Source organism: Arthrobacter sp. TMS2-4 (genome assembly GCF_054511075.1).
The window spans coordinates 1-55320 of the sequence record NZ_JBTNDI010000006.1; the positions used below are offsets into that span (position 1 = coordinate 1).

Sequence of the window (55320 nt, forward strand, 5' to 3'; positions counted from 1 at the left end):
CCCCCCCCCCCCCCCCCCCCCCCCCCCCCCCCCCCCCCCCCCCCCCCCCCCCCCCCCCCCCCCCCCCCCCCCCCCCCCCCCCCCCCCCCCCCCCCCCCCCCCCCCCCCCCCACAGCACCCAGGATTGGATTCTCCATGGCACTGCTAGCGCAACAAGCCAGCCAAGCCGACCGCAGCAAGCAAAACCTCACCTCCAAGCGCAAACGGTCGCGCAAGCAGTCACGCATCACTCCGTGGCTCTTCCTCGCCACGCCGCTGGCTTTCCTGGTGGTGCTCACCTACGTACCCGTCACCAACATGTTCTGGTACAGCGTCACCTCCTGGAACGGGATCGATGTCGATAAGGAATTCGTCGGGCTCGAGAACTACACAGCGATCTTCACCGAGCCATCCATATTCCAGGTCTTCTTCGTCAGTATCTACTACCTGATCGGTGCAGTGGTGCAGCTCGGGCTGGCGCTCTACTTCGCCACCCTGCTGAGCTTCAATACCCGCTTCCAGAACCTTTTCAAGGGGCTCATCTTTTTCCCCTACCTCATCAACGGGGTAGCAATCGGTCTGGTCTTTCTCTACTTCTTCCGCCCGGACGGCACACTGGACGCCCTGCTTGCAGTGACGGGTGTGAACGATCCACCGCTGTGGCTCGGCGACCCGTCGCTCGTGAACATCTCCCTCGCAGGTACCTCCGTGTGGCGGTATATGGGTTTGAACTTCATCCTGTTCCTTGGCGCGATCCAGTCGATCCCCTCGGAACAGTACGAAGCAGCGGACATCGACGGTGCGACCTCCTGGCAAAAATTCCGGTTCATCATCCTGCCCAGCATCAGCCGAATCCTCGGGTTGTCTTTCACCCTCGCCATCGCCGGCGCGCTTTCGGTATTCGAGATGCCGTACATCATGACCGGTGGCGCGAACGGGTCAGCGACGTTCGTCATCGAAACCATCAACACCGCGTTCAAGTACGCGAACGTCGGGCTTGCGTCAGCCATGGCAGTCGTTCTCCTGCTCATCGTGCTCTTCGTGACCTTCATTCAGCGCCGCATCTTCCCCGACGACCAGGAGGCTTCACGATGAGCTCGCAGGTCACCCCCTCTGCATCGGACAAGACATCCCAGAGCAGCGGCAGAGCCGAGTTGCCAAAACGCAAGGAGGCCGGTCGTACCTCCCGGTACACCGCTCGGACGTTGAAGTACGTCTCCCTGGTGCTTGCAGCACTGGTGTCGCTCGTGCCCTTGGTGACGATTCTCATGACGTCCTTCAAGACTCAGGAGGAGTTCCGCACGACCAGCCCCTTGACCCCGCCCGAGAACTGGACCAACTTCTCGAACTTCGTGACGGCGTTCGATAGCGGCGGCATGATCACCGGGTTCATCAACACCACGATCATCCTCATCGTCTCGGTCACCGGAACGATCCTGATCGGAACGATGGCCGCCTACGCTCTCGATCGCTTCACCTTCCGCGGGAGGCGCTTGGTGATCTTCGCGTTCCTTCTCGCAACCCTTGTTCCGGCCGTCACAACTCAGGTAGCGACGTTCCAGGTCATCAACGCCTTGGGCCTTTTCAACACCCGCGGCGCAGCGATGGTCCTCTTCATGGGCACGGACATCATCGCGATCTACATCTTCCTGCAGTTCATGAAGTCGATCTCGCCTTCACTCGACGAGGCAGCAATGATCGACGGCGCGAACCGATTCACCATCTACTGGCGGATCATCCTCCCGCTCCTGAAACCGGCCATTGCGACCGTGGTCATCATCAAAGGCATCGCGGTTTACAACGAGTTCTACATCCCGTTCCTGTACATGCCGTCCAGGGACCTCGGTGTGATCTCAACATCGCTCTTCCGCTTCACCGGGCCCTTCGGCTCCCAATGGCAGGTCATCTCGGCCGGAACCATCCTCGTCATCGTGCCGACGATCATCGCCTTCATCTTCCTTCAACGCTATATCTACAACGGACTAACAGCTGGAGCTACAAAATGACAACCGATCTGCATACTGTCCAGCACCTGCACAACGACTGGACCCTCCGAGCGCTCTCAGGACCAGTGCCTGCTCATATAGCCGGCCACGCCATCGAAGCCACCGTCCCCGGGACCGTGCACACAGACCTGATGGCACAAGGACTCATCCCCGATCCTTACCTCGACGGCAACGAGAAGCTCCTCACCTGGATCGGGCAGTCCGACTGGGAGTACACCACCAACTTCGCCTGGTCCCCCGATGGTCATGAGCGCCACGACCTGGTCTTCGAAGGACTCGACACCGTAGCCCGTGTCCTGCTCAACGGCACAGAGATAGCCAACACCCGTAACCAGCACCGCACGTACCGGGTGCCTGTCGACAGGACCCTGCGACAGGGATTGAACGTTCTCACCATCGAGTTCAGCTCACCCATCAAGTACGCCAACGCCGAAAGCCTGAATCTCGGATACCGGCCGCACGTGAATTTCCATCCCTACAACGCGATCCGCAAATCGGCATGCAACTTCGGCTGGGACTGGGGCCTGGACGCCACGACAAGCGGTATCTGGCGCCCGGTCAGCCTGCACTCATGGTCCGGTGCCAGGCTTGCCAGCGTCCGGCCCACACCAACCGTCGAGGGAACGCGCGGCCAGGTAGCTGTCGTCGTCGAGATCGAACGAGCATCCCAAGGACCGGTCGAAATCAGTGGCTCGATACCTCAGGCAGGAGCCGTGGAATCAACAACCATCGGAGAAGACGAGACCGCTTGCACCATCAACCTGGACGTCGAAGACGTCGACCTGTGGTGGCCGCGCGGCTTCGGTGAGCAACCCCTCTATGACCTGAGTATCGATCTGGGAATCAAGGGTTCCCGGGTGTCCGGCTGGGAATCCCGCATCGGCTTCCGGACCGTCAAAGTGGAACTCGAACCCGACGATGAGGGAACCAGCTTCCGCTTCATCGTCAACGGCACCCCCGTCTGGGCTCGCGGCGCCAACTGGATCCCCGATGATGCTTTCCTGCCCCGCGTCGACCGCACACGGCTAGCTGCACGGCTGGACCAAGCCGAATTCGCCAACATCAACCTGCTTCGAATCTGGGGCGGTGGAGTCTTCGAATCCGACGACTTCTTCGAACTCTGCGACGAACGCGGCATCATGACATGGCAGGACTTCCTGTTCGCCTGCGCTTGCTACGCCGAGGAAGAACCACTGCGCAGCGAAGTCGAAGCCGAAGTCCGGGACAACATCGAACGACTCATGCCCCACGCCAGCCTCGTCCTTTGGAACGGCAACAATGAAAACATCTGGGGCTTCGACGAATGGGGCTGGAAGAAGCGACTCGAAGGCAAGACCTGGGGCATGGGCTACTACCTCGACCTGCTGCCACGGCTGGTCAGCGAACTGGACCCCTCCTGCAACTACACCCCAGGCAGCCCGTGGTCGGGAAGCCCGGAAGTCTTCGCCAACGACATCGAACACGGCTCCGTACACCTCTGGGAGCACTGGAACCGGCAGGACTACCCGACCTACCGCGACGTCGTCCCACGTTTCGCCGCCGAATTCGGGTGGCAAGGACCGCCCTCATGGTCAACAATGACGCGCGCCATCTCCGACAATCCGCTCACCCCCGAATCGCCCGGAATGCTGGTACACCAAAAAGCCGCAGACGGGAACGACAAGCTCACCGACGGGCTGGTCGCGCACCTTCCCCTCCCCAACAACACCGAGGACTGGCACTGGGCTATGTCCCTCAACCAGGCCAACGCGATGACATTCGCCATCGAACACATGCGCTCCTGGAGTCCGCGATGCATGGGAACGGTCATCTGGCAGCTCAATGACTGCTGGCCCGTCACCTCCTGGGCCGCAGTCGATGGAGACGGGGTCGCAAAGCCGCTCCTGTACGCACTTCGACACGTCTACGCGGACCGGATGCTCACGATTCAGCCCCGCGGGGAGCAACTCGCAGTGGCAATCATCAACGATGCCGCAGAACCCTGGAACGGTACCCTCACAGCGCGTCGGCTTCGTTTCGATGGAACCGAAATAGTCTCCGTCGAGCTTGACCTCACATCGGTCAGTGCACGGTCCTCACAACTGATTGAGCTTCCAGCCGAGGTAGCTGCGACAAGTGACGTTGCGGACGAGGTTCTCGTCGTTGATTACGGCAACGAGCGTGCAACCTGGTTCTATGTGGAGTACCGGGATTCCAACCTCGAAGCCGCGCGCTTCACAAGCGAGGCTACAGCCACTGATACGGGATACTCGGTGACCATCACCGCCGAAAACCTGATCAGGGACCTCACGCTCCTCGTCGACAAGGTCGACCGCCATGCCGTCGTCAGCGACATGATGGTCACGCTGCTCCCCCAGGAATCGGTGACCTTCCACATCACCTCCGCCGCGGGGGTCACACCCGAGAGCTTCGTGACCAAGCACGTGTTGCGGACAGCAAACCAGTTGGTCATCGACTGGGGAACGCGGGCGCTCCTTCAGCAGCGCGAGCTCGCCCCGACTCCCTAGCTGCACCCGTTTCTGGCCTGCTGCCTACCAGCAGGCCAGAACCGGCACCTGCTTCATCACGACACTTCTACAGGTCTACAAATCTACGTGTGTAGACCCACCCCAGATAGGGACCTCCATGGATGCCTCACGCCCACTTCTGACACTTGCAGTAGACATCGGTGGCACAAAAGTCGATGCCAGTCTCATCACTGCAGATGGAGCCGTGGTCACCGGCACCCTCCACCGACGTCCCACAGGTTCAACCACCTCAAGGCAGTGCATCACCGCCGCCATCAGCGACGCGGCCAGAGCGGCCATTGCTGGGGCACCTGCCGGAAGCTCCATCATCGGAATCGGTATCGGATCAGCAGGGCCTGTAAACCTCGACGAAGGCACCATCAGTCCCAAGAATCTGCCGCATCTGCATGACTTCGCGGTCTGCGCTCACCTCGGGACGCTCCTGCCAGGACGCCCTGTCACCTTGCGCCTTGACGGTACCTGTATCGCATTGGCCGAATCCTGGAAGGGAGCCACGCAAGGATCGTCCAATTCGCTCACCATGGTGATCTCGACAGGCATCGGTGGAGGCATCATCCTCCAAAACAAACTCATTGCTGGGCGGTCAGGAAACGCCGGCCACATCGGACAGATGCGGCTACACCCCAAAGAAACCGCGCACTCCCCCATCCACGCAGGGACACTGGAAGATCTTGCATCCGGCCCGCAAACAGTCGCCTGGGCGCGAGGCCAAGGATGGATCGGCGCATCCGGTGAAGACCTCGCCCACTCCTACGAGCAAGGAGACCCGACTGCACAAGCCGCGGTTCGCCGTTCAGCTGCAGCAGTAGGGCTAGCCATTGCAAACGTTGCGACGCTACTCGACCTGGACGTAGCGGCTCTCGGCGGCGGGTTCATCAATGTGAGCAGTGACTACGTCGACCTCGTGAGAGAAGCCGCCCACTCATCGCGCGTTCTGGACTACACGACGGACCTCCGCATCGTTGCAACAGCACTTGGACACGAGGGCCCTCTTCTTGGGGCCGCAGCCCTCATTCACCAATCCCACGCCCTGGAACTCGCAGCCTGAGTAGCAGGATTCATCACCTCGAGAGGTAGAACAAAGATGTTCCACAAAAACCCATGGCGCGCTCCTGCCATTGTGCTCCTTTGCCTGCTCTTCGTCGGAGCATCCTTCACCCCCACACAAGCGTTCTCCTGGACCTCGAAAGCGACCGTCGTCAGTTACCTGCAGTCGATCTCGGGCACCAAGGTGATCGCCGCTCAGCACAATAAAGAACCAGCGGCGCAGCCGGCCTACTACACCAATAGGGTGCAAGCCATCACCGGTGTACGCCCAGGCCTATGGGGCGGCGACTTCCTGTTCAGCTCGACCGATGTGAGCAACCGTCAGTCGGTCATCAACCAGGCCAAGACCGAATGGGCCAACGGATCACTCGTCACTCTTACCTGGCACGTATGTCCCCCTACCAGCAGCTCGAGCTGCAGCTGGGAGACAATCAACGGCAACCTCACCGATGCGCAATGGGACGAGCTCGTCACCAACGGAACTGCTCTCAACAGGGCGTGGAAATCACGCCTGGATGAGATCGTCCCCCATCTGCAGCAGCTCGACGACGCGGGTATCCCTGCCATCTTCCGTCCCCTGCACGAGATGAACGAACAATGGCCCTGGTGGGGAGGCCGAACCGGCCCAAACGGATCAGCGAAGCTCTTCCAAATAACCCGGGACTACCTCGATGACACAAAAGGACTAGGGAACCTCATCTGGGCGTGGAACGTCCAGGACAATGCCAACGGGAACTTCGCCGGCTTCTACCCAGGACACGACTACGTGGACCTCGTGACCCTCGACGCCTGGTACAAAAATTTCCCTTCAACCCAGGAGTACTCAACTCTCCTCGCCCTCGCCCCCGGCAAACCCCTCGCTCTGGGGGAGGTAGGCAAAATGCCCACCGAAAGCCAATTCGCAAGCCAACCGCGATGGACCTACTTCATGCACTGGTCAGAGCAGCTTGAAACTAACAACACCCACCAAGACATCAAAAACACCTACTACAACCCACGCGTCATGCACCAAGGCGACATCGCTTTCCCCTGAACATGCCCATAGGCCGGATGCTCATTGGTCCAGCACTGCCGGCGGTAACCCGGACAGAACGGGGGGCGGCGTCGTCCAACTCATCACTTGCCGCAGCGGAGTTCAGGACTCCTATCGAGCTGCCGGAATGGAGCTCCTCTCATGAAGAAACGTATCCGCTCAGGATCCGGAGAACCCGCCAGCAACGAAACGGCCCCAAACATCGGCGCTGTGAGCAGAGGGAAACGCGACTTCGACAGTGGCTTCATCACATCCGATCGCCCATTCTCCGGGCTGGTGCAGGCACTAAAACCAGCTCGCGTGAAGCTTTTGATCGCGGTCATCGCCTACCTCGTGAAAGACAGTCCCGTCTGGGTGCTGCCCGTCATCACGGCGGCCGTAATCGACACGGTAGTGGCAGGGGGGCCTCCGGAGAGACTCGCACTACTCGGCTGTGCAGCACTGGTCTTAATTGCCTTCAACTACCCTGCCAGCCAAACCTTCGTTCGGTTGATCAGTGCCACGGTCCGCGATCTGGGTGTTTCCCTACGAAACGAACTCGCCCACCGTCTCCAGGTGTTGTCCATCGGATTCCACGGGAGGTCCAGCTCGTCGGTCATCCAAACCAAGGTTGTGCGAGATGTTGAAAACGTCGAGCTGATGCTTCAACAGGGAGCCAACCCGCTCCTATCAGGTCTCGGCGTCATTCTCGGAGCCGTGACCGTACTCGCCCTTCAAGTGCCCGCCTTCCTCCTGCTGTTCATACTGGTCGTGCCACTTTCCGTCGTACTCATCCAAGGAGTGCGCCGTCGTTCCCACCAGAAGAACGAGCTCTTTCGTCGAGACATCGAACAGTTCTCATCACAGGTAGGCGAAATGGCGATGCTCCTCCCGATAACCCGTGCACACGGCCTTGAGCAAGTTGCCACGCAACGGGTTCTCACGACGGCAAAAGCTGTACGGAACTCAGGATTTAGCCTTGACATGCTGAACGGCCGGTTCGGTGCGCTGGCATGGGGTTCCTTCCAACTACTGTCCATAGCCTGTCTCATTGGTGCAGCAGCACTCTCGGTGAGCGGCCTGCTCCCAATCACCGCAGGACAGGTGATACTACTGAGTACCTACTTCGTGATGCTCACAAACTCGGTCCTGAACCTTCTCAACCTCGCCCCCTTGCTCACAAAGGGACGTGAATCCCTTCGTTCCATCGGCGAGGTGCTTCAGGAACCAGATATTGAGCGAAACAGCGGCAAGCACCAGATCCTTCATACAGACGGGCATCTGACTTTTGAGCGCGTCGACTTCCGCTACCCGGAGGAAGAAGATCTCGCCGTTCACAGTCTCAGCCTGGACATTAGCCCCGGAGAGACCATCGCCTTCGTTGGCAAATCAGGGTCCGGCAAATCCACGGTGCTGAACCTCGCCCTCGGTTTTCTCCGACCAACCAGCGGCCGCCTGCTGCTTGACGGCGCCGACATGGAATCACTCGACCTACGCACGGTGCGTCGCCACATCTCGGTGGTACCCCAGGAATCCGTACTCTTCTCCGGATCGATCCGGGACAACATCGCTTATGGGCTCGACAACGTTAATGACGAATCGATCTGGCAAGCACTTCAGGAGGCGAACGCACCCGACTTCGTTCGGACACTCCCCAACGGTGTCGACACCTTGCTGGGTGAACGTGGAGCCCGCTTGTCGGGTGGACAGCGACAACGAATCTCCATCGCTCGCGCCTTGATCAGAGACCCGCGGGTCCTCCTGCTGGACGAGGCAACAAGCGCCTTGGACAGCGAGTCAGAACAACTTGTTCAAGACGCGCTTGCAAACCTGCGCCATGGAAGAACGACTTTGATCGTGGCCCACCGACTCTCGACGATCCGCTCCGCGGACCGGATCGTGCTCTTGGACAGTGGCCGAGCAGTCGAAATCGGTACGCACGAAGAACTCCTCGCCGCTGAGGGCCCTTATGCGAAGATGTACACCCTTCAAACGCGATGAGCAGACTTCTCTAAGACATAACGTCGATTATCGGCGATTAATGGCAACGCTTAGATGGTAAAGGTGTTCTACTCCCCGCATGCTCGCTGGTGCTCTTCGGCGAGGCTACGGTACTGCTTCGCGTTGGCTTTTACACCGATCACCTCGTCATCGGTTAACTGGCGTCGAACCTTAGCTGGTACTCCTGTAACGAGCGAGCGAGGTGGAACAACCGTCCCTTCGAGCACCACTGCTCCTGCCGCAATCAATGACCCAGCGCCAATGATCGCTCCATTCATGATTGTGGCATGCATGCCGATCAGGCAGTCGTCTTCGATGAAACATCCGTGTACCACCGCCCCGTGTCCAACGCTGACGCGGTCGCCGATGATTGCAGGATAACCGGGGTCCGCGTGTACGACGACGTTGTCCTGAAGGTTGGATCCCTCGCCAATCCGGATGGGTGTCGTGTCCGCGCGAATGGTGACCGCATAGAATGCGCTCGATGCCTGCCCTATTGTGACGTCGCCGATAAGGGTTGCGGTCGGTGCTATGAAGGCTTTGTCGTGCACAGCGGGGGTGCGGCCGCGGAACGAGATGATGCTCATGCTGACACCAGCGTGCCGTTGATCATCCGAATACCAGACACTGCCGCGTCATCGCGCAGAACTTCCGGGAGCCGGTGTTGGGGAAAACCCTGATAGGCGACGGGCCGGAGGAATCGAAGAATCGCGGCGGTTCCGACTGAGGTTGTCCCAGCATGGGTGGTTGCAGGATAGGGCCCGCCGTGATGCTGTGCATGGGTCACCGATACGCCGGTAGGCCATTGGTTCCACAGGAGGCGGCCCGCGCGCTTGGCAAGCTCCCGGATGAGCTGCTTGACGTCGTCGTCCTCTTCGGCGTGGATGCTGGCGGTCAGTTGACCTTCGAGGACGCGCGCGAGTCGCTGCAGGTCGGCCTCGTTTTCATAGGTGACGACTAGTGCTGCCGGACCGAAGCGCTCTGCGAGCAGATTGGACGGGTCCTTCAGGACGTCTTCGAGGGAGGCTGTTAGGAGCGTCGCACGCGGTGGAGTCGAAAAAGCTTCCGTGGTCTCCAGAAGAGGGGTGACGCCGGCATGCTCGGCGAGTTCCTGAAGGGAACGGACGTAGCCTTCCTGAATCCCGTCATTGAGCAGGGGCGCCGGCGGCGGAGGTGTCTGTAGGCGCAGGTGGGAAAGCATGCTTTCCGGAACAATCAGCACGCCGGGCTTCGTGCAGAGTTGGCCGGAACTTGACGTCATGGAGGTGAAGAAGGCCGACGCGATGTCGGCACCTCGCGACGTTGCCGCCGCTTTGGTGACGAAGGACGGGTTCACGCTGCCCATCTCTGCGTAAAACGGAATGGGTGTCTCTCGCGAGTTGGCGAGGTCGAAGAGTGAACGACCCGCAGCAATGGAGCCGGTGAAGGAGCCGGCCTGGACCCGGGCGTCCATCAGGGCCGCACGCCCAATGTCGAGACCGGAAATTACCGAATAAAGCCCCAAAGGAGCGCCAGACACACTGAGCGCTTTCTGAATGACTTCTGCGGTCGCGATGGTGAGCTCGGGATGACCGGGATGCGCTTTGAGGATGACGGGACACCCGGCAGCGAGAGCGGCCGCGGTGTCGCCGCCTGCCCCACTGAATGCGAAGGGGAAGTTGCTGGCCGCGAACACCAGTACGGGTCCGACGGGTTCCAGTAGGCGACGCAAATCCGGGCGGGCGGCGCCCATCGGCCATTGCGGGTCCTCGGTATCGATGCGGACGTCTTGATACGAGCCGTCGGCTAGGAGGTCGGCAAATAGTCTCAGTTGGAATGTGGTTCGGATAAGTTCGCCGCGCAGGCGGGCTTCCGGCAGGAAAGTCTCCCGGATCCCTATGGCGAGGAGGGGGTCGGCTTGCTTGTCGAGGTGTTCGGCGATGGTGCGCAGGGCGCTGGCTCGCGTGAGCGGTGCTGTCGCGGCCCAGGGGTCGGTTGCGCCCGCCGCGGCAGCGAGGATCTGCTCGAGCTCACTCGTGGATGTGTTCTTGTACGAGGGCCTCATAGGTGTTGGTCCTTTCCGGAGCGGATCATGCCGGGCGTGGTATCTGGGGTTTGTTGACGACGCAGCGGAGCGCTTCGCCGCGACCCGCCCGGGACGCTTCCTCGGCGGCGAGGCGCTGGAGTGCGGCCAGCGAAGCTTCAGAGTAGAAGGCTGCGTGGGGCGTCAGGATCGCGCGGGGATGCTTCCGCAATCCGTGATCTGCCGGCAACGGCTCCGGATCGAAGACATCGAGTGCTGCACCGGCGAGCTGTCCGGAGTCCAGGGCGGCCAGGACGGCGTCCTGATCCACCAGGGTCCCGCGTGCCGTATTGACGACGAAAGATCCGGGCTGCATCTTGGAGAGATTTTGGGCGTTGACCACTTTGTACGTCTCGGTGGTTGCGGGGGCGTGAAGCGAGATGACGTGTGCGCGCCGGAAAAGCGTGTCGAGGTCGACGAGCTCGATGCCGTTGTCCGCTGCGACGGACGGATCGATGAAGGGGTCGAAGGCCAGGACCGGAAATCCGAAGGGTGTGAGCCGGGCGACGACGCCGAGCCCGATGCGACCAAGCCCGATCAGGCCAATCACGGTGTCCCTGGATGCCCGGATCGGCGCCAGCGACGGTGGTGAGATCCAATCGCCGGAACCGAGGACTCGGTCGAATTGTATGATCTTGCGCGCGAGCACGAGGATGAGGCTGAGCGTGTGGTCAGCGACCGTGTCAGCTCCGTAATCGGGGACGTTGCAGACCGAAATTCCCCGTCGGTTCGCTGCATCGAGGTCGACGTTGTCGTACCCGATGCCGTACCGGATGACGACGGACCCCTTCGGCATTGCGGTGAGGACTGCCGCGGTCATGGGTGCGAAGTTCACGAGCACGACGTCGGCTCCCCGAACCGCGTCCCGCGCCGCCTCTTCTGTCGCGGCCTGGTAGACCTCGAAACGTGCGCTTAGGGCCGCCGCCGCGGAGCGCTCGTTCTCGAGCGAGGCGAAGTTGTGGTCGGCGACGACGATCCGCATTACGAGCCTCCTACCGACGCCGCTAAGCCGCGCTGCGAAAGGTTCCGGATGAGGTCGCGTATCCCGAACTCCCACGGCGGGGCCGCTTCGGATGAATTGACGCGGTTGACCAAGGTCCCGAGTTGCGGGCTTGAGATCCGGACGATGTCCCGCAGGTGATGGGTGAATCCCATGTCCGCACCGTCCCTGTCGATGCTCGGGGCGAAGAGGGTCCCCAAATAGAGCAAGATGCCGTCGGGATATTGGTGCGATTCCCCCACCGTGTAGCGGGCCAGTTCCTCGGGGTCCCTGGAGATGAGGGGCATGGAGCTGGCACCGTCGAGTACGAAGTCGTCGTCCTCGCCGAGTACCTGGAGCCGCACATCGGCGTTGCGGACGTCGTCGAGGGTGAAGGTGTCGTCGAACAGGCGGATGAACGGGCCGACGGCGGCCGAAGCGTTGTTGTCCTTCGCTTTCGGCAGCAGCAGGGCTGACCGGCCTTCCACATCACGGAGGTTGACGTCGTTGCCGAGGGTCGCGCCCACAACGGTCCCCCGGGATGTGACGGCGATTACCACCTCCGGTTCTGGGTTGTTCCACGATGAAACAGACGCCACCCCGATCTCCTGTCCGCATCCCACAGCGGAGAGGACCGGCCCCTTGGTGAACACCTCCGGGTCGGGGCCGAGGCCCACCTCGAGGTACTGCGACCACAGGCCTTTGGCTGACAACTCGGCTTTCAGGGCGTCCGCGTCGACACTGCCCGGGCGGACCGTTGCCAGGTCTGCTCCCACTAGCTGTTCGAGCTCATCCCGGAACGAGCTGGCAGCGCGTTTATCACCGCCTGCTCTTTCCTCGATCAGCCGTTCCATCAGGGAGTGCGCGAAAGTCACGCCGGCTGCTTTAAGGACGGAGAGATCGACGGGAGCCAGAAGTCGGGTCCCGACTCCGCGCTCATTCAGCGAGCTGTGCAGGACCTCGTGGAGGTCCCAATTACGGGTTCCTTCCTCCGCCGCAACCCGTCGCGCGGGATCGGAGGTTTCGAGCAGATCAGTCATGGTGGGAAAGGAGCTAGTTACGTCGAGGAGCCGGTTATCTCGCACGACGACGACGCAAGGGCCGTTGATATCGGGATCGAACACCCGACCGACGAGCGTCGCTGCGCCCGCATCTACTGGCAGGACATCGGCATGATCTTCGAGGAGTTGCATGGGCTTCTTTCGCAGACTCGTGCTCACGTGATCCTTCACGTGGCGGTGGCGTGTTCTTGCAGCCCGTAGGCTTTGATGGCGGCTCCCCCATGGACGGCAGCCAGGTCCTCGGCGGAAAGCCCCGTCCCGGCCACCAGAGCTGAGAGGTCCTGCCAGGCGTGACGGTAACTGCGCTGCAGCAGGATGACGGGCCAGTTGCTCGCGAGCATCGACCGCTGCGGCCCGAAGTTCGTCAGGGCCCATTCGACGTAACGGGCCAGTTCGGCGGGCCGCCACTGGGCCCAGCCTGTAAGGACGTCGATGCCCACGGAGATCTTGATGTGTACCGTGGGCGACGTCGCCAATTCAGCGATCTGCCCCGCCCATGGCTCCCAGCCACCGGCGTCCACCGGAGGGCGAGCGAGGTGATCGAGCACTACCCGCAGATGCGGCACGGACCTAGTCAGGGCACCGACCGCTGACACCTGATCGGGCGTCACGGGAACGATGTCCCAGGACAGTCCCCGGTCGGCGAGGTCCTGGAAAAGCGAGATGACATCGGGTGTGTCCAGCCAGTCGAGGGGCCGCTTGCCCACGAGGCAGCGCACGCCCTTCCATGACGCCGTATCGGCTCGCGCGAGCTCTGCTCTGGCCGCTTCGGGGTCCTCGAGCGGGAGCCAGCCGACGACACCCGCTACCGTGGCGCACGAGGAGGCATAGGCTGCGAGTCGATCGTTCTCGTCGCTGCTGTCGACCGACTGGATGAGGACCGTCGCGTCGACCCCGGAGCCGACAAGTTCGGCGGCCAGATCAGCGGGTTCGTAGTCCCGTGCGATGTGGCTGTGCTCTGCGGTGCGCCAGGCCTGCTCCTGCGCTTCGAGCTTCCAGTAGTGGTGGTGCGCGTCGATGACGCGTGGTGACTGCTCCTGTTCAGACATCAGTGTCCCTTCCATTCGGGTACGCGGCGCTCTGTGAAGGCGGCAACGCCCTCCTGGAAATCGGCGCTGCCATAGCACCGGAGGAGAAGGTCGTCGGCATCGGCGGTCGGATCGTCCTGGAGACGCCGATCCATCTCCTTGAGCGCGGCGATGGTGACCGGCGCGGTCCGACTCATCCTGGTACTGAGCCGGGTCAGTGTGTCTTCGAGGTCATTTCGTGGAACCACCTTGTACACAAATCCGGCCTTTTGTGCTTCCTCAGCAGGGAGGAGCGACGCGGTGAGGAGCATGGCCATGGTGCGCCCGTGCCCCATCCGGGCTTGTAGCCGCCTCAGCACAGCCGGCGGGATGCAATTGCCCACCGTGCGGGCGATAGGAACCCCAAAGGTCGCCGATTCGGTGGCGATCACGACGTCGGAGCAGGCGGCGATTGCCAGCCCGGCCCCGACCGCGGGACCATCGACAGCGGCGACCACCGGGATGTCGAGGGCCAACAACTTCTGGAGGATCGCTCCGATGCGCTGCTCGTACTCGAGTCCCTGCTCGCCGGTGGTGAAGGACGCGAACTGGGTGATGTCGGTACCGGCGGCGAAGGCTTTTCCTTCGCCGCGGATAACGATGACCCTGATCGAGGGATCCGTGGAGGCCTGCTCGATCGCGTCCGAGAATTCGTCATACATACGCCAGGTCAGGGCGTTATGGCGCCCCGGATTGGACAGTGTCACGTGGAGGACGGAACCGATCCTCTCGACCACGATCTGGTCCTCGCTGACAGGTATCGGGTTCATGATCCCAGCACTTCATCGTTGTGCTCTCCGAGCAGAGGGGGATGCCGTCGGATGCGAGGAGGGGTTTTGCTGAGCCGCAGGGGCGAAGCGATGACCTTCACTTGTCCCTCCACCGGATGCTCCATGACTTGAACCATGTTCCGGTCCTTGACGTGGGGGTCCTCCTCGAGGACCTGCTGATAGTCCTGGATCGGACCGGCTGGCACGCCTGCTCCGAGAAGGAGATCTACCCAGTCAGCCGTGGTCTTCTTTACGAAGGTGGACTCCAATTCGGCAACCAGTTCCACACGGTTTGTCATCCGGCTGGGGTTGTCGATGAAACGCGGATCTGTCACTAGGTTCTCTAGTTCGGTGACCGTGCAGAGGCGATTCCACAGTCGATCGTTATTCGCTCCGACGGTGATGAACCCGTCCTTCGTGGCCAAAGCCTGATATGGCGCCGACATACGGTTCGCAGATCCAAGGGCGAGGGGTGCTGCACCGGTCGTCCAGAATTCCGTCGACTCCCAGACGGAGAGGGCGAGGGTCGATTCGAACAGGGACGTCTCGAGGTACTGGCCCTCGCCGGTTTCCTTGCTCGAATGCCATGCCGCGAGGATCCCGACGGCGCAGAAGAGGCCCGCACCGAGGTCTGCGACTGGGAGGCCGCTTTTGACCGGCCGGCCACCGGGTTCGCCCGTGATGCTCATGACTCCGGCCATGGCCTGCGCGATCAGGTCATAGCCTGGCCGGGTGGCATAGGGGCCCGTTGTGCCAAAGCCGGAGATGCTCGCAACGACCAGGCGGGGGTTGATCTCGATCAGGGTGTCGAACCCGAGGCCCAACCGCTCTGCGACACCCGGTCTCCAGTTTTCGATCACCACATCCGCGGTCTCTACGAGTTTGTAGAAAGCCTGGAGACCTGCAGGGGTTTTCAGGTCTAGCGTGACGCTGCGCTTGTTCCGGTTGAGGCTCATAAAGGCTCGGCTGTCCTCCCCTTTGCCGGATGTCCCCCATGAGCGCCGGGTCTGGTCACCGTCCGTCGGGTTCTCGATCTTGACGACGTCTGCGCCGAGGTCGGCGAGCACCATGGTGCAGAACGGTCCTGCCATCACTTGGGTCAGGTCAAGGACAGTCATTCCGGTCAGCGCCTCAGCAGGTGGGTCGGCAGGGCGGGAGGATGATGGGTGCACAGTGGTCTCCTTTTCAGAAGGTCTTGATCGGAAAGTAGGGAGGGAGGTGGCAGAGGGCGATGACGGGCGCCGCCCTCTGCCAGCGGTACTACCCCGCGTTACCCGAGACCTGCGTTTACTTCTGTGAAGAAGTCGGACACTGCCTGTTCGATTGAGACCTCCCCGAAGCTGACGCGTTCGTAGGCGCGGGTGAAGGATTCCTCGAAGGTCGCTTGGTATCCGGGAGGGTAGACGACCGTGGGTGGTTCAGAGGCTGCGATCTGCTGGTACAGCTCAAGGTCATGCTTCCGAAGCTCTGGTAGTTCGGGATTCTGCAGTTGCGTGTCGAGGTGGCCGGAGTTTGTGACGGCTCCGTTGGATGACGCGAAGATGCTTGCGGACTCGTCATCGTTCGCCCAGAAGTCGATGAAGGCCGCCGCCGTCGGGATGTTGTCGCAGTTCACCGGGATGGCGAACCCGGAGGTGAACAGGACGTTTCCGGGTCCGGCATCGCCGGACGGAAGGGGAAGGGATGTGAGTTCTTGCCCGTTGCCGATGCCGTCCAATGTGGCCTGGGAGGTGATGAGCGAGTTCCCGGGCGCAGTGTCAGCGACGGTCACGCCGCGGGAGACGTAGCTCTGTTCTGGTTGTTCTGGCTGTTCGCTCATTTGCGCAGGCGTGGCTGTGACGCCGGCCTTACGCATTTCCTCCCACATGGTCCAGTACTCGACCAGCGACTCTTCGGAGAACCCGAGTTGACCGTCTTCGAAGAGGGTCTCCCCGTTCGCTGCCATGTAGCTGATGAGGAAGTTCGGCCTGCCGCCACTCAGCGAGAGTGCGGAGACGCCGTCGGGCAGGTTTGGCTGCATTTCGGTAGCCCAGTCCACCAGCTGATCCCAGGTGTATCCCTCGGGCAGCATTTCACTGCCTGCCTGCTCCACGAGGGTTTCATTCACTACCAGGGCGTCGTAGGCGGCCCCATAGGGCACCATGTACAGGTTGCCGTCCTCACCGCGACCGGTGTCGAGGACCTCTTCCGGGATGTCGCTGACGTCGATCGCACCGGACTCGATCATCGGATCGAGCGGAAGAAACAGGTCGCGGGACGTGTAGTCATTCAGTTGGCGTCCCTGCATCTGCGTGAGGCAAGGCAGGTTCCCGCTGCTGCCCTGGACGTTCAGCCGCTGGAAGTATGCCCCAAAATCGGCAAACTCGCGCTCGATGGTGACACCCTCGTTTGCTTCCTCGAAGTTGTCCGCGACGGCGTTGGTCACTTCATTGCGCTGGCCGGCGCCCCACCAGGCCAGCCGGGCGCTCCCTGTGACCTCGCCCTGCCCGTCCTGGACCTCGCCGCCGGGACCTTCTCCTACACTGGTGCCGCCTCCGCATGCGGACACTGTGAGCAGGACTCCCAGTGCCCCCGCTGCCACGGTTCTGCGCGGCCAGCGTCGTTTGACTGAAGATTGAATCGTCATTGTTTCCTCCATGAGTTGTGTCGGTGATCGTTGTGTGGCTGTTGCAGCGGCGCTATTTCAGCCCGCTGGTAGCGATTCCCTCGATTAGCAGTCGCTGTGCGGCGAAGAAGAACCCCACAACGGGTGCCAGTGAAAGCGTCGCCATGGCGAACAGGGGCCCGAAGGAGGACTCCCCTGTGGCATCCAGGAAACTGTTGAGCCCCAGAGTGACTGTCCAGAGTTCCGGACGGTTGAGATAGAGCAGTGGACCGAGGAAGTCGTTCCACGTGTTGATGAAGGTGAACAGCGCTGTCGTGCCCAGCGCCGGGATGGATAGGGGCAGGATGACCCGGCGGAAGATGCCGACATGACCGCAACCATCCAGCCGTGCTGCGTCGTCCAGTTCCCGGGGAAGAGTCCGCATGAACTGGACCATCAGGAAGATGAAAAAGGCGTCTGTGGCTAGGAACTTCGGGACCGTCAGCGGCAGGATCGTGTTGATCCACGCCAACTCGTTGAACAACACATACTGCGGGACCAGCGTGACGTGGTAGGGCAGCAGCATCGTGCCGAGCATGACGGCGAAGAGCGTCCTCTTGAAAGGGAACTCGAGCCGGGCAAAGGCGTAAGCCGCGAGAGCGCAGGCGATGACATTGCCCACCACGCACAGCAAGGTGATCAGGAGGGAGTTGAGGAAGTACCGCGAGAAGGTGAAGGACCCCAGGGTCCAGCCGTCCACATAGTTGTCCAGTGTGAAGTTACCCGGCCAGAGACTGAGCGTCGTGAACGTTTCATTCGCCGGGCGGAAGGAGGCCCCCACCATCCACAGCAGGGGGTAAAGGATGACAATCAAGATGACAATCATCGTGAAGTGCCTGGCAATCCCCAGCACCAGTTTGTTGCGGGACGGGGTGCGTCCGAAGAGGGGCTTCGTACGAGCGGGCGCGTGTGTGGTCATCGTTCGTCTCCGTAATGGACCCAGTGCCGGGCCGATGCGAACAGGAGGGCGGTGAAGATTCCGAGCACGACGACCAGTGCCCACGCCATGGCGGAGGCATACCCCATTTCAAGATTGGCGAAACCGCGCTGATACAGATACAGGGTGTAGAACAAGGTCGAGTTCAAGGGGCCGCCGGTGCCGCCACTGACCACATAAGCCGGGGTGAACGCCTGAAACGCATTGATCGTGGTCATCAGGATGTTGAAGAAGATCAGCGGAGTGAGCAGCGGCAGGGTTACATGGCGGAAGCGCCGAAAAACGTTGGCGCCGTCCACGGAAGCCGCTTCGTGCAACTCGCGGGGCACCTGGCGGAGTCCAGCAAGGAAGATGATCATGGTCGAGCCGAATGTCCAGACGTTCAGAACCACGAGCGTGTATAGCGCGCTGTTGGGATTGCCAATCCAGCTCTGGCCCTGGATACCGAAGACAGCCAGGACCTGATTGAAGATTCCTTCCTGCCCGAAAACCTGGCGCCAGAGCAAAGCGATAGCGACGCTGCCGCCGATCAGGGACGGCAGGTAGAACGCCGCACGGTACACCGACAGTGCCTTCATGCCCTGGTTGAGGATCAGCGCTACGCCCAGGGAGGCGATGAGCACGGCCGGCACCGAGACGACGACGTACAGGAAGGTCACCTGTACCGAGTCGATGAATCGGGGGTCGGCCGCAGCCATCCGTTCGTAGTTGTCCAGTCCTACCCACACCGGGGGCGCCAGGAGGTCATAGCTGGTGAAGGACAGGTACAAGGAGTAGAGCATTGGCCCTACGGTCAAAAACAGAAGTCCTACGATGAATGGAGACAGGAACCCGAACGCGGCCAGCGCTTCCCTACGGGACCGACGCCGCCGAGAAACCCTTCGAACGTTCGTGCCCTCATCATCCGCTGGGTCGCCCGGAGAGCCGCTCAGGAGTGCGGCTTGCGGGGCTCTAGTGACGTCAGTCATTGTCCTGCTTCCCGTCATGATCTGAACCCTCGCCGGCTGCTGTCTCCTGTGCGTGGGATTCGACGTAGCCCGGCAGCAGCTGGCTCAGGAGACCTGCGAAGGGCGCGGAGGTTCCCGCTGTCCTGGCAGCGGTCACGAACTCGAAAAGGTCCTTGCTCCAGGGCCGGTCCTTGACCGCTGTTCCGCTTGCGGAGTAAGCGGCCGCCGTCTCGTCGAAAAACCCCCAGTTGGCGGCTACCCATGAAGCACCGGTGGAGGTAGCCACGCTCTTGAGTACCATGTTCGGATCCACGCCGTACTTCCCCGCGACATCCAGCGCTTCATACGCACCGGCCAGCGCAGAGAACATCATCATCTGGTTTGCCAGCTTGGTGGCTGCGCCAGTACCGGGTCCACCGGCCCGTAAAACTTCGCTACCAACTGCACGCAGCACATCCTCGACTGCGTCGAAATCCTCATGCTCCGCTCCCACGAATACCGTCAGATCGCCCTTGCGCGCCCTGGCCGAACCGCCGCTGACGGGCGCGTCGACGAACCGCGTGCCGTGCTCCTTCGCCGTCGCAGCGAGGGACTGCGCCGACGCCGGAAGGATGGTGCTGTGGACGATCACCGCTCCGTCGCTGCTGTTCGCAAAATACCCCTGCTCCCCCAGCAAGATTGACTCGACGGCCGCGTCGTCCGGTACCACGAGGACGAGGACGTCCACAGAAGCGAGGTCCTCGAAGGACGAAGCACTCTTCGCGCCTGCGTCCACGCAGGACCGGGCTTTTTCTGGTGCCGGGTCGAAGACGGTGAGGGGCCAACCGTCATCCAGCAGTGCGTGCGCCATCGGCAGGCCCAGGTTCCCGAGTCCGGCGAGGCCGATCGATGTGGTGCGTGGCTTCGTTGCCATACTTCCTCCGGAGGATCGCAGTGATGCCGGGCAGTGCCCGGCATCACTGTCTGACAGGGATGGAGAGTTAGAGGCCTTCGTAGTAGGCCACGACCGCCTCGATATCCACGGAGCTGTCCTTCGGACGGCCCTGCGCCTCATACAGCTTCGTGCGAGCGTGCATGTCGGCCAGGAGGACTGCACGAGCATGGGTCGCCACTTCGTGGGCCACCGCTGCCGGAACCACGATGATTCCGTCGTCGTCGCACCCGACGATGTCCTCGGGCTGCACCTGCACACCGCCGCAGGCGATGGTGGTCTGCACTTCGACGACCTCGATACGGCCTGGAATGATGGTGCGTCCGCGCCCCCTGACGCAGATGGGATTGCGCTGCAGCGTCACTTCTCCCGTGTCGCGGCAATAGCCGTCCGTGATCACGCCGGCCGCGCCTGCACCGACGGCGGCCATGACGTTCTCGGATCCCCAGAAGCCCACTTCCCTGCCTCCGCCGGAGTCCATCACAACCACGTGCCCGGGCCGCAGGTCCGCGGGGAGTTTCTTATGGCCCATTCTCTCGAACCAGATGCGGTGGGCCTCGACGATGTCCTGCGTCGAGTCGAGCTTCCACATGGGCTTGTTGGACGGCACGGCGCGGATCGTCGCTGCGTGGCCCCAGAACTTCATGCCGTTCCACAATGGGCGAATCCCGGAATCCATCAGGTGGATGTCGAAGTGGCCGATACCATCCAGCGCGTCCGCCACATCGGCGACTCGGAGGTGCTTGTACAGACTGTTGAGATCCTCGGGATCAGCCTTAGCGTAATCGGGGGCTGTGCTGGTGGTGAGCGTCATGGAATACCTTTCGCTTCTTCGGGAACAGTCGTGATGAGACTCGGCCTGGTGCTACTCGACCGGCATCCAGCCGTGGGTGATCTGTATCACTGGATCGAGTTGTTTATTGTCTACAGCATTCAGTCGACAGAAGACAAGGGGTAGATGCATACTGGATGAAATGTGGTTCCGCTCTCTACCCCCATGGAGGATCTTTCGTGGTCGTATCCACTAGCACCTCCGCGTCTGGTCGCATCAGGTCGTCCAGCCTCGTTGATCTGGCCGCGGAGGCGATCCGCAAACAGATCCTCTCCGGCGATCTCGGGCCCGGGGACAGGCTCATTGAGGAGAGACTGACTGAAGAGCTCGGAATTAGTCGACCGCCTCTTCGGGAGGCGCTACGGATCCTGTCGCAGGAAGGGCTAATCGAAACTCGGCCTCGGCAGGGCTCAGTCGTCGCAACCCTTACCGATCAAGACGTCTTCGAGATACTGACCCTCCGGTCTGCGCTCGAGAAGCTCGCCGTCGAACTGGGAGTGCCCGTTACCGATCCGCGCAGGCTGCAGCGCTGCCGACGAGCCCTTGAGCAGATGGAGGACTGTGCCCGGCGCGAAGATAGGGGCATGCTCGTCGAGAGCGGGTACGCCTTCCACGCCTCGATCGTTGCGTTGGCAGGGCACAGACGGCTGGAAGCCAGCTATGCCTCCGTACAGCAGCAGCTACTGCTCTGCATGGCTAGGAACCTCTACGTTCGCGAGCATTACCACGAGAACCTCATGGACCATGTGGGCCGACACCGGTTTCTGCTCGAACTCATCGAGGCAGGTGACCCGCAGGCCGTACTTGCAGAACTGGCAGTGCACGGTGAACGATCGTTCACAGAACCTCAACCGACGGTCGAGTAAACAGGTTAGCTTGAGTACACGCGTTCCGGTGTTGGATTGATCGCCTGCCTGCTGGGATGCGCCGTGAGTTCCGGTCCTACCTGAGCACTGCAGACCTGGACGCGCCTGGGCTGGTGGACGCGGACCTCGCCGAGGCGACGACCGCCCCTTATTCCTGGCTCATCCGCCGGATCGGCCGGACGGCATGAACCTCACCACTGCGGGCTGGCTCCCGCCCGCGGTGGTCTATCAGGCCATGACCGAGCTCGGCTGGGCCGAACACTGGCACGGTGAAGCCAACCGCGAGGACCAGACCCTGCCAGTCCTCCGGCTGCGCGAGAGCGCGCAACGCTTAGGACTGATCCGCAGGATCAAGGGCCGGCTCGTCTTGACCGCTGCCGCCAGGCGGCTGCTCGAGGATCCCGTCGGACTATGGCACTTCCTCGCCCACGCCCTGACCCACCGTCACCGCCATGACGCGGAGCGGGACGCCACCGTCCTGCTGCTCATCGACATCACCGCCGGAAAGCGGACCAAATGGGACGTCTGCCTCGACGCTGTCGCTTTCGGGCTCGGCGCCCTCGGTTGGCGGACCCGAGCGGGCACAGAACTGGAGGTCGCAGACGTCCACGAGCTGCTCCGCGAACCCCGGGAAGCGCTCCGGAACCTCGGGATCTTCGCCAGCCACCGACGGGCAACACCCACCGTCACCTCACAAGGACGCGCCTTCGCCCGCGCAGCCCTCCACTGCTAACCACCCCAAGACCCCGCCAATCCCGAGTTGATGCACGCTCTCCATTTTCTCGACCTGCAACGGGGACTGAGCCCGAGACCAAAATCGCGCCCGCCGGACCATGGTCGGCGATTGTCCAACAGCCGGTCGGACGATCACTTTCCGCCCATCAGCATCAGCGCCAAGGTGTTTGCGGCACAGGTTGTGGCGCAGACCGGCAGAGGCACAAATATCTGTCCTTCTGTGTATCCGCGCCGAGGAACCTCCAGTGCTTCTCCAGTAGGTGGGCGTGGTCGTGGCGCCGGGGCAACTGCTAACCCGACAGAACGATGGTTATCGGCGAATAGACAGCGGGCGTAGGAATCGGCTGAGAGGTACCGGTTCCACAGTCGGACGATACGGGCTGACACGATAGCAAAGCGCGCTGGATGCTCTCTGGGCTTCCCGCACGCGATCACGGTCCGCCATCGGTCCCGTTACGGATCAGTCACCGCTGCCCCGAAAGCCGGATCATCCCGGACTGGGTGGCTAGTGTTGAAACAGTGACTTCTTCGTCCCCCACCGTGCACAGACCCACGAATCGACTGGCTTCGGGTCTCGCCCATACTGTCCATGGAGTCCTGATCGGTCTGGTCGAACTGGTGCCCGGTATTTCCGGTGGTACGGTCGCGCTCGTCCTCGGTATCTACGACCGCCTTATCCTGTCGGCCCGACAGCTCATCGGCGGGGCGGTCCGCAGCACTCCATGGACCATCGGCCTTCGTGGCTTCTCGTCTCTTTCATCACGCTTTGCCGGCGTCGAGTGGTCGCTGATCCTGCCCCTCGCGGTCGGCATGTTCCTGGCCCTGTTCGCCCTATCCGGGCCACTTCACACTTTCGTCGAAGCTCAGCCCGTCATCTCGAGGGCACTGTTCCTCGGCATGGTGTCGGCAAGCCTGCTCGTGCCCATCAGCATGGCACGGCAATCACTACCTTCAAGGGCCGATCGCACCACCGTGTCTCGGCTTATCGGACCGGCCGTCGTGCTCGCGGTGGCCGCGGCCGTGTTCGTGCTCCTAAGCCTGCCGACGCTGGTGGTCGGGGATCCGTCCGGATGGGTGATCGCCCTCAGCGGGGCCGCAGCGGTCTGCGCTCTGGCCCTTCCCGGTCTCTCAGGTTCATTCCTCCTGCTCACCTTCGGCATGTACGAACCGACCTTGGAAGCGGTCAGCAGCAGGAATGGGGGTTACTTGGCACTCTTCATTGCTGGCGCGCTCCTCGGACTCGTCTCCGTGGTGCAGCTTCTGGCCTACCTCCTGCGCGTGCACCGGCGGGTGGTCCTTCTGGTCGCAACCGGCTTGATCCTCGGCTCTCTTCGCGCCCTCTGGCCATGGCAGAACAACACCACACTCCTGGCGCCCCCCGCTGAAGGGTGGACACAGCCTCTGATCGCCTTCTCCGCAGGGGCCGTGGCAGTCATGCTGCTCTGGTGGCAGGACCGACGTCGCGCTCCGATCACAGCTGTCGGAGGAGGCCAGACATGACCGATCAGCGGAGCGTTCCTACCAGGCGTGGGGCGCAGGCTTGCGCGTGCTGGGCAGTGCGTTGTTCAGACGCCACTCGTGGATCCACTCGGGCAGCACCAGATCCGCCGGCGGCGCCCCGAATACCGCGGTGATCTCCTCGTTGCTGACCGGGCCGGAGGACGAGACCAGCCGCGTCGCGATGAAGGCCCGCGCATGGATGTCGCCGTCGGCCACGGCACGCTGCTCGAAGTAGATGGCGCGCTCGTCCAGACCGATGATGCGCGTCTCCACGGCGTAGCGCCGGCCGAGCTGGAGCGATTTGCGGAAACTGATGGTCTCCCCCGCGGCCACCGGGCTCCACCCCCGACGGCGCATCTGCCGCCACACCCCGCTGCGGACCATCAGGTCGAACCGGCCGAGGTCGAAGACCGAGAAGTACATCCCGTTGTTCATGTGCATCGCGATGTCGATGTCCGTGAGGAGGACCCGGAGGTTGACGCTGCCGGCACCCCAGATACTGAGTCGGGATCGCCTGCCGGACAGGAAGAGCTGCAGCATCGTGCGGAAGATCAGGTGCATGGACACGATATTACTCGTCGGTAACATGACCGGGGCCGGAGGCGCCCGCCTAGACTCGATGAATGGACCCGGCTTCCCCGTACGCCCTTCCGTTCAGCCGCTACCGGGAGTTGCTGGACCAGGAGTACCGGAGGCTCGCCGCCCTCGTCCCCGCCACACTGGACCGGCCCGTGCCCGCCTGTCCGGGCTGGACGGGCGAGGACCTCGCACGGCACACCGCGATCGTCTTCCTCCACAAGGCGGAGACCATCCGGACCGGCGAACGCCCGAGCCACGGCTGGCCTCCCGTGAGCATCGGCAGCCTCCCTCCGCAGGCGCTCCTTGCCCACTCCTTCACCATGCTCACCGACGAGTTCGACCGGCACCGCCCCGAGGATCCGGCGGAGACATTCGTCCCCGGGGACCAGACCGTCGGCTTCTGGATCCGCAGGCTCACGCACGAGACCGCGATCCACCGCGTGGATCTCGAGGACACCGCGGGAAGCGACTCCACACGGATGGATCCGGACCTCACCGTGGACGGCATCGACGAAGTGCTGACGGTGATGCTCATCCGCAGCAGGGCCGACCGTACGGCAACCGGAGCGGTGGTCCGCCTCGAGGCGGCCGGGCACTCCTGGGACGTACGCCTCGACCAGGAGCAGGTCGGGATCACGCGCGACGCCACGGCGAACGGCCTCCCGGCCGCACAGGCGGACCCGGAGGAACTGCTGCTGTGGCTCTGGGGCCGCGCACCGCTGCCTTTCCCGCCGTCCGACGGCACCCGCGAGTTGCGCGCACGCCTCGCCCGCGCGCTCTAAACGGAATAACTCCTCCGGATCACCGGTTGGCACGGACAGGAAGCAACCGACTACGAGGAGCAGCAATGACCGCCAGCACCCAGATCCAGCTCGTCCGGCGCCCGGTCGGCGTACCGACCCCCGCGGATTTCTCCACCGTGACGGTGGACCTGCCCGGGCTGGGCGAGGACGAAGTACGCGTCCGTAACGAGTACGTCTCGGTGGATCCCTACATGCGCGGGAGGATGAACGACTCCAGGTCCTACGTCGCACCCTTCGGACTGGACGAGACCATGACCGGCGGAGCGGTGGGACGGGTGGTGGAATCAACGGCAGAGGCCCTGCCCGTCGGCACCGCCGTCCTGCACGGGTTCGGATGGCGCGATGTGGCCCAGGGCCAGGCCGCACACTTCTCGCCCCTGCCGGACACCGCGCTGCCGCTGTCCGTCTTCCTCGGCGCCGCGGGCATGACAGGCCTCACCGCCTATGCGGGACTCAAGCGGGTGGCCCGGCTGAAAGAGGGCGACGTCGTCTTCGTCTCCGGCGCGGCCGGCGCCGTCGGCTCCATCGCAGGCCAGATCGCCCGCAAGCTGGGCGCCTCGCGGGTGATCGGCTCGGCCGGCTCCGCGGAGAAGGTGGCCCTCCTCAGGGAGAAGTACGCCTACGACGACGCATTCAACTACAAGGACGCCCCCGTGCGCCGACAGCTCCGCGACCTCACCCCGGACGGGATCGACGTCTACTTCGACAACGTGGGCGGGGACCACCTCGAGGCCGCCATCGATCGCCTCAACACGGGAGGCCGTGCGGCCCTGTGCGGCGCGATCTCGCAGTACAACGACACGGCACGCACACCCGGCCCGGACAACCTGGGGAATCTGGTCACGCGCTCCCTCACACTGGAGGGCTTCATCGTCGGCCGGCACCAGGACCTGCAGGCCGAATTCGCAGAGCGGATGACGGGCTGGCTCGCCGATGGCAGCATCGTGTTCGACGAGACCGTCGTGGATGGTATCCAGAATGCCGCCGGCGCCTTCCTGGACATGATGAACGGCGCCAACACCGGCAAGATGCTCGTCCGCGTCTGACGCCCCAGCAGGACGTCGGGATCAGGCGTCGGCGGAGACGCGCAGGACGGTCTCGAGCCGCTTGCGCTGGTCCACGGGCAGGAGCGCGCGGTACTGGGGGAACTCGCGGAGGAACTCCCGCACCCGCGGGCAGTAGGGCACGACGGCGATGCGTCGCTGATGGGCGTTGAGAAGGACCCGGCGGATCAGGGCGGGCTCGATGTCGGCCGGGTCGAACTGCGGATCGACGACCGCCTGGATCAGCACGGCGTGCGAACCCTTCATCTCGTACTTGATGTGACCCACCATGGTGCCGTCGCTGAAGAGTTCGAAGCGCGAGAAGAGGGTGTTGTCGCGGAAGCCACCCCGCGCTTTCACGGGTTCGCTGCGCGTCTCGGCCTGCACCTCGCGCCGTTCGATCTCCTCCACCAGCAACTCGTAGTGGAGGACGGCCTCCATCACCGGGAAGTCGCGATCGAGCATCCGATAGGTCTGGTTGCAGAGAACCCTCAGCTGCCGGGTGGACACGGTGGAGAGGTCATCGGGAAATCTGCCGTCGTCCGTACGGGATGCAGGGGCTTGGGAGGCCGGGGAGACGACGGTCAGCCCGAACTGCTGGGAATCGCCATCCGGCGCAGTTCGGGTGCGGGAATCGGCGAAAGAGAAAGGTTCCATGGTCAGCTCCACGATGGTGGTTCAACGGCCCGCTGCTAGGCTCGCGACTCACTATACCGTGCCGACGCCCGATGCGGAATCATGTACCTGTCACATTACGGATTCGGGCGGCTCCCCTGGTGCATCCTCCCGACGGCGAGGCCGGCCCTACGGCCAGAGCATCTCCCGGCGCCAGCCCGCACCGAAGCGGCGGTACAGCAGACGCGTGTGGCGCCGCTCCTGGTCTGCCTGCCAGAACTCGACGGCGTCGGGCGCCACGGTGAAGACCGTCCAGGTGGGGGATGCGAGGCCGTCCGACGCCTCGATGCGGCGCACCTGCTCCGCCACCGCGGTGTCGACGTCGTCCCTGCTGCGCACCACCGCGCTCTGGCTCCCCGCCAGCACCAGGGCGCGGGCCACAGGGTGGCGGCGCTGGAAGTCGGCGTCGTTCTCCTGCGTGGTACCGGTCGAGACGGGACCGCGGATCCGCACCTGGCGGCCGGCCTCGGGCCAGAAGAAGGTCAGCGCAGCGGAGGGATTCCCTGCCAGCTGCCGGCCCTTGGGGCTGTCGCTGCTGGAGGCTACCTGCCATCCGTCGGAGGTGAGGTCCTTGAGGATCACCACGCGCGCGTCCGGCAGGCCGTCGTCGTCCACCGTCGCGAGGTTGACCGCGTGGGGAGCAGCGACGCCGTCCTCCACGGCCCGCCGCAGCCACTCGACGAACAGCTGGATCGGGGACTCGGGGGCCGCCGCCGGGTCGAAGGGCGGCATCTCGTCGGGGAACACCGGAACGCCGCGCACGATGTCGCGGATCATGCCTGGATCGCTCATGCGGCCAGCCTAGCCCCCGTGCCCGGAAGCCCCCGGGGTCGAGCACGCAAGTCGACGCCCGGTTCCCCTCCGGGATGCCCTTCCCCGGACCGCGGCATAGAGTCGGTGGATGCCGGCACACCAGGACAACCATGTAGGACAACGAGACCTCACCCGGTGGACGACACCGGTGGGACGCTTCCTCGTCCGGTGCGTCAGCCCCCTCGTCCGCTGGGCCGGTCCGCATGCGGCCCTGCTGCTCCTCATCGCGATCGGCGGCGGAGTAGCGGCGGCCCTCACTGCGGCCTCGGCCGAAGTCTATGAATCGGTCGTGGAGGCCGACGGCGTCGCCGCCCTCGACCAGCCGGCCCTCGACCTCGCGGTGTCGTGGCGCGAGGGCTGGCTCAACGCCTTCGTCACCGGCTACACGAACATCGGCGGACCCATCGGCATGCCCATCCTGGCCGCGGCGATCATGGTGCTGCTCGCGGTCCACCGCCGCTCCTGGACTCCCGTGATCCTGCTGCCGGCCGCGGCATTCGGCTCCCTGCTCATGACGGTCGCCGGCAAGGATGCGATCGGGCGCCTGCGTCCGCCCATGGACCTGGCGGTTCCGCCCTACGAGTCCTCGCCGTCGTTCCCCAGCGGGCATGCCCTCAACGCCATGGTGATCGCCGGCGTCGTGGCGTACCTGCTCGTCCTGCGGCAGGAACGCAAGCGCACCCGCGCACTGATCATCGCCCTCGCCGTCGTCTTCGCCGTGACCATGGGACTCAGCCGGGTCTACCTCGGCCACCACTGGCTCACGGACGTCCTGGTCGCCTGGACGCTCGGCGTCGCCTGGCTCGCCGTCGTCATCACAGCACACCGGCTCTACCTGACGTTCCGCCTGCACCGGACAGCCACGCGTGACGCCTCCGTCTGAGACTCCCGGGCCCGACGCCGTACCCCCGCCCGCCCTGCGTCCGCTCCGACGCGACGCCCGGCAGAACCGCGAGGTGGTCCTCGCCGCAGCCCGGCGCATGTTCGCCGCCCACGGCGTGGACTGCAGTTTCGAGGACATCGCCCGCGACGCCGGAGTGGGCGTGGGGACCGTGTACCGCCGGTTCCCCGACCGCCGTACCCTCATCGAGGCCATCCTGGAACAGCGCGTGACGGACGTCGACGCAACGGTGCACCGGGCTCTCGCACTCGGGGACGCCTGGGCTGCCGCGCAGCTGTTCATCGGCTCGACCGCCCGCATGCAGCTCGCCGACCGTGGGCTGCGGGACCTCCTGCACGAGGACGGCTTCGTGTCCGAGGGGCTCGCGATGCTGCGGCAGCGGATCGCACCGGCCGCGGAGGAGATCGCCGCGCGGCTGAGGCACGACGGCGCGCGGTCGGACCTGACCGGCGACGACGTGCTGGCGCTCATCCGCATGCTGGGCGCACTACCCCCGGGGACCGGCGCGGCCGCCTCCCCGGACCGCGACGCGGGGCTCGGGCGGTACCTCGGCCTCGTCCTGGACGGCCTCCGACGCCGCCCCGCCGCGGAGGCCGTCCAGCACTGACGTTTCAGCGATGGTCCGGCCCTCGGGCACGGCAGCGCGCGGACGCCGTGATGTCCGCGCCCGTATGAGGTGCGCCCGCGCGCCGGAGGCGGGATGATGGTCTTCCCGGGGTAGCGTCGCCGGGGACCCGCCGAGCCGATCAGGAGAATCACGATGTCCCAGGATCCCTATCCCAGCGAATCCCCCTCCCCCGGCCACAGGAATCCGTACGACGGCGGCGCCTACAGCAACGCAAGCAGTTACGGCGGTCCCGGCGGCTACCCGAACCAGCCCGGCAGCAGCCCCTACCAGCCCACCGGCAGTTATCCGTCAGGCCTCTACCAGTCCTCGTACCAGTCCATGGAGGGCGAGAAGGCGGCCCAGCTCTCCCTGATCCTCGGTCTTCTGGGGTTCTTCGTGGCGGGCATCATCCTCGGGCCGCTCGCCATCTGGCAGGCCCGGAAGGCGGAACGCCTCGGCGTGTCCGCGACCGCAGGAAAAGTGCTCGGCTGGATCGTCACGGCGCTCTACGCCCTCGCGACCCTCGCCGGCATCCTGTTCTTCGTCATCATCATCGTGGGATTCGGAGCCACGGCCGGTCTCAGCGGCTGACCGGCAGCCGAACGGCAGCTCAGGCCGGTCGCTGGTTCAGGGGCCGGTCCCCGTCAGAGCGTGGGGAACAGGTGGGTGGACTGTTCGCCGGCCTCGAACACGCGCGAGTGCGGCCCCGTCCCGACGATCAGCGGGTCGGGTGTCCCGACGACCTCGTGGTCCTTCTCGTCGTAGTCGAGGACGAACAGGATGTAGCGCATCGCTTCGATCCGGGCACGCTTCTTGTCGTTGCTCTTGATGACCGTCCACGGGGCGTCCGCGGTGTTCGTGTAGAAGAACATCGCCTCCTTGGCTGCCGTGTACTCGTCCCACTTGTCGAGGGACTGCAGGTCCATCGGGCTGAGTTTCCAGCGACGGACCGGGTCCGTGTGGCGCTTGGCGAAACGGCGCCGCTGTTCCGCCTGCGACACCGAGAACCAGAATTTGACGAGGTAGGTATCGCTGCGGACGAGCATGCGCTCGAATTCAGGCGCCTGCCGCATGAATTCGAGGTACTCCGTGGGCGAGCAGAAGCCCATCACGCGCTCCACCCCCGCCCGGTTGTACCAGGAACGGTCGAACAGCACGATCTCGCCGCCCGAGGGCAAGGTGGAGACGTAGCGCTGGAAGTACCACTGCGTCTTTTCCCTGTCCGTGGGCTTGTCCAGAGCGACGATCCTCGCTCCGCGGGGGTTGAGGTTCTCCATGAAGCGCTTGATGGTCCCGCCCTTGCCTGCGGCATCACGGCCCTCGAACACCACTGCGACCTTCGCCTCGTTCGCCTTGACCCATCCCTGCATCTTGAGCAGTTCGATCTGGAGTGCCCTCTTCGCCGTCTGGTACTCCTTCTCCGTCATCTTCGTCTCGTACGGGTAGTCCTCGCGCCACGTCGGCTGATCCGGGTGCGGCAGCAGCATCGGGGCGTCGCCCGTCGTGTGGGGGCTGGGGACGGAAATGGCTGCGGCTTCGCCGCCGGGCGTCGCGTCGGGGGCCCTGTCGAGCTCAGCGCTGTCGTGGACTGTGTTTCCTGAACTCATCGCTGGTCCTCCGGTTCGACCGTGCCGCGCGGATGCCTCATCCTCTCAAAGAAAACGCCGGGGATACATGGTGCCGGGGAATCCCCTGCACCCGGGGCGGGTTACAGCCGACAACCGGCCGCCGAACAAGGAGAAGTCATGGGCCACGCCCGAACGCCCGAGGAACGCTGGCACCACTTCAGGGAGGCCCGTGACGCGGCCCTCGCCCAGGAGCACGGCTGGTTGGCCCTGACGTCGTTCCAATGGCTCGGCGGGGAGCCCGCGCGGGTCGACCTCGTGCCCGGTCGTTGGTGTTCGACGGGCGAAGCCGCTCAGGTGACCGCGAGCGCGTCGGACGGACTGACCGACCTGACCGACCCGGCGGGCGGGCGGATCGTGGAGGGGACGATCACGGCGACCCTCGACGACGAGGAATCATTGCTGTGGGTGGCAAGCGGCGGGGAGGACGGACGCCGTGTCGCCGTCGAACTCGTGCGGCGCGCCGGCCGCTACGCCATCCGGACCAGGGATGCCTCCTCACCCACGCTCACCGGCTTCACCGGCGTGCCGACCTTCGACTACCGGCCTGATCTCGTGGTGGAAGGACGGTTCGAACCGCATGCACAGCTGCTGCGCGAGCCGATCGCCACCGCCCACCCGGACGTGCCGGGAATGCAGGAGACCGCGGGTGACGTGGTTTTCCGGCTTCCCGGCGACCGGCGCCTGTTCCGTCTCTCCGCCGCCCAGGACGACTCCGGAGCCCTCTCGGTCGCCTTCCATGACAGGACGAACGGCATCACCACCGCGGCCTGGCGCAAGGTGACGACACGCCGGCCCCGACCGGACGGGACGGTCGTCCTCGACTTCAACCGGGCGATCAACTATCCGAGCGCCTTCACGCCCTATGGGACGTGCCCCATGCCGGTCACAGCGAACGTCGTCGACGCCGCCATCGAGGCCGGCGAGAAGGAACCTGCGGGTGTTCCGGCGCAGTCTCGGTCGTCCGTGCCGGGGTAGATGCTCCGCGTCTCGGCGCGACGGGTCCGGTCCGTGACCCGGTCCGAGCGTCGAGCCCGTGCTGCTCGCCGCGACCGCGACCCACAGGAGTGCCGCGCCGACGAGCACGGTGCCCGCGATGACCAGGCCCACCAGGCGGTGGAGCCGGCCCTGGGAGGCGTACTCCGCCGACCCGTCCCCACGCGGGCGTGGATTCGCCGGAGCACAATGGTGGGATGACCGATCCGTTCGATGCCCTGATCCCGCGGCCGCGGCGGCAGCTCGCGCCCGGCGCGGTGCACATCCCCGACTGGCTCGACCCGGACCAGCAGCGTCGGCTGGTGGGGCTCTGCCGCACCTGGGCGAGCGCCCCCGTCCCTATGCGCGCGGTGACCATGCCGAACGGCGGCGTGATGTCCGTGAAGAGCGTCAGCCTTGGCTGGCACTGGCTGCCGTACCGGTACAGCCGCACGGCCGACGACGTCGGGGGCGCCGCCGTCGCGCCGTTCCCGGAGGTGCTGCGCACGCTGGGGCGCGACGCCGTGACGGCCGCCTGCGGGGACGACGCCGGCTCTTCCTACGAGCCCGACGCCGCCCTCGTGAACTACTACGACGAGGCGGCCCGGATGGGCATGCACCAGGACCGCGAGGAACGGATGAACGCGCCGGTCGTCTCCCTCAGCCTCGGTGCAGCGTGCGTGTTCCGCTTCGGGAACACGGAGAACCGGAAGCGCCCCTGGGAGGACGTGCAGCTCGCGTCCGGCGATCTGTTCGTCTTCGGCGGACCTTCGCGCCTCGCCTACCACGGTGTCCTGCGGGTCCTGCCCGGGACGGCGCCGGCCGGTATCGGCTTCGAGGGGCGGCTGAATATCACCCTGCGGCAGACGGGTCTGGGCTAGCGCTGTCGGTCGGCAAGGATGATCCCGCGGGCATACGCGGCCTGGCCGGCGTGCTGCACGGCGTCGTCGAGCACGCTCACGAGCCGGACCAGCAGGGTGACCGGCGGATCCCACCGCTCGTCGACCACCTGGTGCAGGTCCTGCTCGTCGAGGTCCGCCACGAGACTCCCCGCAAGCCGGTGGACCGCGTCGAAGTAATCGAGCAGCTGCTGCGCGGACGTCACGCGTACGGCGTCGACCTGGTCCCGTGAGTGCCCGTACCCTGTGTCCCCGTGATCGAGCGGAAGATCCCAGCGGTCGGCGAACCCGTCGGCCAGCCAGACCTGCTCGTGACCGAAGGCCTCGGCGAGGTGGTTGTCCTCCACCCGGGTGAGGTGCCAGATCAGCCAGGCGATCGGGTTCGCGGATCCGCCCGGGCGGACGGATAGCTGGTCGGCATCGAGGCCGCGCACGGCGCCGCGGACGAGGTCGGGCAGCCGGCCGAAGGCTTCGGTGAGGACCTCGACGGACGTCACCGGCGATCCCGTCCTGCGGCGCGGGCGGTCCCGCAGGGGCGGATACGGCGACGCAACCCGCCCGGCACGAGCGGAAGGAGCACGGCAGTGTCGCGGCGCCCCGACCGTAGGTCCTCCGTCTCCGACCGCACCGCGAGAGCTTCCCGCCGCTCGAGTTCCTCGACGACGGCATGGTAGCGCGCACGGCTCTCGGCGGAGGGGCGGTCCTCGTCGAGCAGCTGGTAGGTGCGGTTGCAGACGATCCTCAGCCGGCGGGTCGACACCTGCCCGAAGTCCTCCGGGACGTCGTCCTGGTGGATTCCGGTGTCCGCATCGGGCAGGAGTCCAGGGAGGAGGGCGCGTCGACTCCGCCGGAGGAAGACCGCCCCGTTCAATCGCGCGGTGGGGTGTTCGAGGATGTGAGGAAGATGTTCCATGGCCTGCTCCACGTCGGAGGGTCAAGGGCCCGCTGCTCGACCAGTCCCTGCAGTCTAGGTGTCCGGCATCCTGATGGAAAGCGTCGCGTTCCGGAGGGAATTCCTTGCGTTATGGGGCACGCCCGCCTCCCGGTAGAAGCTCTCGATATGGTCGTGGACCAGGTCGGCCGCAGCCCTGCCTCCACCCGCCAGCACCGCCTCCAGGATGGCCCGGTGCTCCCTCCGGAGACGGTCGGAGGTGGCGCTCCAGTCCGGGAGACCGGCGGTGAGCCGCTGCGTGTACGCGGCGATCGATCCGCGGAGCGATCCCATCATGGCGCCGATCAGCACGTTGCCGGCCGCCTCCGCGAGGGCCACGTGGAAGAGGGCATCGCGCTCCAGGAAGGCGTCCGGGCCGTCGTCGTGCCGGTCCATCTCGTCGAGGAGGCGGGCAGCGCGCGCCAGGGCGGGCGAGTCCGGGGAAGCGTGGGATACCGCCCACGCCTCGAGCAGCAGGCGCGTCTCGACGACGTCCTCGACGGGCAGGTGTGTGCTCGCAACATGGAGCCGCAGCGCGGAGTCCAGGGCCAGTGCGGGATTGCCCGTGATCACCGTCCCCGCCTGCGGCCCGGAACCCACACCGGCGCGGACGACACCGAGTGCCTCGAGGACGCGGGTCCCCTCGCGGACGGAGGCGCGGGAGACGCCGAGCTGCTCCGCCATCGCGCGCTCCCCGGGCAGGCGGGAACCGATGGCCAGTCGGCCGGCGGCGAGTTCCTGCTCGAGCCACGCCGAGACCACCTGGTGATTGCGCATGCCGCCAGCATAGCTTGTGTGGTCTGACCACAGCCCGTAGGATCTGTGGATCGACCTGATCCGGTGCCGCCGATACCCGGATGGGCCGCGGCCCGACGACGAGCAGAGGCAGACCATGCAGACACCCGCGAGCGCGTCCATTCCTCCTGCCCTGAGGCGCCGGATCCCCCGGGTGGCGGACCTGGCGCCACTCATGCAGTTCAAGAGGCCCGACGTCGGTGCGTCCGCACGCCTGCAACGGGCCAACACGATCTGGGATCTTCGTGATCTGGCCAAGCGGCGCACGCCGACCGCACCTTTCGACTACACGGACGGGGCGGCGGAGGCCGAGATCTCCCTGGGCCGTGCACGCCAGGCGTTCCTCGACGTCGAGTTCCGGCCGGGCATCCTGCGGAACGTGGAGACGGTCAGCACGGTCACCAGGATCCTCGGAAGGGACTCCGCCCTGCCCTTCGGCATCGCCCCGACGGGCTTCACCCGCATGATGCAGTCCGAGGGCGAGTACGCCGGTTCCCGGGCGGCCGAGGCGGCCGGGATCCCCTACACGCTCTCGACCATGGGCACGGCGTCCATCGAGGACGTGGCGCAGGCGGCGCCTGACGGACGCAACTGGTTCCAGCTGTACCTGTGGACGGACCGCGACCGCTCCATGGAACTCATCGCCCGGGCCGCCGCCGCGGGTAACGACACCCTCATGGTCACGGTGGACACCGCCGTCGCCGGAGCCCGTCTCCGGGACGTCCGGAACGGGATGACCATCCCGCCGGCGCTGACGCTGAAGACCGTCGTGGACGCCTCGTACCGGCCGGCCTGGTGGTTCAACTTCCTCACCCACGAACCGCTGTCCTTCGCCTCCCTCTCCCGCTACTCCGGAACGGTGGCGGACCTCATCAACTCGATGTTCGACCCCACCCTCACGTTCGAGGATCTCGACTGGCTGCGCAGCGTATGGAAGGGCAACCTCGTGGTGAAGGGCATCCAGACGCTCGAGGACGCCAAGAAGGCGGTGGACCACGGCGCCGACGGCATCATCCTGTCCAATCACGGCGGACGCCAGCTCGACCGCGCGCCCGTCCCGCTGCACCTGCTGCCGCGCGTCGCAGCCGAGCTGAAGGGCAGGACGGCGATCATCCTCGACACGGGCATCATGAGCGGCGGGGACATCGTCGCCGCACTGGCGCTCGGTGCTGATTTCACCCTGATCGGCCGGGCGTACCTGTACGGGCTGATGGCCGGCGGTCGCAAGGGCGTCGACCGCAGCATCGAGATCCTCGGCACCCAGACGGCACGCACCATGCAACTCCTGGGCGTGAATCGGATCGAGGACCTCAGCCCCGACCACGTCCGGCTGCTCGGCGAATCGTCCGCGCGGTCCGATCTGCCGAGCGCCGTCATGACCCGGTAGCGGATATCGATTCGGTCTCGATTCCCTGGAGAGCCTTGATGCCGGTCTAGTCTGTCCTCCAGTGGTCCTGCCCGGGGCAGGACCCGAGGGATCGGCCAGGAGACGAACATGGCGCGTAATCGGGTGCACCATCCGTTGCAGTACCGGCGCGCGCGGACCGTGCTCTACGGAATCGGCCTCTTCTGGCTGTGGCTGTGGCTCGGCAGCGGGGCCCTGATCGACGGGCTCCACGGCTCCCCGGTCCACGCGGCCCTTGCGGTGTACGCGCTCGCCGTCGTCATCATCGTGTCGATCCCCGCCGCGCTGCTCGCGGTGGCCCGGATGCTCCTCACCCACCCCCGCCGGGGCGCCGTCGTCGTCGCGCTGCCCACCCGGCAGGCTGCGGAGGGCACCCACTGGTGGTACGGCGAGAAGGCATCCTGAGGGCTGCCGGTTGATCACAAGACGTCGCCCTCGCAGGGGAGACGGGACCGTCCCGAGGAAGTCCTAGCCTTCGCAGTCGGTGCAGTACTTCTGCCCGCCCCTCTCGAGCGCGATCTGGGTGCGGTGCCGGACCAGGAAGCAGGACGCGCACGTGAACTCGTCCTCCTGCGGCGGGATCACCTGGATGAGGAGCTCCTCGCCGGAGAGATCGGCACCTGGCAGGTCGATGCCCTCCGCGGTGTCCCCGTCCTCGACGTCGACCGACGACGACTGGGCGGTGCTGCCGCGATTCGCCTGCAGGGCCTCGAGGGATTCCGCTTCCTTGTCCTCGTCGTTGTTGCGCGGTGCGTCGTAGTCCGTTGCCATGCCTGTGCCGTTCTTCGTGGGGATCCTGCACCCGGTAGGGCGCGTGCAGCACCTGATTGTAGTCGCAGGCAGCAGCACAGGTGCGGCTTCCTGCGTCCGCGGTGACGCCTGTCATACCACCCGGGTGACCGCTCGCGCCCGACCGGAAACGGGTGGACGCCTCCCGGGTCCGCTGGCACGCTGGACCTCGGCTCAGCCCACCGACGACAGGGAACATCATCGCTTCATCCACGCGACCTCCCGCTCCCGCCCCACGGGCGGGCGCGGGCCACCTCCGGCGCCGGAACGTCCTGGTGGGGATCCTGTTCGGCTGCGGCGTCATCGCCTTCATCGACGAGGCCGTATTCCACCAGCTGCTCCACTGGCACCACTTCTACGACCGGTCGACGCCCGGCGCGGGCCTCGTCTCGGACGGCCTCTTCCACGCCTTCAGCTGGTTCGCGACCGTGGCGTCCCTCTTCCTGTTCGCCGACCTCCGACGCCGCGACGCCCTCGACACCCGCCGCTGGGCGGGGGGAACCCTCGTGGGGATCGGCGCCTTCCAGTTGTACGACGGCGTGATGCACCACAAGATCCTGGATCTGCACCAGATCCGCTACGGCGTCGACCTCCTGCCCTACGACCTGCTGTGGAACGGCGCCGCCGCGGTGTTCCTGGTCGCCGGACTCCTGGTACTCCGGACGGCCGGTCGCAGGGACGACTCCGCGGATCGTGCCTGAGGACCCGCACCACCCCGGCCCGGTGTCCGGCGTCGGCGATGTATCCGTCTTCGCTCTCGACACCGCCGCCGTCGTCGTCTGGCTCGGCCTCGCAGGGCTGTATCTCGCCGCCGGGCGTGCCGCGGCCCTGCGCGGACGCGACGTGCGTCCCCTGCGGTACTCGATCGCCTGGCTGTCCGGGACGGCGCTCGGGCTCGCCGTGACTGCCGGTCCCCTCGCACGCGCGGCTTCCGCGAGCTTCACCGGCCACATGGCCGTCCATCTGGTCCTGGGCATGGTGGTCCCGCTGCTGCTCGTCCTCGGCGCTCCCGCCACTGTCTTCCTGCGCGCGGTACCTCCTCGGGTGGGGCGCGCGTACAGCAGGATCGTCCGCACCCCGGCGCTGCGGATGCTCGTCCATCCCGTTCCGGCGATGCTCCTCGCCACAGTGCCCATGATCCTCCTGTACCGGGACGGCGCGGGGGCGGCCCTACTGCACCACGCCGTCCTCGGACCGCTCCTCCATGTCCACTTCGTGATGTCCGGCACCCTCTTCGCCTATGCCGTTGTCGGAATAGATCCGCATCCTCACCGAGCCCCCCTGTGGATCAGGGCGGGCGTCATCGTGGCTGCCATCGCCGTGCACGGGATCGTCGCTAAGACCCTGTACGCAGCGGCGGGCCGTACCGGCCTGCCGGCCGATACCGAGCAGGCGGCCCAGCTCATGTACTACGGGGGAGATGCGGCGCACGTCCTCCTGCTCGCCCTCTTCTGCGCGCAGGTCTACCGCGAGTCCGGACGCCGGCACCGCCGGGCCGCGCTGGAGGCGAACCCGGAAAGGAGGAATGACGCGCGAAATGGACACCGGTAGCTCGGCCCGCATATAACTAGTTTGTCGAACTAGTTGACAGTATGGTTCGTTCTCCTGAGTCGAAAGGTCGGACAGTGACGCAGACCATCGGTGACGCGCCGGGCAACGACGAGTCGGTCGTCGACGCCCCACAACACTGCGGGGATCCCATGACCCTCCGTGAGACCTCCTACCGTGGATTCTCCTACGGCATGATTGCGCAGGCACCCGCCGGGCCCGACGTCGAACTCGTCTGGGCGTGCGCCTGCGGCTTCCAGCTCTCACCCGAAGAACCCGCCGAGCTCGCCCACCCCCTGCCCCCCGCCCTGCACCGGGTCGCCGCCGCCGCCGCCGACCTCGAGTCCCTGGAGTGGCACCTCGACCAGCTCACCGAGGATCTCGAGGCCGCCGTCGTCAGGGCCGCGAACGCGGGCAACCCGATCACCGTCGTCGCCGACGCGGCACATCTCGATCCCCGAGATGTCCGAGAGCTCGCCGCGGGCGACCGCCCGCTCGTCGACGTAGGCTAGAGAGCGCCCCCGGCCGCAGCCGGGGCGCCGCCCGGTCAGGGTGTGCGAGATCAGACGGGAAAGCGGTGCCATGAACGAGCCCGAGTGGGTCCAGCACGCGATCTGGTGGCAGGTCTATCCCCTGGGGTTCGTGGGCGCCGAGAAATCCGCCACCCTGCACCCCGCTGCACGCCACCGCCTGCTGGATTTGATCCCCTGGTTCGACTACGCCGTCGAGCTCGGCGCGTCGGGGCTCGCGCTCGGTCCCGTCTTCTCCTCCGAAACGCACGGCTACGACACCACCGACTACTTCGCGATCGATCCGCGGTTGGGCACGCTCGAGGACTTCGACACCCTGGTGTCCGAGGCGAAGAAGCGTGGACTGCGCATCCTCCTCGACGGCGTCTTCAACCACACGGGCCGCTCCTTCCCGCCGTTCCACCAGGTCCTCGCCGAGGGACCGGACGCCCCGACCGCCGCGTGGTTCGCCCTCGAGTGGCCCGAGGGCGCCGCGCCCGGTACCGAACCCGGATACCGCGATTTCGAGGGCCACCACCACCTCGTGGCGCTGAACCACGAGGAGCCGGCCGTCGCGGACTTCGTCGTCGAGGTCATGGAGTACTGGCTCGGGCGCGGCGCGGACGGCTGGCGGCTCGATGCCGCCTACGCCGTGCCGTCGTCGTTCTGGGCCGACGTCACGCGGCGCGTGCGCTCGTCGCACCCGCACGCGTACTTCGTCGGTGAGTACATCCACGGGGACTATGCGGCGGCGGTCCAGGCGGGCGGCATCGATTCCACCACGCAGTACGAGCTGTGGAAGGCCGTCTGGAGCGCCCTGAACGACGCGAACTTCTACGAGCTCGCCGCGGCCCTCGAACGCCACGACCGGCTCCTCGCCGACTTCGCGCCGCTGACCTTCATCGGGAACCACGACGTCACCCGCATCGCGAGCAAGCTCGAGGACCCGTCCCTCGTGCAGCACGCCGTCGTCATCCTGTTCACGGTCGGCGGGACGCCGTCCGTGTACTACGGGGACGAGCAGGGCTACCGCGGCATCAAGGCTGACCGCGCCGGGGGCGACGACGACGTCCGCCCGCTCTTCCCGCCCTCCCCGCACGACCTCTCCCCGATCGGTGGACCCGTCTTCGCCCTGCACCAGGAACTCATCGGGGTGCGCCGCCGGCACGCATGGCTGCACCGGGCGACGACCCACGTGCTCCACCTCTCCAACGAGGTGCTCGCCTACCGTGTCGCGCACGGCCCGGAGGCGCTCGTCGTGCTGCTGAACCTCTCACACGAGGACCAGCGGGTCGGTGTCGAGGGGGTCCGGACCGTCCTCGCCGGGCAGGCAGCGGTCGACGGCGGCGCGGCGACGGCGCTCGTACCGGCACGCGGCTGGGCCGTCCTCGGCTGACGTGCCTCCGACGTGGATAATGGACTCACACGCGATGGGCAGGGGAGGGTCAGATGAGCGGGGACACGCAACCCGGGATCACCGACACGGCCGACTTCACGCCCTGGCCACGGCCTGTTCCGTGGCACGTGCTGAACGCGATCAAGAAGGTCCTCCTCGTCGCCGCGGTCCTCGTGGGCGTCCACCAGCTGTTCCCGTCCACGACCCTGGGCTCGTCCCTGAGCAGCACCTTCACCCTCCTGGTGGTGATGTCCTGGCTCGGGCCGCTCGCCCGGATCCTCGCGGCGAAGCCCTGGACACGGCAGGCGCCCGAGAGCGAGTAGCCACGCGGGCCGCGAACGCCCCACGAAACGAGCGAGGCCCCTGGTGACAGGGGCCTCGCTCGTCTGTGCGGAACTGTGGAGCTTAGGGGAATCGAACCCCTGACCTTTTCATTGCGAACGAAACGCTCTACCAACTGAGCTAAAGCCCCGGGTACTACATCCGGACACCAACACTGTACCCAGAAGTTCCCGCTACGCCCAAAGCGCCGGGAATCCCCGGGCCCGGCGCGATGTCAGCGGGCGGGCGTAGTCTTCTCCCCATGTCCAGCACCCCTCCCCCGGCCCCCGCCGATCCCGCGCAGCAGGACGGCATCAGGGCATGGCCGGCCCTCTGGTCGCTCGTCATCGGGTTCTTCATGATCCTCGTGGACTCCACGATCGTCTCGGTCGCCACCCCGGCCATCATGGAGGGGCTCAACGCCGGCATCGACAGCGTCATCTGGGTGACCAGCGCCTACCTGCTGGCCTACGCCGTCCCGCTGCTCGTGACGGGCCGGCTGGGCGACCGCTTCGGGCCGAAGCGCATCTACCTGGTGGGGCTGGTGGTCTTCACCCTCTCGAGTGCCTGGTGCGGGCTCTCCGACACGGTCGAGGAGCTCATCCTCGCCCGCGTGCTGCAGGGGCTGGGCGCCGCACTCATGACGCCGCAGACCATGTCCGTCATCACGAGGATCTTCCCGCCCGAGCGACGCGGCGCCGCCATGGGCCTGTGGGGCTCCGTCGCCGGCGTCGCGACCCTCGTGGGTCCCGTGCTCGGCGGCATCCTCGTGGACTCCGCCGGATGGCAGTGGATCTTCTTCATCAACGTCCCGATCGGCGTCATCGGCTTCATCCTCGCCTCCCGCCTGGTCCCCACACTGCCCACCACATCCCACCGCTTCGACATGCTCGGCGTCTTCCTCAGCGCCGCCGGCCTGTTCTGCCTCGTCTTCGGCATCCAGGAGGGAGAGACCTACGACTGGGGAACCATCGCCGGCCCCCTCTCCGTCTGGTCGCTGATCATCACCGGCATCGTGCTGCTCGTCTCCTTCGTGGTCTGGCAGCACCTCAACCGTGGCGAGCCCCTCGTGCCGCTGCGGCTGTTCCGGGACCGCAACTTCTCCCTCGCCAATACCTCCATCAGCGCGATGGGCTTCGCCATCACGACGATGGCACTGCCCCTCATGCTGTATGCCCAGACGGTGCGCGGCCTCTCGCCCACACAGGCGGCGCTGCTCCTGACCCCGATGGCCGTCATCTCCGGCGCCCTGGCGCCCTTCGTCGGCAGGTGGGTCCAGCGGGGCAACCCCAAGTACATGGCGATCGCGGGTTTCGCCGGCATGTCGGCGTCGCTCTTCTGGCTGGGATCCCTCCTCACGCCGGACGTCCCCCTCTGGCAGCTCCTGCTGCCGATCTCCCTGCTCGGCCTTTCCAGCGCGGGGATCTGGGCGCCGGTGTCCCTCACCGCCACCCGGAACCTCGCGCCGTCGCTGGCGGGGGCAGGGTCTGGCGTCTACAACACGACGCGCCAGATGGGCGCCGTGCTCGGCAGTGCCGCCATCGCGGCGATGATGCAGTCCCGCCTGCTGACGAACCTCGACGGCGGCGGCGTCAGTGCCACCCCCGGAGCCGCGCTGCCCGACGATGCGAAGGCAGGCTATGCACTCGCGATGGGGCAGTCCCTCTACCTCCCGGCCTCCGTCATCATCGTCGGCTTCCTCGCCGCCCTGTTCTTCGCCCGGCCGCAACGGAACGACCAGTGGTCGCGCGACGCCGGCGCCGCCCGCTCGCCTGAGGGCGTGCAGGGCCACTCCCGGGCGACGACCCCCTCCGAACCCTGAGCGGTTGCCTCAGGGAACTACCTGTAGTCTTCTCGTATGGCTGATGAGACGAAGGACACACCAGGCACCACCGCGCAGGACCAGGACGCCAGGGCCAGGGACGTGTCGGACGACTTCGCCGTCCGGGAACACACCTCCCCCACGGGCCTGAAGTACACGACGACGACCGGGCGCCTCGTCCTGCGGCGGGAGGAGACGAAGGACGGCAAGGTGGACGGCTTCAAGCCGAAAGCCGAGATCTTCATCGTCGCCTACACGAAGCAGGACGCCGAGCCGGACCGACCTGTCACCTTCGCCTTCAACGGCGGCCCGGGATCCGCCTCCGTCTGGCTCCACCTGGGACTGCTGGGCCCGCGCCTGGTGGACTCGGGGGACGTCGGCGCCATGACGCCGGCTCCCTTCGGGCTCGTCGACAACCCGGGCAGCCTGCTCGAATCGAGTGACCTCGTCATGATCGATCCCGTGAACACCGGCTATTCCCGTGTGGTCGACGGCGAGGCGGCCGACGAGTTCCACGCGTTCGTCCAGGACCGCGACCTCGTGGCGGAGGTCATCCGACTCTGGACCACGCGCAACAACCGGTGGCTCTCCCCCAAGTACCTCGTCGGCGAGTCCTACGGCACACTGCGGGCCGTCGCGGTGGCCGGGCGCCTGTTCGACGCCTACGGCATGGCGGTCAACGGACTCGGCCTGATCTCGACCGTGCTCAACATGTCCACCCTGCGCTTCTTCCCGGGCAGCGACCTGCCCTACGCGCTGCACCTGCCCACCTACGCCGCGATCGCGCACTACCACGGGCGGCACGGCGACCGGGAGCTCCCCGACGTGCTCCGTGAGGCCGAGGAGTTCGCGGCACGCGACTTCGGCTATGCACTGACGCAGGGCAGCCGGTTGAGCCCTACGGAGTACGACGACGTCGTCACGCGGCTGCACGCCATCACGACGCTCGACGAGGGCTTCATCCGCCGCACGAACTTCCGCTGGGCCTACCACGAGTTCGCCGCCGAACTCCTGCGCGGACAGGGCCTCGCAGTGGGGCGCATCGACGGACGGTTCGCCGCCCGCCCCGAGAACCGGCAGGCCTCGGACTCCTTCGACGATCCGAGCATGCGGGCGATCACCGGGCCGTACTCGGCCGCCATGAACCACTACGTCCGGGCGGAACTCGGCTACGAGAACGACCTCCCCTACGAGATCCTCACCGCCCGCGTCCAGCCGTGGAGCTACCGGACGTTCGAGGGCGCTCCCGTTGACGTCTCCAGGGTCCTGGAACGCCTCCTCGTGCACAATCCCGCCCTGCGCGTGCACGTCGACTACGGCTACCACGACGGCGCCACACCCCACTTCGCGGCCGAGTACGTCTGGGCGCACATGAACCTCGACGACGCCGCCCGGGCCCGCTTCACGCACCACTATCACGAGGCCGGCCACATGATGTACCTCAACCCGGTAGCACGCCAGGCGCAGCTCCGTGCGCTGGCGGCGTTCGTCACCGGAAACGGATCCCCACGGCAATCATCAGTAGGATGATGAAATGAACCGGCCGCGACCGTTGCGGCCGGTCCCGACCGTTAGGACACACCATGCTGCTGAAGAGAATCCTCTGGACCCTCGTCCCCGTCATCGCCTCACGCCTGATGAGGAGCCGGCGTGCGGGCCAGCAGTCCCGTGCCAGCAAGACGCGCTACAACGGCCGATCCGGCAAGTAGAGGGGTCCGCGACGGACCAGGACGTGGCCGACGGCGCCCTCCGGGACGAGGCGGGCTTCGTCGATCTCCGCTCCTACGCGGCGATCGGTGACGGCCGGACCGTCGCACTGGTGGCTCTCGACGGATCCATCGACTGGTACCCGACCCCGGACCTCGACTCGACCCCGGCCTTCGCCCGGCTGCTGGACGCCGACGAGGGCTTCCTGTCCCTCGCCCCCACGGAACCCTTCTCCGTGGAGCGTAGCTACGCGGACGGTTCCAACGTGCTGGAGACCACCTACACCACGGCCGCCGGCACCGTGCGGGTCACGGATTCGCTGAACACGGGAGTGGCCGGCAGGCTCCCCTGGGGTGAGCTGGCCCGACGCGTCGACGGCCTGACCGGCTCCGTGGAGATGGCATGGTCCGTTGCGCCCGGCACCTGCTTCGGTGAGGCGTCGCCGTGGGTCGACACGGGCGCGGAACATCCGATCCTGCGCATCGACGGCGTCGCGCTGGGCGTCCTCGGTATCGACCACGGCCTCCGGCATGCAGGCGGGCAGTCCGTGACGGGCTCGTTCACCACCTCGCCGGACTCGCGTCACCTGGTCGCCGTCGTCTCCACGCACGGGGAACCGCTTCCCCTCCCGGACCCACAGACCATCGACGACGGCGTGGACCGCACCATCGCCAACTGGCAGTCGTGGTCGGACAACTTCGGCTACGACGGCGACTACCGGCACGCAGTGCTCCGCAGCGCCCTCACCCTGAAGCTGCTGCTGCACAGCCCGTCCGGATCGATCGCGGCCGCCGCCACGACCTCCCTCCCCGAGAGCCTCGGAGGCGGCAAGAACTGGGACTACCGGTATGCCTGGGTGCGGGACACCGCCTACACGCTGCACGCCCTCACGCGGGCCGGGGTCCGCGAGGAGGTCCACGCCGCCGTGTCGTGGATGCTCAAGAACCTGCGGGCGCAGGGCACCGACCTCGAGGTCTTCACCCGGCTCAACGGGGACGTCCCCGAGGGCACGGGCCGCCCGGACCTGACCGGCTGGCGGAACATCGGCCCCGTCGTCGACGGCAATCCCGCCGCGGGCCAGCTGCAACTGGGCGTGTTCGGGGACATCTTCGACATCGTGTGGCAGTACGTCCAGGCCGGCCACGCGCTCGATCCCGCCACGATGCGTCAGCTCGCCGACCTCGCGGACCTCGCCTGCGACAGCTGGCAGCGCCGCGATGCCGGCATGTGGGAACTGCCGGAGGAGCAGCACTACGTGACCTCCAAGCTGGGATGCTGGAACGCACTGCGGTGCGCCGTCCAGCTTGCCGAGCGCGGCCAGCTCCAGGGGCCGGTCGAACGGTGGACCGCGGAGCGCGATCGTATCCGTGACTGGGTGCATGAACACGGATGGTCCGAGGAGCGCCAGAGCTACATCTGGTATCCCGGCTCCACCGAACTCGACGCCTCGATCCTCCTGCACGCGATGAGCGGCTTCGACACCGGACCGCGCATGTCCTCGACCCTCGACGCCCTCCGCGCCGAACTCGGCGCCGGCCCACTGCTCTACCGGTACAGCGGTATGCAGGAGGAAGAGGCGACGTTCGTGGCGTGCGCGTACTGGATGGTGTCGGCGCTCGTCGCCGTCGGCCGCCGGGGCGAGGCCGTACAGCTGATGGAGGAGCTCGTGCCCCTCGCCAACGACGTCGGCATCATGGCCGAGATGATCGAACCGTCCGACGGCGCGTTCCTGGGGAACCTGCCGCAGGGGCTGAGCCACCTCGCGCTGATCGTCGCGGCGCTGACCCTCTCGGGGGACTCCTGACGCCTACCGGCCGGCGAAGTGGACCCAGACCCCGATGACCCAGGTGGCACCCGCGAGACAGGCAAGCGCCAGTTCGGCGAGGATCCCGAACCCCGTCGCCTTCAGGGCATGGAGGCTGGAGGTCACCGCCTCCCGCGCGTTCCGCTGCCTGGCGAACTCGCTCAGGAACAGCCCGAGCGCGAACCCCACGAACAGGCCGACGACGGGAATGACGAACATCCCCGCGATCCCGGCAAGGACGCCGACGGTGACCGAGCGTCCCGGGATCCGGCGCTGCCGCAGCGTCCTGCCCGTGAGCACCAGTCCAGCGGCGAGCCCGGCACCCGCGAGGACGGTGCCGACGGCGAAGACGGTCCACCCGGTGGCGCTTCCGAGGGTGATCGCCCAGACGAGCAGCGACACGATGATCAGGATGCTGCCCGGCAGCACCGGGATCACCACTCCCGCGATGCCGACGGCGATCAGCGCTCCGCACACCACGGTCATGAACAGCTCAGGATCCATGAGCCCAGTCTTGCATCCCGCCGTGCGGCGCGGCGCCACAGGTCTTCCCACCCGCCGGCGTGGGATACTTCTAGGGAATACTAAGCCACCTTAGCGAGCCTGCGGGCCCTGAGATCAGGAGGACCGATGAGTACACCGGCAACAGGGAACACGAACGGCGACCGCCGCGGGGCCGACGAACCCGAGCACGCCCAGACCCAGGACAACCCCACCGAGCTGATGGACACCCACCGCGCGGGCACCGGGGAGCACGGCGCCTCGGCCGTGGCGCCGTCCGCGGCGCACAGTGGGGGCAACGACGCCGGGAGCGGGTCCGACGACGACGCTGGCGGCTACGTCCCGGGCATGTATTCCGACAGCCCGACCGACACCGCGGACACCACCCCCACGCGCCGGCAGGCCGCCCCGATCTCCGCCTCGCGGGACGAGCCCCGCCGCGTCGAGCACACGAAGACGCAGGCCGTCCCCGTGACCCCTGCCCCCACGTCCAGGGAGCGCAGCCGATCCACCGGGAGCGACCACGCCGTCCCGCGCGGGACCGCGGCCGCATCGGGCGTCCCCAGTCTGGCCGACCGCAAGCTGCTGCACCAGCGCGAGAAGGAACACTTCGGCGGCATGAAGTTCGGCTCCGCGTTCTTCGGCTGGCTCACCGCCACCGGCATGTTCGTATTGCTCTCCGCCCTCGTGGGCGGGGTCGCCGCGCTCTTCGGCGTCGGCGGCAACCTCTCGACCGGGGACCTCACGGGCGGCTCGGGCGAGGCGCGGACCGCGGCCATCACGACCGCCGTCGTCCTTGGTCTCGTGCTGCTGATCGCCTACTACACCGGCGGGTATGTCGCCGGGCGCATGGCGCGGTTCAGTGGCGCCAAGCAGGGTGTCGCGGTGTGGCTGTGGGCGGTGGTCGTCACCCTCGTGCTCGCCATCATCGGGCTCATCGTCGGCAACCAGGCGAACGTCACCGACCGGGTCCAGGGTCTCGGCCTCCCCGCCCTGCAGGACCTCACCGGGCCCGGGCTCCTCGTCCTGCTCGTGGTGGCCGCCATCGCACTCGTCGGGGCGATCCTCGGTGGGCTCGCCGGCATGCGGTACCACCGCCGCATCGACCGCACGGACTTCGATGCACTGGACGAGGCGCGGTAGCTCCAGCACGACCCACCACGACAGCAGCCCCGGACTCGCACGAGTCCGGGGCTGCTGTCGTGTGCCGTCGGGGTTACGGCGAAGGCATGCCGCCATTGACGTTCAGCGTCTCGCCGAGCACGTAGCTCGACTCCGAGGACGCCAGGAAGACGTACGCGGGCGCGAGCTCGGTCGGCTGTCCCGCACGGCCCAGCGGGGTGTCCTTCCCAAACTCGGGCAGCGCCTCCTTCGGCTGTCCGCCCGAGGGCTGCAGCGGCGTCCAGATGGGTCCGGGCGCCACGGCGTTGACCCTGATGCCCTTGGGTGCGAGCTGCTGCGCGAGCCCCTTGGTGAAATTGTTGATCGCAGCCTTGGTGCTCGCGTAGTCCACGAGGGTCGGCGAGGGTTCGTAGGCCTGGATCGACGTCGAGTTGATGATCGCCGAACCCGGCTGGAGGTGCTTGAGCGCCTCCTTGGTCACGCGGAAGAACGAGTAGATGTTCGTCTTGTACGTGTGGTCCAGCTGCTCGTCGCTCAGGTCCTCGAGCGAGTCGACGGCCACCTGCTTGCCGGCGTTGTTCACGAGGGTGTCCAGTCCGCCGAGGCCGTCCACGGCCTCCTGCACGAGGGAGATGCAGTACGCGCGATCCTTCAGGTCGCCGGGGATGCAGACAGCCTTCCGACCCTCCGCCTCGATGAGTCCCCTGACGACCTGTGCATCCTCTTCCTCCTCGGGGAGGTAGGACAGGGCGACATCGGCCCCTTCGCGGGCGAAGGCGATGGCGACGGCGGCACCGATCCCGGAGTCCGCCCCGGTGATCAGGGCCTTCCTGCCCGTGAGCCGGCCCGTGCCGCGGTAGGAGGTCTCGCCGCGATCGGCCTTGATGTCCATCTGGGACTCGAGCCCGGGCTCGTCCGTGTGCTCGGCGGGAGGGGTGATGCTCTCGAACCGCGTGACGGGGTTCTGGAACGTGTACTGGTCGGTGGATCCTGTGGTGCTCTCGGAGGTCATAAGTATTCTCCCTGGTTGGTGCGTGTCCTGCGCCACGACGGACGCCGGACCGAAGGTCGGCTCGCCGATGAAGCTAAGCCTACTGATGACCTTAGGGGCGCGACGATGCCCTCGCCAAGTCGTCTGCTGCCGTGGTTCGCGCTGGCGGAAAGCGGGCCCGAGGGGTTACGGGCGGCAGGACGGCCCGCACGCGGCACGGGGCCCGGCCGGACGGTGCTAGAAGATGACGGAGAAGAAACCCGCCCCGACACCGAGGACCAGGGCGGCGACGAGCAGCCAGACGATCGGGGTGCGGAGCCTGCGCATGTGATCCATAGGCGCCGAGTCTAGTCGCCACCGGCCCGCAGCGAGGCATCGCCCGGGGGCCGCCGGACGCCGCACCGGGTCCGCCGTCATCGACCCGGCGACCTGCGGAGCATCAGCTGACGGGGCCGGGAGGAAATATTTCGGCCCCCGGCGTGGCTGTTCCGGACATGGAGCAGCGCATTGCAGTCACAGGGTCCACCGGCTTCGTGGGTGGACGCGTCGCCCGGGACCTCGCCGCCGACGGGCTGCCCCTCATCCTCCCGGCCAGATCACCCGACCGCGTGCAGCACCTTCCCGACGCCGTCGTCCGGCCGTGTACCTACGACGACGCCGACGCGTCCGTCGAGGCACTCGCCGGCGTCGACGTCCTGTTCATGGTCTCCGCCGCCGAGGAGGCCGACCGCGTGGCGACCCACCGCACGTTCATCGACGCCGCGAAGGCGGCGGGTGTGCGGCACGTCGTCTACACCTCGTTCCTCGGTGCGGCACCCGATACCACGTTCCTGCTCGGCCGCGACCACTGGGCCACGGAGGAGTACCTGCGGCGATCCGGTATGGCCTGGACGTTCCTCCGCGACAACCTCTACCTGGACGTCGTGCCCGCCTTCGCGGAGGACGGGGTGCTCCGCGGGCCGGCAGGGGACGGCCTGCTCTCCGCCGTGGCCCGGTCCGATGTCGCCCGGTCAGCCGCCGCGATCCTGCGGGCGCCGGCGGATCACGAAGGGAAGGCCTACCGGCTGACCGGCCCGGAGGCCTTCACCCTGACCGAGGCTGCCGCCCTCCTGACGGAGCTCACTCCCGCCTCCGTGCGGTTCGAGGACCAGACGTACGAGGAGGCGATGGCATCCCGCGGCCACCACGGCGCACCGCACTGGCAGGTCGAGGCCTGGGTGAGCACCTACACGGCCATCGCGCGCGGCGAGATGGCCGAGGTTTCCCCCGACGTCGAACGCCTCACCGGGCGCCGCCCACTCAGCCTCCGCGACCTCCTGACGGCGCAGGGCTAGTCCCCGATGCGCACGGACATCGTTCCCGATCCCGCGGACAGCCGCGCGTTCTACCGGTTGCTGACCTCCGTCGTCGTGCCACGGCCCATCGCCTGGGTCTCCTCGACGTCGGCGGACGGTGTGGACAACCTCGCACCGCACTCGTTCTTCACGATCGCGTCGGTCGACCCGCCGATCGTCCAGTTCACGTCCGTGGGCCGCAAGGACTCCGTGAGCAATATCGAGGCCACGGGTGAGTTCGTGGTCAGCTTCACGCCGGAGCACCTCTTCGAGGCCGTCAACGCCACCGCGACCGGCTTCCCGCCGGACGTCAGCGAGTTCGACGCCGCCGGGCTCACCCGGGAACCGAGCGCGACCGTGCGGCCGCCGCGGGTCCTGGAATCCCCCGTGGCACTGGAGTGCCGGCTCCACCTGATCCAGGAGATGGGCGACTGCACCCTCGTCTTCGGCGAGGTGCTGCACGCCGCGGTCTCGGAGGACGTACTCGACGGCGACCTCCCGTCGATCACCGCGCTCAGGCCGCTCTCGCGGCTGGGAAAGAACGAGTGGGGGACGGCGGGGACCGTCCGGACGATCTCGCGCATCCCTGTCCGGGACTGGCCCGGGCACTACCGCGGGACGCGCACGCCCTGATCCCGGCGCTCCCCGGCCCGGCCGGCACCGACCAGCACCCTCGACACCGGAAGGGAAATAGTAAGGGGGCTTTCTTCTTTGCCTCGGCGCCCGTACCGTAGAGGGATGTTCTTCCTCTTCGGCCTCACCACGCGTGAGCACCTCCACTCCACCCGCTCCGCCTCCTGCCGCTTCTGTGGAAGGTTCGCACCGCAGCAGCTGATCCAGCGGAGGACGAAGATCTCAGTGTTCTTCATCCCGCTCCTCACCGTGAAGAAGACCCGCCTCCAGGTGTGCACGAACTGCGGTGGCACCTCACGCATCAACGGCATGGCCGAACGCGCCCTCGCGCACTGACCCGGCAGGTCCCTCAGCTGCCGACGGCGCCGATCGTGCCCCTGACCATGCTGACGCTGGAGTGGGTGGGGTCCCCGTCGAAGGGCTCATCGGAGATGTCGACGATGGGGTACTTCGCCAGATCGATGTCCTCCGGCACCGCGAAGCTGCCGTGCTCCGTCTCCAGCAGGCCCACGCTGTACATCTCCTGCAGATCGGGGGCGATCAGCCACACCTGCCGGAAGCCCTCCGGCGTCGCTCCGGTGAGGTCGACGTCGATGCTCCGGGTGCCGTTGTCGGCGCGCACGATCGTCGCCTCTCCGGATCCCGAGAACCCGGGCAGCGCGTCCAGCTCTGCCGTGGCCAGCACCACGCCGTCGTCACCGGCGCGGAGGGACTCCCAGGCCCACAGCGCTCCGCCACCCACGAGGATGCCGACGCCGGCGGCGACCGCCAGCCATCGGGTGGGGACCTGGCCCCTCCTGCGATCGCGCTGATCCCTGACCGCAGCCAGGGAGCGCACGTCCGCCGCCGGGTCGGGGAGGGAATCGGTCCCCTCCGCACGCTGGTCGGCGCGCAGGCCGAGTTCGGCCTGCACCGCCTCCCAGACTGCCGGTTCCGGCCGTTCGAGGACCGTTACCGCGCCGTCGGCCCTCGCAAGGGCGACGACGTTCCGCAGCCCGTCCACGTCTGCGGCACACGCGCCGCACTGTCCCAGATGCGTCTGCGACCAGGGGTCGAGTGATTCACCGAGCGCAGCGAGACCCATGGCATCCGGGTCAAGATGCTGCATTCCATTCCCCCAGTCGATTACGCAGGTGCACGAGACTCCTTCTGATGTGACTCTTGACAGTTCCCAGCGGCAGATCCATCCGCGCCGAGATCTGCTGGTGTGTGAGGTCTTCGTAGAAGGCCAGCTTCAGGATCGAACCCTGCGGCTCTCCCAGTCGTTCGAGCTCCGATCCGAGGACGACCCGGTCGGTGATGGTGTCGACACCGTGATCGAACACAGCACCCGGGTCCGGTGCGAAACCGGCCCGGGCCACGAGATGCTCCTGCCGGCTCCTGGCCGACAGGGAGTCGAGGATCACGTTGCGGCAGATCCCCATGATCCAGGCCGGCACCGCACCCGCCTCCGGATCGAAGCGGTCCCTCGATCGCCACGCCCTGACGAAGACGTCCTGGGTGATGTCCGCGGCGGCTGCCCGGTCCCTCATCGACCGCAGGGCGACCGTGAAGACGAGTGGGGAGAAGCACTCGTAGGCAGCGGTCATGGCACGCTCGTCCCCGGCGGAGAAGTCCAGATCGAGCTGCCTCGTCCAGTCCGGGGCCGGAGATGCCACGTGTAACTCCTCAAGCCGGGGCCGATGCCGCACCGGTGCGGCGTCCTGCGATCCTGGGCTCTTACCCCATCGGACTCAGAGCGGTAAGGCTGTGAGCACTACATTATCCTCATAGTCTCCTTCCTCGGCCAGCCACTCACCCCCGCAGGTGATGACCTTGAGTTCGTGGGCGCCGTCGCGCTGGAAGATCTCCGATCCGTCGAGCGTGGCCTTGGGCACGTTCCGTACGTCCGAGACCTCGTACGTCAGGGACCGGCCGTCCTCCAGACCCACCGTGACGATGGTCCCGACCGCTACGTCCTTGAGCTGGGCGAAGGGCATCACCTCGGTGAGGCTGTCTACGTGCGCGGCGATCACCGCATTGCCCTCCTCCGCTCCGGGAGCGGGGCCGTACCGGTACCACCCCGCTTCGTAGAAGCTGTCGGGGATCTCCATGGCGTCGTTGTCCTCGATACCGACGTCCACGACCTTCACCGAGATGTCGGTACCGGCGATAGCGAGCGAGACGGGCTCCGGGTCCATCGGTCGGAGGGCGCCGTCCGCTTTCTGGACGGACACGTCGGCGACCGCCGTCGGTGGCACTGCGGCAGCCTCGGTCGTCGGGGCCGCGGGTGGTGCCGGGTCACCGGCGGCGTTCGCCGGCATCGACGGCGCGGGGACGGGAGCGGTGATCGCCGGTGCCGGGTCTGCCGGGCTGTCGGCCTGCACGCACCCCGTGAGGAGCATGGAGGCGAAGACCGCCGCGGCCAGGACTGGTCGTCTGGAATGCACTGTTCGGGACTCTCCTGTGAAGGGTGAGGTGCCGGGCGGGCAGGAGCGAACGGCCTCCCCGCCCGGCACTGCCGGCATCAGACGCGCGCGGTCCGACGGCGGGCGAGGGCTGCTGCTCCGCCCAGCAGGGCCAGGAGGAACGCCCCGAGCCCGATGGCCGCTCCGTTGTCGTCCTGGGCTGCGAGGCCGGACTGGCCGCCGGGGACGGCGCCGGGCGTGGAGTGGAGCCCTTCGATCGACTGCGTGGCGAGCGCGAGGTTACCCGCCTCGAGGCTGCCCCAGGCGTACACGATCGTCGACGTGCCTTCAGGGAGGTTGAGATCGGCCGGGCCGATCACCGGATCGGTGGTACCGGTGGCTGCAACAGCCGCCGAGACCATCCCGGGATCCGTGGTCAGCGAGGCCTCGTCCGGATTGCTCAGGTTCTCGACGATCGGCGCACCCCCGGCCAGGACGTCCACGGCAGGAGCGGCCGCGACGTGGCGCACCGTCAGCCGCGTCTTGCCGGCCTCGATGGTCGAGGTGTCATTGGTGTAGAAGTTCGCCGTCGGCTGCCCCGCGGCGTCGAGATTCGCCGTGGCGGTGTAGTTGCCGCCGGCCTCGAGCGTCACGTCGACGGGACCGATCACGGGCGCGCTGGCGTCCGCTGCGTCCGATGCCGTGATGGCCAGCTGGTAGTCGCCGGCCGGCAGGGCGAGCGGTCCGGCGAGCGTGCCCGGGGTGAAGTCGTCCAGGGTGAGGGCGCCGTTGACGTAGACGTCGACGGTGAGGTCGGGGACGCCGTGAAGGACGGACAGGGACGCGTCGGCGGGCGCTTCGGCGGCGGTGGCCGGGGCTGCGATGGACGCGGCTCCCAGGGCTGCTACGGCTCCAATGGCGTACAGGCTTCGTTGCATTGCTACTCCTTGGTCTGGCCCCGAGGTCGGGGATTTTCGCTGACACCCGGTACTACCCGGCGGCGGGGCGATTCGGATGCAAGGAGTGCGAAAAACTTTCCCCGTCAGGCGTTCCAGAGCCCGTAGGAGTCCGCGAGGGAGGAGATCTTCTGCGCACGGGCCAGACGCGGCAGGTAGGAGCCGTCGCCCACCACAGCCCCGGCGGCGTGTTCGCGGAGGAGTTCGGCGGCCCAGCTGATCTCGGATTCGCTGGGCGACAAACCGCGGTTGATGGTGTCCGTGGCGTCGGTCAGCAGGCACAGCTTGCCGGTCATCCCCATGGAGGCCGTGACCTTGCAGGCCTCGAGCAACTCCTCCCCCAGGGCCCCGACCGTCGGTCCGTCGATCGGGCCGGGAAGCTGCCCCACGCGGGAGGCGACCACGAGCTTCGACCGCGCATAGGCGAGCGCCATGGGGTCATCGGAGGCTCCGGTGTCGCGCCGGAAATCGCCGACGCCGAACGCGAGGCGGAACGTGCCCGGCGCGCTGGCGATCGCCGTCGCGTTCTCGATGCCGAGTGCGGATTCGATGAGCGCCAGGACGGGCGTTCCTGCCTGCAGGCGCATCGCCGTGTGCGTGACCTGCTCGGGTTTCTCCGTCATCGCGAGCATGACCCCGCGCAGGCCGGGCGCCTTCGACAGGGCCGCGAGGTCGTCGGCCCAGTACTCCGTCTCGATGCCGTTGACCCGCACCCATGCCGTCATGCCGGTGGAGAGGGCCTCGACCACGCGCTCGCGTGCCTCCGCCTTGCCCGCTGCGGGGACGGCGTCCTCCATGTCGAACACCACGGAGTCGGCCTCGGACGTGAGGGCGGGGATGAAGGTGTCCTCGGACGCCGCGGAGGCCAGCAGCCAGGATCGTGAGAGCTTGGCAGGAAGCGCGGCGGCGCGGCTGTTTCTGAGGAAGGTGGCCATGCTCAAACACTACTGAGGATCGCTCCGGGATTCCCAACGAACATCACGGCATCGCGCAATTACTACGATCAGGATTCTCTGGGCGAACCGGCGCTGCGCGTGGGCGCCTCCGGCACACCCTGCAGCGGATCCCCCGCTCGAAAACCCTTGACCCGCGCAAGGAGCCCACCTACTGTTCGTATACGATCCCGCGCTCGACGCCGAATACAGCGACGCCCACCCACGGGGATCACTCCAGCAGGACACATCGGAAGACAAAGGGGTTTTTCATGGCATCAGCGTCAGAGCGTCCGGACGGGCAGGCCCGGGACGGCATGAGTGCGGCGGACCGCAAGGTCCTCGCAGGGACGATGGTCGGCACCACGATCGAGTGGTACGACTTCTTCATCTTCGCCCAGGCCGCGGGCCTGGTCTTCGCGTCCCTCTACTTCGGCCCGCTCGAGGGCGAGAGCCCGGGCCTCGCCCAGCTCGTGGCCTGGGCCACGATCGGCATCAGCTTCTTCTTCCGCCCGCTGGGCGCCGTCATTGCCGGACGCCTCGGCGACCGCATCGGCCGGAAGGCGATGCTCGTCTTCACGCTCGTCCTGATGGGCTCGGCGACCGCACTGAT

59 protein-coding genes and 1 tRNA gene (1 of these 60 only partly in view) are annotated in these 55320 nt (G+C 66.3%); 32 read left to right on the forward strand and 28 right to left on the reverse strand.

Features of this window, described 5'->3' with window-relative positions; genetic code table 11:
- The first annotated feature begins 135 nt into the window (after nucleotides 1-135).
- The 6 genes from ACX80F_RS09380 (at nucleotide 136) to ACX80F_RS09405 (ending at nucleotide 8573) form a co-directional block, all read left to right on the forward strand.
- Nucleotides 136-1074, forward strand: a complete 939-nt coding sequence (locus ACX80F_RS09380; RefSeq protein WP_459336117.1) for a carbohydrate ABC transporter permease — start codon at nucleotides 136-138, stop codon at nucleotides 1072-1074.
- Nucleotides 1071-1985 carry a carbohydrate ABC transporter permease gene (locus ACX80F_RS09385; protein ID WP_459336118.1) on the forward strand — a complete coding sequence of 305 codons (915 nt, stop codon included), beginning with the start codon at nucleotides 1071-1073 and terminating at the stop codon, nucleotides 1983-1985. The genes ACX80F_RS09380 and ACX80F_RS09385 overlap by 4 nt, the downstream gene beginning before the upstream one ends.
- Entirely contained in the window at nucleotides 1874-4492 is a 2619-nt protein-coding gene (locus tag ACX80F_RS09390; RefSeq protein ID WP_459336119.1) for a glycoside hydrolase family 2 protein, read from the forward strand. The genes ACX80F_RS09385 and ACX80F_RS09390 overlap by 112 nt, the downstream gene beginning before the upstream one ends.
- 118 nt (nucleotides 4493-4610) lie before the next feature.
- Complete coding sequence (locus tag ACX80F_RS09395; RefSeq protein ID WP_459336120.1) at nucleotides 4611-5561, forward strand: ROK family protein; 951 nt, start codon at nucleotides 4611-4613, stop codon at nucleotides 5559-5561.
- 36 nt (nucleotides 5562-5597) lie between these two features.
- Nucleotides 5598-6593: a glycoside hydrolase family 26 protein gene (locus ACX80F_RS09400; protein WP_459336121.1), complete on the forward strand. Its 996-nt coding sequence runs from the start codon at nucleotides 5598-5600 to the stop codon at nucleotides 6591-6593.
- Between the two features lie 141 nt (nucleotides 6594-6734).
- Nucleotides 6735-8573: an ABC transporter ATP-binding protein gene (locus ACX80F_RS09405; RefSeq protein WP_459336122.1), complete on the forward strand. Its 1839-nt coding sequence runs from the start codon at nucleotides 6735-6737 to the stop codon at nucleotides 8571-8573.
- 68 nt (nucleotides 8574-8641) lie between these two features.
- Here ACX80F_RS09405 and ACX80F_RS09410 read toward each other — a convergent pair whose 3' ends face one another.
- The 12 genes from ACX80F_RS09410 to ACX80F_RS09465 form a co-directional block, all read right to left on the reverse strand.
- A complete protein-coding gene (locus ACX80F_RS09410) occupies nucleotides 8642-9160 on the reverse strand; it encodes a gamma carbonic anhydrase family protein (RefSeq protein ID WP_459336123.1) in 519 nt (172 codons plus the stop codon).
- Entirely contained in the window at nucleotides 9157-10617 is a 1461-nt protein-coding gene (locus ACX80F_RS09415) for an aldehyde dehydrogenase (NADP(+)) (RefSeq protein ID WP_459336124.1), read from the reverse strand. The genes ACX80F_RS09410 and ACX80F_RS09415 overlap by 4 nt, the downstream gene beginning before the upstream one ends.
- 25 nt (nucleotides 10618-10642) lie before the next feature.
- A complete protein-coding gene (locus ACX80F_RS09420; RefSeq protein ID WP_459336125.1) occupies nucleotides 10643-11617 on the reverse strand; it encodes a C-terminal binding protein in 975 nt (324 codons plus the stop codon).
- On the reverse strand, nucleotides 11617-12834 hold the full coding sequence (locus ACX80F_RS09425; protein ID WP_459336126.1) for a fumarylacetoacetate hydrolase family protein: 1218 nt from the start codon (nucleotides 12832-12834) through the stop codon (nucleotides 11617-11619). The genes ACX80F_RS09420 and ACX80F_RS09425 overlap by 1 nt, the downstream gene beginning before the upstream one ends.
- Before the next feature lie 8 nt (nucleotides 12835-12842).
- The gene (locus ACX80F_RS09430) at nucleotides 12843-13724 is read right to left on the reverse strand and encodes an amidohydrolase family protein (protein WP_459336127.1); all 882 of its coding nucleotides are present in this window, start codon (nucleotides 13722-13724) and stop codon (nucleotides 12843-12845) included.
- Nucleotides 13724-14512 (reverse strand): enoyl-CoA hydratase, encoded by a 789-nt coding sequence (locus tag ACX80F_RS09435; protein ID WP_459336128.1) that lies wholly within the window; start codon nucleotides 14510-14512, stop codon nucleotides 13724-13726. Before ACX80F_RS09435 ends, ACX80F_RS09430 begins: the two co-directional genes overlap by 1 nt.
- Nucleotides 14509-15630, reverse strand: coding sequence for a CaiB/BaiF CoA transferase family protein (locus tag ACX80F_RS09440; RefSeq protein WP_459336129.1), 1122 nt, complete (start codon nucleotides 15628-15630; stop codon nucleotides 14509-14511). The genes ACX80F_RS09435 and ACX80F_RS09440 overlap by 4 nt, the downstream gene beginning before the upstream one ends.
- 152 nt (nucleotides 15631-15782) lie before the next feature.
- Complete coding sequence (locus ACX80F_RS09445) at nucleotides 15783-17150, reverse strand: ABC transporter substrate-binding protein (protein WP_459336130.1); 1368 nt, start codon at nucleotides 17148-17150, stop codon at nucleotides 15783-15785.
- Between the two features lie 40 nt (nucleotides 17151-17190).
- Nucleotides 17191-18075: a carbohydrate ABC transporter permease gene (locus ACX80F_RS09450; RefSeq protein WP_459336131.1), complete on the reverse strand. Its 885-nt coding sequence runs from the start codon at nucleotides 18073-18075 to the stop codon at nucleotides 17191-17193.
- The gene (locus tag ACX80F_RS09455) at nucleotides 18072-18875 is read right to left on the reverse strand and encodes a carbohydrate ABC transporter permease (RefSeq protein ID WP_459336132.1); all 804 of its coding nucleotides are present in this window, start codon (nucleotides 18873-18875) and stop codon (nucleotides 18072-18074) included. The genes ACX80F_RS09450 and ACX80F_RS09455 overlap by 4 nt, the downstream gene beginning before the upstream one ends.
- 178 nt (nucleotides 18876-19053) lie before the next feature.
- The gene (locus tag ACX80F_RS09460) at nucleotides 19054-19953 is read right to left on the reverse strand and encodes an NAD(P)-dependent oxidoreductase (protein ID WP_459336133.1); all 900 of its coding nucleotides are present in this window, start codon (nucleotides 19951-19953) and stop codon (nucleotides 19054-19056) included.
- 67 nt (nucleotides 19954-20020) lie between these two features.
- On the reverse strand, nucleotides 20021-20785 hold the full coding sequence (locus ACX80F_RS09465) for an RraA family protein (protein WP_459336134.1): 765 nt from the start codon (nucleotides 20783-20785) through the stop codon (nucleotides 20021-20023).
- A 197-nt stretch (nucleotides 20786-20982) separates the two neighbouring features.
- Here ACX80F_RS09465 and ACX80F_RS09470 point away from each other — a divergent pair, with 197 nt between their 5' ends.
- From ACX80F_RS09470 to ACX80F_RS09480, 3 genes are all read left to right on the forward strand, one after another.
- Complete coding sequence (locus tag ACX80F_RS09470) at nucleotides 20983-21669, forward strand: GntR family transcriptional regulator (protein WP_459336135.1); 687 nt, start codon at nucleotides 20983-20985, stop codon at nucleotides 21667-21669.
- Nucleotides 21670-21853: 184 nt separating this feature from the next.
- Nucleotides 21854-22402 carry a hypothetical protein gene (locus ACX80F_RS09475; protein WP_459336136.1) on the forward strand — a complete coding sequence of 183 codons (549 nt, stop codon included), beginning with the start codon at nucleotides 21854-21856 and terminating at the stop codon, nucleotides 22400-22402.
- Nucleotides 22403-22923: 521 nt separating this feature from the next.
- Nucleotides 22924-23904, forward strand: coding sequence for a DUF368 domain-containing protein (locus tag ACX80F_RS09480; protein ID WP_459336137.1), 981 nt, complete (start codon nucleotides 22924-22926; stop codon nucleotides 23902-23904).
- Nucleotides 23905-23922: 18 nt separating this feature from the next.
- On the opposite strand, the gene ACX80F_RS09485 is transcribed toward ACX80F_RS09480, so the two are convergent.
- Nucleotides 23923-24465, reverse strand: a complete 543-nt coding sequence (locus ACX80F_RS09485) for a thioesterase family protein (protein ID WP_459336312.1) — start codon at nucleotides 24463-24465, stop codon at nucleotides 23923-23925.
- A gap of 62 nt (nucleotides 24466-24527) precedes the next feature.
- Between ACX80F_RS09485 and ACX80F_RS09490 the strand changes: the two genes are divergently transcribed.
- Complete coding sequence (locus ACX80F_RS09490) at nucleotides 24528-25265, forward strand: maleylpyruvate isomerase family mycothiol-dependent enzyme (RefSeq protein ID WP_459336138.1); 738 nt, start codon at nucleotides 24528-24530, stop codon at nucleotides 25263-25265.
- Between the two features lie 65 nt (nucleotides 25266-25330).
- Nucleotides 25331-26332 carry an NADP-dependent oxidoreductase gene (locus tag ACX80F_RS09495; RefSeq protein WP_459336139.1) on the forward strand — a complete coding sequence of 334 codons (1002 nt, stop codon included), beginning with the start codon at nucleotides 25331-25333 and terminating at the stop codon, nucleotides 26330-26332.
- 21 nt (nucleotides 26333-26353) lie between these two features.
- On the opposite strand, the gene ACX80F_RS09500 is transcribed toward ACX80F_RS09495, so the two are convergent.
- Nucleotides 26354-26986: a GNAT family N-acetyltransferase gene (locus ACX80F_RS09500; protein WP_459336140.1), complete on the reverse strand. Its 633-nt coding sequence runs from the start codon at nucleotides 26984-26986 to the stop codon at nucleotides 26354-26356.
- A gap of 147 nt (nucleotides 26987-27133) precedes the next feature.
- A complete protein-coding gene (locus ACX80F_RS09505) occupies nucleotides 27134-27796 on the reverse strand; it encodes a pyridoxine/pyridoxamine 5'-phosphate oxidase (protein ID WP_459336141.1) in 663 nt (220 codons plus the stop codon).
- A gap of 109 nt (nucleotides 27797-27905) precedes the next feature.
- On the opposite strand from ACX80F_RS09505, the gene ACX80F_RS09510 reads away from it, so the two are divergent.
- From ACX80F_RS09510 to ACX80F_RS09520, 3 genes are all read left to right on the forward strand, one after another.
- A complete protein-coding gene (locus ACX80F_RS09510; RefSeq protein WP_459336142.1) occupies nucleotides 27906-28700 on the forward strand; it encodes a phosphatase PAP2 family protein in 795 nt (264 codons plus the stop codon).
- On the forward strand, nucleotides 28684-29325 hold the full coding sequence (locus tag ACX80F_RS09515; RefSeq protein ID WP_459336143.1) for a TetR/AcrR family transcriptional regulator: 642 nt from the start codon (nucleotides 28684-28686) through the stop codon (nucleotides 29323-29325). Before ACX80F_RS09510 ends, ACX80F_RS09515 begins: the two co-directional genes overlap by 17 nt.
- Nucleotides 29326-29478: 153 nt before the next feature.
- Nucleotides 29479-29916, forward strand: coding sequence for a DUF4190 domain-containing protein (locus tag ACX80F_RS09520; protein WP_459336144.1), 438 nt, complete (start codon nucleotides 29479-29481; stop codon nucleotides 29914-29916).
- 53 nt (nucleotides 29917-29969) lie between these two features.
- Here ACX80F_RS09520 and ppk2 read toward each other — a convergent pair whose 3' ends face one another.
- Nucleotides 29970-30932: a polyphosphate kinase 2 gene (ppk2, locus tag ACX80F_RS09525; protein WP_459336145.1), complete on the reverse strand. Its 963-nt coding sequence runs from the start codon at nucleotides 30930-30932 to the stop codon at nucleotides 29970-29972.
- Nucleotides 30933-31070: 138 nt separating this feature from the next.
- Between ppk2 and ACX80F_RS09530 the strand changes: the two genes are divergently transcribed.
- Together ACX80F_RS09530 and ACX80F_RS09535 are read left to right on the forward strand one after the other, a co-directional pair.
- A complete protein-coding gene (locus ACX80F_RS09530) occupies nucleotides 31071-31928 on the forward strand; it encodes a DUF1684 domain-containing protein (protein WP_459336146.1) in 858 nt (285 codons plus the stop codon).
- Between the two features lie 215 nt (nucleotides 31929-32143).
- On the forward strand, nucleotides 32144-32806 hold the full coding sequence (locus tag ACX80F_RS09535) for an alpha-ketoglutarate-dependent dioxygenase AlkB family protein (protein ID WP_459336147.1): 663 nt from the start codon (nucleotides 32144-32146) through the stop codon (nucleotides 32804-32806).
- Here ACX80F_RS09535 and ACX80F_RS09540 read toward each other — a convergent pair.
- From ACX80F_RS09540 to ACX80F_RS09550, 3 genes are read right to left on the reverse strand one after another with little or no spacing between them, the layout of a single operon-like run.
- A complete protein-coding gene (locus ACX80F_RS09540; RefSeq protein WP_459336148.1) occupies nucleotides 32803-33321 on the reverse strand; it encodes a mycothiol transferase in 519 nt (172 codons plus the stop codon). The genes ACX80F_RS09535 and ACX80F_RS09540 overlap by 4 nt on opposite strands.
- Entirely contained in the window at nucleotides 33318-33737 is a 420-nt protein-coding gene (locus ACX80F_RS09545; RefSeq protein ID WP_459336149.1) for a hypothetical protein, read from the reverse strand. Before ACX80F_RS09545 ends, ACX80F_RS09540 begins: the two co-directional genes overlap by 4 nt.
- 54 nt (nucleotides 33738-33791) lie before the next feature.
- Entirely contained in the window at nucleotides 33792-34532 is a 741-nt protein-coding gene (locus tag ACX80F_RS09550) for a FadR/GntR family transcriptional regulator (protein ID WP_459336150.1), read from the reverse strand.
- Nucleotides 34533-34647: 115 nt separating this feature from the next.
- On the opposite strand from ACX80F_RS09550, the gene ACX80F_RS09555 reads away from it, so the two are divergent.
- Both ACX80F_RS09555 and ACX80F_RS09560 read left to right on the forward strand, forming a co-directional pair.
- The gene (locus tag ACX80F_RS09555; protein WP_459336151.1) at nucleotides 34648-35937 is read left to right on the forward strand and encodes an alpha-hydroxy acid oxidase; all 1290 of its coding nucleotides are present in this window, start codon (nucleotides 34648-34650) and stop codon (nucleotides 35935-35937) included.
- Between the two features lie 108 nt (nucleotides 35938-36045).
- Nucleotides 36046-36360 (forward strand): hypothetical protein, encoded by a 315-nt coding sequence (locus ACX80F_RS09560; RefSeq protein ID WP_459336152.1) that lies wholly within the window; start codon nucleotides 36046-36048, stop codon nucleotides 36358-36360.
- A 63-nt stretch (nucleotides 36361-36423) separates the two neighbouring features.
- Here ACX80F_RS09560 and ACX80F_RS09565 read toward each other — a convergent pair whose 3' ends face one another.
- On the reverse strand, nucleotides 36424-36726 hold the full coding sequence (locus tag ACX80F_RS09565; RefSeq protein ID WP_459336153.1) for a DUF4193 domain-containing protein: 303 nt from the start codon (nucleotides 36724-36726) through the stop codon (nucleotides 36424-36426).
- Nucleotides 36727-37019: 293 nt separating this feature from the next.
- Between ACX80F_RS09565 and ACX80F_RS09570 the strand changes: the two genes are divergently transcribed.
- From ACX80F_RS09570 to ACX80F_RS09590, 5 genes are all read left to right on the forward strand, one after another.
- The gene (locus ACX80F_RS09570) at nucleotides 37020-37445 is read left to right on the forward strand and encodes a DUF2243 domain-containing protein (RefSeq protein WP_459336154.1); all 426 of its coding nucleotides are present in this window, start codon (nucleotides 37020-37022) and stop codon (nucleotides 37443-37445) included.
- Nucleotides 37438-38295, forward strand: coding sequence for a cytochrome c oxidase assembly protein (locus tag ACX80F_RS09575; RefSeq protein ID WP_459336155.1), 858 nt, complete (start codon nucleotides 37438-37440; stop codon nucleotides 38293-38295). Before ACX80F_RS09570 ends, ACX80F_RS09575 begins: the two co-directional genes overlap by 8 nt.
- A 74-nt stretch (nucleotides 38296-38369) precedes the next feature.
- On the forward strand, nucleotides 38370-38804 hold the full coding sequence (locus ACX80F_RS09580; RefSeq protein WP_459336156.1) for a type 2 periplasmic-binding domain-containing protein: 435 nt from the start codon (nucleotides 38370-38372) through the stop codon (nucleotides 38802-38804).
- A 70-nt stretch (nucleotides 38805-38874) separates the two neighbouring features.
- On the forward strand, nucleotides 38875-40197 hold the full coding sequence (locus tag ACX80F_RS09585; protein ID WP_459336157.1) for an alpha-amylase family glycosyl hydrolase: 1323 nt from the start codon (nucleotides 38875-38877) through the stop codon (nucleotides 40195-40197).
- Between the two features lie 53 nt (nucleotides 40198-40250).
- Nucleotides 40251-40520: a hypothetical protein gene (locus ACX80F_RS09590; protein ID WP_459336158.1), complete on the forward strand. Its 270-nt coding sequence runs from the start codon at nucleotides 40251-40253 to the stop codon at nucleotides 40518-40520.
- Between the two features lie 76 nt (nucleotides 40521-40596).
- Here the strand turns inward: ACX80F_RS09590 and ACX80F_RS09595 are convergent.
- Nucleotides 40597-40669 (reverse strand) — tRNA-Ala (locus ACX80F_RS09595).
- 111 nt (nucleotides 40670-40780) lie between these two features.
- Here ACX80F_RS09595 and ACX80F_RS09600 point away from each other — a divergent pair.
- The 4 genes from ACX80F_RS09600 to ACX80F_RS09615 are packed head-to-tail and all read left to right on the forward strand — an operon-like array spanning nucleotide 40781 to nucleotide 45851.
- A complete protein-coding gene (locus tag ACX80F_RS09600; RefSeq protein WP_459336159.1) occupies nucleotides 40781-42340 on the forward strand; it encodes a DHA2 family efflux MFS transporter permease subunit in 1560 nt (519 codons plus the stop codon).
- A gap of 36 nt (nucleotides 42341-42376) precedes the next feature.
- Entirely contained in the window at nucleotides 42377-43870 is a 1494-nt protein-coding gene (locus ACX80F_RS09605) for a S10 family peptidase (RefSeq protein WP_459336160.1), read from the forward strand.
- A 53-nt stretch (nucleotides 43871-43923) separates the two neighbouring features.
- Nucleotides 43924-44049 carry a hypothetical protein gene (locus ACX80F_RS09610; protein WP_459336161.1) on the forward strand — a complete coding sequence of 42 codons (126 nt, stop codon included), beginning with the start codon at nucleotides 43924-43926 and terminating at the stop codon, nucleotides 44047-44049.
- Between the two features lie 23 nt (nucleotides 44050-44072).
- Nucleotides 44073-45851 (forward strand): glycoside hydrolase family 15 protein, encoded by a 1779-nt coding sequence (locus tag ACX80F_RS09615; RefSeq protein ID WP_459336162.1) that lies wholly within the window; start codon nucleotides 44073-44075, stop codon nucleotides 45849-45851.
- Nucleotides 45852-45854: 3 nt separating this feature from the next.
- Here the strand turns inward: ACX80F_RS09615 and ACX80F_RS09620 are convergent, their stop codons facing one another.
- Nucleotides 45855-46355 (reverse strand): DUF456 domain-containing protein, encoded by a 501-nt coding sequence (locus tag ACX80F_RS09620; protein ID WP_459336163.1) that lies wholly within the window; start codon nucleotides 46353-46355, stop codon nucleotides 45855-45857.
- A 126-nt stretch (nucleotides 46356-46481) separates the two neighbouring features.
- Here ACX80F_RS09620 and ACX80F_RS09625 point away from each other — a divergent pair, with 126 nt between their 5' ends.
- Nucleotides 46482-47495: a hypothetical protein gene (locus tag ACX80F_RS09625; RefSeq protein ID WP_459336164.1), complete on the forward strand. Its 1014-nt coding sequence runs from the start codon at nucleotides 46482-46484 to the stop codon at nucleotides 47493-47495.
- A 73-nt stretch (nucleotides 47496-47568) separates the two neighbouring features.
- Here ACX80F_RS09625 and ACX80F_RS09630 read toward each other — a convergent pair whose 3' ends face one another.
- The gene (locus tag ACX80F_RS09630) at nucleotides 47569-48486 is read right to left on the reverse strand and encodes an SDR family oxidoreductase (RefSeq protein WP_459336165.1); all 918 of its coding nucleotides are present in this window, start codon (nucleotides 48484-48486) and stop codon (nucleotides 47569-47571) included.
- A gap of 458 nt (nucleotides 48487-48944) precedes the next feature.
- Here ACX80F_RS09630 and ACX80F_RS09635 point away from each other — a divergent pair, with 458 nt between their 5' ends.
- The 3 genes from ACX80F_RS09635 to ACX80F_RS09645 all read left to right on the forward strand — a co-directional run bounded on the left by ACX80F_RS09635 (nucleotide 48945) and on the right by ACX80F_RS09645 (nucleotide 50768).
- Nucleotides 48945-49799, forward strand: coding sequence for an SDR family oxidoreductase (locus ACX80F_RS09635; RefSeq protein WP_459336166.1), 855 nt, complete (start codon nucleotides 48945-48947; stop codon nucleotides 49797-49799).
- A 6-nt stretch (nucleotides 49800-49805) separates the two neighbouring features.
- Nucleotides 49806-50432 (forward strand): flavin reductase family protein, encoded by a 627-nt coding sequence (locus ACX80F_RS09640; protein WP_459336167.1) that lies wholly within the window; start codon nucleotides 49806-49808, stop codon nucleotides 50430-50432.
- A gap of 105 nt (nucleotides 50433-50537) precedes the next feature.
- Entirely contained in the window at nucleotides 50538-50768 is a 231-nt protein-coding gene (locus ACX80F_RS09645; RefSeq protein ID WP_459336168.1) for a zinc-ribbon domain-containing protein, read from the forward strand.
- Between the two features lie 13 nt (nucleotides 50769-50781).
- Here ACX80F_RS09645 and ACX80F_RS09650 read toward each other — a convergent pair whose 3' ends face one another.
- From ACX80F_RS09650 to ACX80F_RS09670, 5 genes are all read right to left on the reverse strand, one after another.
- Nucleotides 50782-51540, reverse strand: a complete 759-nt coding sequence (locus ACX80F_RS09650; RefSeq protein WP_459336169.1) for an anti-sigma factor domain-containing protein — start codon at nucleotides 51538-51540, stop codon at nucleotides 50782-50784.
- Nucleotides 51527-52090 (reverse strand): RNA polymerase sigma factor, encoded by a 564-nt coding sequence (locus ACX80F_RS09655; protein WP_459336170.1) that lies wholly within the window; start codon nucleotides 52088-52090, stop codon nucleotides 51527-51529. Before ACX80F_RS09655 ends, ACX80F_RS09650 begins: the two co-directional genes overlap by 14 nt.
- 75 nt (nucleotides 52091-52165) lie before the next feature.
- Nucleotides 52166-52861, reverse strand: a complete 696-nt coding sequence (locus ACX80F_RS09660) for a class F sortase (protein WP_459336171.1) — start codon at nucleotides 52859-52861, stop codon at nucleotides 52166-52168.
- Nucleotides 52862-52938: 77 nt separating this feature from the next.
- Entirely contained in the window at nucleotides 52939-53757 is an 819-nt protein-coding gene (locus ACX80F_RS09665) for a DUF4397 domain-containing protein (protein WP_459336172.1), read from the reverse strand.
- 104 nt (nucleotides 53758-53861) lie between these two features.
- Nucleotides 53862-54710, reverse strand: a complete 849-nt coding sequence (locus ACX80F_RS09670) for an HpcH/HpaI aldolase/citrate lyase family protein (protein ID WP_459336173.1) — start codon at nucleotides 54708-54710, stop codon at nucleotides 53862-53864.
- A 269-nt stretch (nucleotides 54711-54979) separates the two neighbouring features.
- Here ACX80F_RS09670 and ACX80F_RS09675 point away from each other — a divergent pair, with 269 nt between their 5' ends.
- A protein-coding gene (locus ACX80F_RS09675) for an MFS transporter (protein ID WP_459336174.1) crosses the window boundary here: on the forward strand, nucleotides 54980-55320 show its 5' end (the start). Its footprint extends 1030 nt past the window's final position; only the first 341 of its 1371 coding nucleotides appear in the window; its start codon is at nucleotides 54980-54982; its stop codon lies beyond the right edge, outside the window.

Bases quoted from the DNA above. Each gene is read 5' to 3' on its own strand.
- ACX80F_RS09380 (WP_459336117.1), top strand. From the start codon at position 136: ATGGCACTGCTAGCGCAACAAGCCAGCCAAGCCGACCGCAGCAAGCAA.
- ACX80F_RS09385 (WP_459336118.1), top strand. From the start codon at position 1,071: ATGAGCTCGCAGGTCACCCCCTCTGCATCGGACAAGACATCCCAGAGC.
- ACX80F_RS09390 (WP_459336119.1), top strand. From the start codon at position 1,874: ATGGCAGGTCATCTCGGCCGGAACCATCCTCGTCATCGTGCCGACGAT.
- ACX80F_RS09395 (WP_459336120.1), top strand. From the start codon at position 4,611: ATGGATGCCTCACGCCCACTTCTGACACTTGCAGTAGACATCGGTGGC.
- ACX80F_RS09400 (WP_459336121.1), top strand. From the start codon at position 5,598: ATGTTCCACAAAAACCCATGGCGCGCTCCTGCCATTGTGCTCCTTTGC.
- ACX80F_RS09405 (WP_459336122.1), top strand. From the start codon at position 6,735: ATGAAGAAACGTATCCGCTCAGGATCCGGAGAACCCGCCAGCAACGAA.
- ACX80F_RS09410 (WP_459336123.1), bottom strand. From the start codon at position 9,160: ATGAGCATCATCTCGTTCCGCGGCCGCACCCCCGCTGTGCACGACAAA.
- ACX80F_RS09415 (WP_459336124.1), bottom strand. From the start codon at position 10,617: ATGAGGCCCTCGTACAAGAACACATCCACGAGTGAGCTCGAGCAGATC.
- ACX80F_RS09420 (WP_459336125.1), bottom strand. From the start codon at position 11,617: ATGCGGATCGTCGTCGCCGACCACAACTTCGCCTCGCTCGAGAACGAG.
- ACX80F_RS09430 (WP_459336127.1), bottom strand. From the start codon at position 13,724: ATGTCTGAACAGGAGCAGTCACCACGCGTCATCGACGCGCACCACCAC.
- ACX80F_RS09435 (WP_459336128.1), bottom strand. From the start codon at position 14,512: ATGAACCCGATACCTGTCAGCGAGGACCAGATCGTGGTCGAGAGGATC.
- ACX80F_RS09440 (WP_459336129.1), bottom strand. From the start codon at position 15,630: ATGACTGTCCTTGACCTGACCCAAGTGATGGCAGGACCGTTCTGCACC.
- ACX80F_RS09445 (WP_459336130.1), bottom strand. From the start codon at position 17,150: ATGGAGGAAACAATGACGATTCAATCTTCAGTCAAACGACGCTGGCCG.
- ACX80F_RS09450 (WP_459336131.1), bottom strand. From the start codon at position 18,075: ATGACCACACACGCGCCCGCTCGTACGAAGCCCCTCTTCGGACGCACC.
- ACX80F_RS09455 (WP_459336132.1), bottom strand. From the start codon at position 18,875: ATGCTCTACTCCTTGTACCTGTCCTTCACCAGCTATGACCTCCTGGCG.
- ACX80F_RS09460 (WP_459336133.1), bottom strand. From the start codon at position 19,953: ATGGCAACGAAGCCACGCACCACATCGATCGGCCTCGCCGGACTCGGG.
- ACX80F_RS09465 (WP_459336134.1), bottom strand. From the start codon at position 20,785: ATGACGCTCACCACCAGCACAGCCCCCGATTACGCTAAGGCTGATCCC.
- ACX80F_RS09475 (WP_459336136.1), top strand. From the start codon at position 21,854: ATGAACCTCACCACTGCGGGCTGGCTCCCGCCCGCGGTGGTCTATCAG.
- ACX80F_RS09485 (WP_459336312.1), bottom strand. From the start codon at position 24,465: ATGCACCTGATCTTCCGCACGATGCTGCAGCTCTTCCTGTCCGGCAGG.
- ACX80F_RS09490 (WP_459336138.1), top strand. From the start codon at position 24,528: ATGGACCCGGCTTCCCCGTACGCCCTTCCGTTCAGCCGCTACCGGGAG.
- ACX80F_RS09495 (WP_459336139.1), top strand. From the start codon at position 25,331: ATGACCGCCAGCACCCAGATCCAGCTCGTCCGGCGCCCGGTCGGCGTA.
- ACX80F_RS09500 (WP_459336140.1), bottom strand. From the start codon at position 26,986: ATGGAACCTTTCTCTTTCGCCGATTCCCGCACCCGAACTGCGCCGGAT.
- ACX80F_RS09505 (WP_459336141.1), bottom strand. From the start codon at position 27,796: ATGAGCGATCCAGGCATGATCCGCGACATCGTGCGCGGCGTTCCGGTG.
- ACX80F_RS09510 (WP_459336142.1), top strand. From the start codon at position 27,906: ATGCCGGCACACCAGGACAACCATGTAGGACAACGAGACCTCACCCGG.
- ACX80F_RS09520 (WP_459336144.1), top strand. From the start codon at position 29,479: ATGTCCCAGGATCCCTATCCCAGCGAATCCCCCTCCCCCGGCCACAGG.
- ppk2 (WP_459336145.1), bottom strand. From the start codon at position 30,932: ATGAGTTCAGGAAACACAGTCCACGACAGCGCTGAGCTCGACAGGGCC.
- ACX80F_RS09530 (WP_459336146.1), top strand. From the start codon at position 31,071: ATGGGCCACGCCCGAACGCCCGAGGAACGCTGGCACCACTTCAGGGAG.
- ACX80F_RS09535 (WP_459336147.1), top strand. From the start codon at position 32,144: ATGACCGATCCGTTCGATGCCCTGATCCCGCGGCCGCGGCGGCAGCTC.
- ACX80F_RS09545 (WP_459336149.1), bottom strand. From the start codon at position 33,737: ATGGAACATCTTCCTCACATCCTCGAACACCCCACCGCGCGATTGAAC.
- ACX80F_RS09550 (WP_459336150.1), bottom strand. From the start codon at position 34,532: ATGCGCAATCACCAGGTGGTCTCGGCGTGGCTCGAGCAGGAACTCGCC.
- ACX80F_RS09555 (WP_459336151.1), top strand. From the start codon at position 34,648: ATGCAGACACCCGCGAGCGCGTCCATTCCTCCTGCCCTGAGGCGCCGG.
- ACX80F_RS09560 (WP_459336152.1), top strand. From the start codon at position 36,046: ATGGCGCGTAATCGGGTGCACCATCCGTTGCAGTACCGGCGCGCGCGG.
- ACX80F_RS09565 (WP_459336153.1), bottom strand. From the start codon at position 36,726: ATGGCAACGGACTACGACGCACCGCGCAACAACGACGAGGACAAGGAA.
- ACX80F_RS09585 (WP_459336157.1), top strand. From the start codon at position 38,875: ATGAACGAGCCCGAGTGGGTCCAGCACGCGATCTGGTGGCAGGTCTAT.
- ACX80F_RS09590 (WP_459336158.1), top strand. From the start codon at position 40,251: ATGAGCGGGGACACGCAACCCGGGATCACCGACACGGCCGACTTCACG.
- ACX80F_RS09600 (WP_459336159.1), top strand. From the start codon at position 40,781: ATGTCCAGCACCCCTCCCCCGGCCCCCGCCGATCCCGCGCAGCAGGAC.
- ACX80F_RS09605 (WP_459336160.1), top strand. From the start codon at position 42,377: ATGGCTGATGAGACGAAGGACACACCAGGCACCACCGCGCAGGACCAG.
- ACX80F_RS09610 (WP_459336161.1), top strand. From the start codon at position 43,924: ATGCTGCTGAAGAGAATCCTCTGGACCCTCGTCCCCGTCATCGCCTCA.
- ACX80F_RS09620 (WP_459336163.1), bottom strand. From the start codon at position 46,355: ATGGATCCTGAGCTGTTCATGACCGTGGTGTGCGGAGCGCTGATCGCC.
- ACX80F_RS09625 (WP_459336164.1), top strand. From the start codon at position 46,482: ATGAGTACACCGGCAACAGGGAACACGAACGGCGACCGCCGCGGGGCC.
- ACX80F_RS09630 (WP_459336165.1), bottom strand. From the start codon at position 48,486: ATGACCTCCGAGAGCACCACAGGATCCACCGACCAGTACACGTTCCAG.
- ACX80F_RS09640 (WP_459336167.1), top strand. From the start codon at position 49,806: ATGCGCACGGACATCGTTCCCGATCCCGCGGACAGCCGCGCGTTCTAC.
- ACX80F_RS09645 (WP_459336168.1), top strand. From the start codon at position 50,538: ATGTTCTTCCTCTTCGGCCTCACCACGCGTGAGCACCTCCACTCCACC.
- ACX80F_RS09650 (WP_459336169.1), bottom strand. From the start codon at position 51,540: ATGCAGCATCTTGACCCGGATGCCATGGGTCTCGCTGCGCTCGGTGAA.
- ACX80F_RS09665 (WP_459336172.1), bottom strand. From the start codon at position 53,757: ATGCAACGAAGCCTGTACGCCATTGGAGCCGTAGCAGCCCTGGGAGCC.
- ACX80F_RS09670 (WP_459336173.1), bottom strand. From the start codon at position 54,710: ATGGCCACCTTCCTCAGAAACAGCCGCGCCGCCGCGCTTCCTGCCAAG.